This window comes from Pseudomonas sp. KK18, from assembly GCF_037094675.1.
Lineage (GTDB): Bacteria > Pseudomonadota > Gammaproteobacteria > Pseudomonadales > Pseudomonadaceae > Aquipseudomonas.
Map to the genome: position 1 here is coordinate 1,824,494 of NZ_CP146605.1, position 57,671 is coordinate 1,882,164.

General features: G+C 61.2%; 43 protein-coding genes (1 of these 43 cut by a window edge). 20 read left to right on the forward strand and 23 right to left on the reverse strand.

Annotated features, from left to right (window positions below; translation table 11 throughout):
* Positions 1-38: 38 nt before the first annotated feature.
* The 7 genes from V6607_RS08205 to V6607_RS08235 form a co-directional block, all read right to left on the reverse strand.
* A complete protein-coding gene (locus V6607_RS08205; RefSeq protein ID WP_008432668.1) occupies positions 39-1,361 on the reverse strand; it encodes a nitrate/sulfonate/bicarbonate ABC transporter ATP-binding protein in 1,323 nt (440 codons plus the stop codon).
* A 14-nt stretch (positions 1,362-1,375) separates the two neighbouring features.
* On the reverse strand, positions 1,376-3,121 hold the full coding sequence (locus V6607_RS08210) for an ABC transporter permease subunit (protein ID WP_134325938.1): 1,746 nt from the start codon (positions 3,119-3,121) through the stop codon (positions 1,376-1,378).
* A 227-nt stretch (positions 3,122-3,348) separates the two neighbouring features.
* Positions 3,349-4,077, reverse strand: coding sequence for an alanyl-tRNA editing protein (locus V6607_RS08215; protein WP_003214990.1), 729 nt, complete (start codon positions 4,075-4,077; stop codon positions 3,349-3,351).
* A 2-nt stretch (positions 4,078-4,079) separates the two neighbouring features.
* On the reverse strand, positions 4,080-5,072 hold the full coding sequence (locus V6607_RS08220) for a serine O-acetyltransferase (RefSeq protein ID WP_003214992.1): 993 nt from the start codon (positions 5,070-5,072) through the stop codon (positions 4,080-4,082).
* Positions 5,073-5,094: 22 nt separating this feature from the next.
* A complete protein-coding gene (locus tag V6607_RS08225; RefSeq protein WP_134327635.1) occupies positions 5,095-6,009 on the reverse strand; it encodes a PLP-dependent cysteine synthase family protein in 915 nt (304 codons plus the stop codon).
* 24 nt (positions 6,010-6,033) lie between these two features.
* The gene (gene moeB / locus V6607_RS08230; protein ID WP_134325939.1) at positions 6,034-7,893 is read right to left on the reverse strand and encodes a molybdopterin-synthase adenylyltransferase MoeB; all 1,860 of its coding nucleotides are present in this window, start codon (positions 7,891-7,893) and stop codon (positions 6,034-6,036) included.
* A 1-nt stretch (position 7,894) separates the two neighbouring features.
* Entirely contained in the window at positions 7,895-8,788 is an 894-nt protein-coding gene (locus V6607_RS08235; RefSeq protein ID WP_166742189.1) for an EamA family transporter, read from the reverse strand.
* Between the two features lie 186 nt (positions 8,789-8,974).
* On the opposite strand from V6607_RS08235, the gene V6607_RS08240 reads away from it, so the two are divergent.
* On the forward strand, positions 8,975-10,363 hold the full coding sequence (locus V6607_RS08240) for a PLP-dependent aminotransferase family protein (RefSeq protein WP_284731411.1): 1,389 nt from the start codon (positions 8,975-8,977) through the stop codon (positions 10,361-10,363).
* A gap of 172 nt (positions 10,364-10,535) precedes the next feature.
* On the opposite strand, the gene V6607_RS08245 is transcribed toward V6607_RS08240, so the two are convergent.
* Positions 10,536-11,354, reverse strand: coding sequence for a pyruvate, water dikinase regulatory protein (locus V6607_RS08245; RefSeq protein WP_003215001.1), 819 nt, complete (start codon positions 11,352-11,354; stop codon positions 10,536-10,538).
* A 178-nt stretch (positions 11,355-11,532) separates the two neighbouring features.
* On the opposite strand from V6607_RS08245, the gene ppsA reads away from it, so the two are divergent.
* From ppsA to V6607_RS08285, 8 genes are all read left to right on the forward strand, one after another.
* A complete protein-coding gene (gene ppsA / locus V6607_RS08250) occupies positions 11,533-13,908 on the forward strand; it encodes a phosphoenolpyruvate synthase (protein ID WP_003215003.1) in 2,376 nt (791 codons plus the stop codon).
* A 107-nt stretch (positions 13,909-14,015) separates the two neighbouring features.
* Complete coding sequence (locus V6607_RS08255) at positions 14,016-15,005, forward strand: alpha/beta fold hydrolase (RefSeq protein ID WP_003215005.1); 990 nt, start codon at positions 14,016-14,018, stop codon at positions 15,003-15,005.
* 222 nt (positions 15,006-15,227) lie between these two features.
* Positions 15,228-15,719 carry a ribonuclease E activity regulator RraA gene (gene rraA, locus V6607_RS08260; protein ID WP_003215007.1) on the forward strand — a complete coding sequence of 164 codons (492 nt, stop codon included), beginning with the start codon at positions 15,228-15,230 and terminating at the stop codon, positions 15,717-15,719.
* Positions 15,720-15,744: 25 nt separating this feature from the next.
* Positions 15,745-16,740, forward strand: a complete 996-nt coding sequence (locus V6607_RS08265) for a zinc transporter ZntB (protein ID WP_003215009.1) — start codon at positions 15,745-15,747, stop codon at positions 16,738-16,740.
* An 86-nt stretch (positions 16,741-16,826) separates the two neighbouring features.
* Positions 16,827-17,072: a hypothetical protein gene (locus tag V6607_RS08270; protein WP_003215011.1), complete on the forward strand. Its 246-nt coding sequence runs from the start codon at positions 16,827-16,829 to the stop codon at positions 17,070-17,072.
* A 2-nt stretch (positions 17,073-17,074) separates the two neighbouring features.
* Positions 17,075-17,899, forward strand: coding sequence for a mechanosensitive ion channel domain-containing protein (locus V6607_RS08275; protein ID WP_008432650.1), 825 nt, complete (start codon positions 17,075-17,077; stop codon positions 17,897-17,899).
* An 87-nt stretch (positions 17,900-17,986) separates the two neighbouring features.
* Positions 17,987-18,577: an RNA polymerase sigma factor SigX gene (gene sigX, locus V6607_RS08280; RefSeq protein ID WP_003215014.1), complete on the forward strand. Its 591-nt coding sequence runs from the start codon at positions 17,987-17,989 to the stop codon at positions 18,575-18,577.
* Between the two features lie 107 nt (positions 18,578-18,684).
* Positions 18,685-19,668, forward strand: coding sequence for an OmpA family protein (locus V6607_RS08285; protein WP_003215016.1), 984 nt, complete (start codon positions 18,685-18,687; stop codon positions 19,666-19,668).
* Between the two features lie 60 nt (positions 19,669-19,728).
* Here V6607_RS08285 and cobA read toward each other — a convergent pair whose 3' ends face one another.
* From cobA to V6607_RS08325, 8 genes are all read right to left on the reverse strand, one after another.
* Positions 19,729-20,472 (reverse strand): uroporphyrinogen-III C-methyltransferase, encoded by a 744-nt coding sequence (gene cobA, locus V6607_RS08290; RefSeq protein ID WP_003215019.1) that lies wholly within the window; start codon positions 20,470-20,472, stop codon positions 19,729-19,731.
* 9 nt (positions 20,473-20,481) lie between these two features.
* Positions 20,482-23,190, reverse strand: coding sequence for a nitrate reductase (locus V6607_RS08295; protein ID WP_134325940.1), 2,709 nt, complete (start codon positions 23,188-23,190; stop codon positions 20,482-20,484).
* On the reverse strand, positions 23,190-23,507 hold the full coding sequence (nirD, locus tag V6607_RS08300; RefSeq protein ID WP_003215022.1) for a nitrite reductase small subunit NirD: 318 nt from the start codon (positions 23,505-23,507) through the stop codon (positions 23,190-23,192). Before nirD ends, V6607_RS08295 begins: the two co-directional genes overlap by 1 nt.
* Positions 23,504-25,957 (reverse strand): nitrite reductase large subunit NirB, encoded by a 2,454-nt coding sequence (nirB, locus tag V6607_RS08305; RefSeq protein WP_338743645.1) that lies wholly within the window; start codon positions 25,955-25,957, stop codon positions 23,504-23,506. Before nirB ends, nirD begins: the two co-directional genes overlap by 4 nt.
* A gap of 232 nt (positions 25,958-26,189) precedes the next feature.
* On the reverse strand, positions 26,190-27,860 hold the full coding sequence (locus V6607_RS08310) for a bifunctional protein-serine/threonine kinase/phosphatase (protein WP_102605096.1): 1,671 nt from the start codon (positions 27,858-27,860) through the stop codon (positions 26,190-26,192).
* A complete protein-coding gene (locus V6607_RS08315; protein ID WP_003215029.1) occupies positions 27,860-29,071 on the reverse strand; it encodes a nitrate/nitrite transporter in 1,212 nt (403 codons plus the stop codon). The genes V6607_RS08310 and V6607_RS08315 overlap by 1 nt, the downstream gene beginning before the upstream one ends.
* A 1,079-nt stretch (positions 29,072-30,150) precedes the next feature.
* Positions 30,151-30,726 carry an ANTAR domain-containing response regulator gene (locus tag V6607_RS08320; RefSeq protein ID WP_003219125.1) on the reverse strand — a complete coding sequence of 192 codons (576 nt, stop codon included), beginning with the start codon at positions 30,724-30,726 and terminating at the stop codon, positions 30,151-30,153.
* 12 nt (positions 30,727-30,738) lie between these two features.
* Positions 30,739-31,938 (reverse strand): CmpA/NrtA family ABC transporter substrate-binding protein, encoded by a 1,200-nt coding sequence (locus V6607_RS08325; protein ID WP_003219123.1) that lies wholly within the window; start codon positions 31,936-31,938, stop codon positions 30,739-30,741.
* A gap of 236 nt (positions 31,939-32,174) precedes the next feature.
* Here V6607_RS08325 and sctC point away from each other — a divergent pair, with 236 nt between their 5' ends.
* The 4 genes from sctC (at position 32,175) to V6607_RS08345 (ending at position 35,761) form a co-directional block, all read left to right on the forward strand.
* Positions 32,175-33,638 (forward strand): type III secretion system outer membrane ring subunit SctC, encoded by a 1,464-nt coding sequence (sctC, locus tag V6607_RS08330; RefSeq protein ID WP_134325942.1) that lies wholly within the window; start codon positions 32,175-32,177, stop codon positions 33,636-33,638.
* A 169-nt stretch (positions 33,639-33,807) separates the two neighbouring features.
* Positions 33,808-34,185, forward strand: coding sequence for a winged helix-turn-helix domain-containing protein (locus V6607_RS08335; RefSeq protein ID WP_023659087.1), 378 nt, complete (start codon positions 33,808-33,810; stop codon positions 34,183-34,185).
* Positions 34,182-34,649, forward strand: a complete 468-nt coding sequence (locus tag V6607_RS08340; RefSeq protein ID WP_003219119.1) for a transglycosylase SLT domain-containing protein — start codon at positions 34,182-34,184, stop codon at positions 34,647-34,649. The genes V6607_RS08335 and V6607_RS08340 overlap by 4 nt, the downstream gene beginning before the upstream one ends.
* An 86-nt stretch (positions 34,650-34,735) precedes the next feature.
* A complete protein-coding gene (locus tag V6607_RS08345; RefSeq protein WP_003219118.1) occupies positions 34,736-35,761 on the forward strand; it encodes a quinone-dependent dihydroorotate dehydrogenase in 1,026 nt (341 codons plus the stop codon).
* A 120-nt stretch (positions 35,762-35,881) separates the two neighbouring features.
* Here the strand turns inward: V6607_RS08345 and V6607_RS08350 are convergent, their stop codons facing one another.
* Complete coding sequence (locus tag V6607_RS08350; RefSeq protein WP_002553055.1) at positions 35,882-36,097, reverse strand: ribosome modulation factor; 216 nt, start codon at positions 36,095-36,097, stop codon at positions 35,882-35,884.
* A 531-nt stretch (positions 36,098-36,628) separates the two neighbouring features.
* On the opposite strand from V6607_RS08350, the gene rlmKL reads away from it, so the two are divergent.
* Positions 36,629-38,893 (forward strand): bifunctional 23S rRNA (guanine(2069)-N(7))-methyltransferase RlmK/23S rRNA (guanine(2445)-N(2))-methyltransferase RlmL, encoded by a 2,265-nt coding sequence (rlmKL, locus tag V6607_RS08355; RefSeq protein WP_003219107.1) that lies wholly within the window; start codon positions 36,629-36,631, stop codon positions 38,891-38,893.
* Between the two features lie 141 nt (positions 38,894-39,034).
* Positions 39,035-41,434 (forward strand): diguanylate cyclase, encoded by a 2,400-nt coding sequence (locus tag V6607_RS08360; RefSeq protein ID WP_134325943.1) that lies wholly within the window; start codon positions 39,035-39,037, stop codon positions 41,432-41,434.
* 136 nt (positions 41,435-41,570) lie between these two features.
* On the opposite strand, the gene dacB is transcribed toward V6607_RS08360, so the two are convergent.
* On the reverse strand, positions 41,571-43,031 hold the full coding sequence (dacB, locus tag V6607_RS08365; protein WP_134325944.1) for a D-alanyl-D-alanine carboxypeptidase/D-alanyl-D-alanine-endopeptidase: 1,461 nt from the start codon (positions 43,029-43,031) through the stop codon (positions 41,571-41,573).
* Positions 43,032-43,267: 236 nt separating this feature from the next.
* Between dacB and V6607_RS08370 the strand changes: the two genes are divergently transcribed.
* Positions 43,268-43,612, forward strand: a complete 345-nt coding sequence (locus V6607_RS08370; RefSeq protein ID WP_003219101.1) for a YggL family protein — start codon at positions 43,268-43,270, stop codon at positions 43,610-43,612.
* A gap of 54 nt (positions 43,613-43,666) precedes the next feature.
* Here V6607_RS08370 and V6607_RS08375 read toward each other — a convergent pair whose 3' ends face one another.
* Entirely contained in the window at positions 43,667-44,857 is a 1,191-nt protein-coding gene (locus V6607_RS08375; RefSeq protein ID WP_008437554.1) for a benzoate/H(+) symporter BenE family transporter, read from the reverse strand.
* A 329-nt stretch (positions 44,858-45,186) separates the two neighbouring features.
* On the opposite strand from V6607_RS08375, the gene V6607_RS08380 reads away from it, so the two are divergent.
* Positions 45,187-45,951 (forward strand): GntR family transcriptional regulator, encoded by a 765-nt coding sequence (locus V6607_RS08380; RefSeq protein ID WP_003219095.1) that lies wholly within the window; start codon positions 45,187-45,189, stop codon positions 45,949-45,951.
* A 138-nt stretch (positions 45,952-46,089) separates the two neighbouring features.
* Here the strand turns inward: V6607_RS08380 and guaD are convergent, their stop codons facing one another.
* The 4 genes from guaD to xdhA form a co-directional block, all read right to left on the reverse strand.
* Entirely contained in the window at positions 46,090-47,394 is a 1,305-nt protein-coding gene (gene guaD, locus V6607_RS08385) for a guanine deaminase (RefSeq protein ID WP_003219093.1), read from the reverse strand.
* 7 nt (positions 47,395-47,401) lie between these two features.
* Positions 47,402-48,244 (reverse strand): xanthine dehydrogenase accessory protein XdhC, encoded by an 843-nt coding sequence (xdhC, locus tag V6607_RS08390; protein ID WP_134325945.1) that lies wholly within the window; start codon positions 48,242-48,244, stop codon positions 47,402-47,404.
* A 123-nt stretch (positions 48,245-48,367) separates the two neighbouring features.
* Positions 48,368-50,767 carry a xanthine dehydrogenase molybdopterin binding subunit gene (gene xdhB, locus V6607_RS08395; protein ID WP_003219089.1) on the reverse strand — a complete coding sequence of 800 codons (2,400 nt, stop codon included), beginning with the start codon at positions 50,765-50,767 and terminating at the stop codon, positions 48,368-48,370.
* Positions 50,760-52,208 carry a xanthine dehydrogenase small subunit gene (xdhA, locus tag V6607_RS08400; protein WP_134325946.1) on the reverse strand — a complete coding sequence of 483 codons (1,449 nt, stop codon included), beginning with the start codon at positions 52,206-52,208 and terminating at the stop codon, positions 50,760-50,762. Before xdhA ends, xdhB begins: the two co-directional genes overlap by 8 nt.
* A gap of 280 nt (positions 52,209-52,488) precedes the next feature.
* Between xdhA and V6607_RS08405 the strand changes: the two genes are divergently transcribed.
* From V6607_RS08405 to zipA, 3 genes are all read left to right on the forward strand, one after another.
* Positions 52,489-53,148 carry a GntR family transcriptional regulator gene (locus V6607_RS08405; protein WP_003219085.1) on the forward strand — a complete coding sequence of 220 codons (660 nt, stop codon included), beginning with the start codon at positions 52,489-52,491 and terminating at the stop codon, positions 53,146-53,148.
* 2 nt (positions 53,149-53,150) lie between these two features.
* Positions 53,151-56,639, forward strand: coding sequence for a chromosome segregation protein SMC (gene smc, locus V6607_RS08410; RefSeq protein ID WP_134325947.1), 3,489 nt, complete (start codon positions 53,151-53,153; stop codon positions 56,637-56,639).
* Between the two features lie 259 nt (positions 56,640-56,898).
* On the forward strand, positions 56,899-57,671 hold the 5' portion of the coding sequence (gene zipA / locus V6607_RS08415; RefSeq protein WP_003219080.1) for a cell division protein ZipA. It continues 79 nt past the right edge of the window; only the first 773 of its 852 coding nucleotides appear in the window; its start codon is at positions 56,899-56,901; its stop codon lies beyond the right edge, outside the window.

The following is a 57,671-nucleotide window of genomic DNA, read 5'->3' on the forward strand; positions in this document are numbered from 1 at the left end:
ACTCCGCATTCGCGAGCAAGCCCGCTCCCACATTAAACCTACATGCTGCCTTCCACATCATCCAGGCTGAACGTCTCGGTATGGTCGTCATAGGAGAAAATCTCCGCATACCGCCCCCAGGCCACCACGCTTTCCAGGGTTTTCTCCACAAAGGCTTCCGTCATCGAGTCTTCCAGCTCCTGCTCGAAGCGCACCCGTGGCGCCCGGTGGCCGCTGCGCTCAAGCAACACCTGGTGAATGCGCGCGGCCAATGGCACGTGGCGGATCAAGTGTTCGGCGAACAGGGTTTTACGCTCCTGGGTGCCGTAGTCGGCGAACAGTTTGCCGGCATCGGTCAGGGTGATATCGGCACCCTTGAGTTCGGCGAAGCCCAAATGCTCAAGCATCTCCGCCACCGGGAACAGATCGTCGACTTCCAGCAAACGCCGTTCAGCCACGGTCGGCAGGCCGGCGTGGCCATTGTAGGGCTCGGCGGCCAGGGTTTCGATCAGGCCAGCCATCAGGTTGGTGGAGACTTCCGGCAACAGGCTGCCCATTTTCAGCTCAGGCAAACCTCTGCTCGCGTCGGCGCTGCGGCGGTCGGTCATCAGGGCGTAGATGTCGTCGACCATTTGCCGGAAGGTCGGGTCCAGGCGGTTGCGCGGGTGGGCAAACGGCACCTTGATCTCGGCCACCACCCGGCCAGGGTTGGACGACAGCACCAGGATGCGGTCGCACATCAGCACCGCTTCTTCGATGTTGTGGGTCACGATCAGGATCGACTTGATCGGCAGCTGCTTGCCGCTCCACAGATCCAGCAGGTCGGTGCGCAGGGTTTCGGCGGTGAGTACGTCCAGCGCCGAGAACGGTTCGTCCATCAGCAGCAGGGTCGGGTTGACCACCAGCCCGCGGGCGAAACCTACGCGTTGGCGCATGCCGCCGGACAGTTCGCGCGGGTAGGCGTTTTCAAAACCGTCCAGGCCGATCAGGTCGATGGCCGCAAGGGCGCGCCTGCGGGATTCCTTGCGCTCGACCTGCAAGGCTTGCAGGCCGGCCTCGACGTTTTCCAGCACGGTCAGCCACGGGAACAGCGCGAAGGTCTGGAACACCATGGCCACGCCTTCGGCCGGGCCGGTGAGTGGCGCGCCGTTGTAGCGTACTTCGCCCGACGACGGCTGAATCAGCCCGGCGATGATGCGCAGCAAGGTCGACTTGCCCGAGCCGGACCGGCCGAGCATGCCGACAATCTCGCCTTCGTGCAGGCTCAAGTTCACGCCGCTGAGGACTTGCAGCTCGTCTTTACCTTTTCCGAACACCCGGTTCACGTTTTTCAACGAGTAGATTTCCGGAGTGTCGGCGGCATGCTCGGTATAGGTAGTCATCACAGCGAGTCCCATCAATTCAGACGAAGTTTGTTTTCAGCCATGGCGTACATCGGCCGCCACACAGCGCGGTTGAACGCCACCACGAAGATCGACATCACCACCACGCCCAGGGCGATCTTCGGGAAGTCGCCGGCCGCGGTGGTCTGGGCGATGTAGGCGCCCAGCCCGTGGGCGACCACGTTGTCGTGGCCCCAGGACACGTACTCGGACACGATACTGGCGTTCCAGGCACCCCCCGAGGCGGTAATCGCGCCGGTGACGTAGTACGGGAAAATCCCCGGCAGCATCACCTTGCGCCACCACAACCAGCCGCGAATGCGGAAGTTGGCGGCGGCTTCCTTGAAGTCATTCGGGAACGCGCTGGCTCCGGCGATCACGTTGAACAGGATGTACCACTGGGTGCCCAGCACAATCAGCGGGCTCAGCCAGATATCCGGGTTGAGGTTGTAGTGCAGGATCACGATGACGAACACCGGGAACAGCAGGTTCGCCGGGAAGGCCGCAAGGAACTGCGCCAGCGGCTGGATTTTTTCCGCAAGCGCAGGGCGCAAGCCGATCATTACGCCCAGCGGCACCCAGATCAGCGAGGCGATCAGGATCAGGCCAGCCACACGCAGCAGCGTGATGAAGCCCAGCACAAATACGTGGCCGACTTCGGCCAGGGTCACTTCGGTGCCGACGTACTGCACGATGTGGTACAGCGCATAAGCGGCCAGCAGCGCGATGAGTGCGCCCCATACCCAGTCGATCACTTTTGACGCTTTCGGGGTTTCTGCCGGCAGCGCCTTGAGTGCACCGCCCGCCAGGCTGAAGCGCTTGTTGCCAATGCGGCTGATGGCGCGGGTGACAGGCCGCAGGATGCGCTGGACGATGCGCGTGCGCTGGATCAGGTTCAGCAGCCAGGATTGCGGCGCGGCACCCTGGGAGGCGGTGGTTTCCATGCGGAACTTGTCGGCCCAGGCCACCAGTGGGCGGAACAGGAACTGGTCGTACATCAGGATGACCACAATCATCGCCAGGATCACGTAGCCCACGGCGTGCAGGTCTTTCTGGGCAATCGCCAGGGCCAGGTATGAGCCCACGCCCGGCAAGGTGATGGTCTTGTCGCCGACGGTAATGGCCTCGGAGGCGACCACGAAAAACCAGCCGCCGGACATGCTCATCATCATGTTCCACACCAGCCCGGGCATGGCGAAGGGCACGTCGAGCTTCCAGAACCGCTGCCAACCGGAAAGTCGCAGGTTGGTCGACACTTCCACCAGGTCATGGGGCAGCATGCGCAGCGACTGGTAGAAGCTGAACGTCATGTTCCAGGCCTGGCTGGTGAAAATCGCAAAGATGGCCGCGAACTCCGCGCCGAGCACACGCCCGGGGAACAGCAGCAGGAAGAACGTCACTGTGAACGAGATGTAACCCAGCACTGGTACTGATTGCAGGATGTCGAGCACGGGCACCAGCAGTTTCTCGGCGCGCCGGCTTTTGGCGGCCAGGGTGCCGTACAACAGGGTGAACACCAGCGCTGCAACCATCGCCGCCAGCATGCGCATCGTGGTGCGCATCGCGTATTCCGGCAGGTTGGCCGGGTCCAGCGAGATCACTTCACTCTGCAGGGTGGCGATGGGCGCCCAGGTTTCCCGTGCAGTGATGGAGAAAAACAGTAAAAAGCCGATCACCAGGGGCAGGGCGACCAAATCCCAGCGGTTGGGGAGCAAGCGCAATGTGGATGCAGGGATGTAGTGACGGAACACTCTTTTCATAGGCAGTCATTCCTGCAGCGTTCAGGTTCAGGGGCGTGATGGGAGTGAGCTTAGCTGCTGCACGAATGACCCACCGAGAAGGGCGGGCGCTGTTTTCGCGAGTCAGGGGCAACGAGGCGTTGCTGGCGGGATTGTACGTTTCTGAATGTTACAAGCGCATAAATTTGCTGTCAGTTTCCTGTACGAACGGCGACTAGGGCGTCGGCGCCCCGGTCGTCGCTCGGCGGTTATTCAAACCGCAGGATCACCCTGCGATTGTGTTTGCTCTTCTTCTCGATTTTTTCGCAGAACACCCGGCCGATTTCCTCGGTATTGGTCACATGGGTGCCGCCGCAGGGCTGGATATCGATCCCGGCGATTTCAATCACCCGTACTGCCCCCTGGATGACCGGTGGCGCCACCGCCTGGGTGCGAGTGATCTGCAGCAGGGTTGAATACTCCGAGGCGGGCATGGACAGGGTTTTCACCCCATGAGCCTGTTCGATCAAGGCATTGAGGTCACGGGTGATGGTCTCTTTGTCGAGGGTCATTTCCGGCAGGTCGAAATCCAGGCGGCCCTTGTCGGCGCCGATACTGCAACCGGTCACCGGAGCGTCGATGATCGAGCACAGGAGGTGCAGGCAAGTGTGCATTTTCATGTGCTGGTAGCGACGTTCCCAGTCCAGGCTGGCGTCTACCTGCATCCCGGCGGCCAGTTGCTCGGGGCAGTGTTCTACCTGGTGCCAGATGATCGAGCGCAGCACCGGGTCACGCACGGTGCCGGTGATGTCGACGCGGCTGCCGTCGGGCAGGATGAAATGGCCGGTGTCCCCCGGTTGGCCGCCGCCGGTGGGGTAGAACAGCGTGTGCTCCAGGGCGATTCCCTGTTCGCTGACGGCAATCACCCGCGCACTGAAGGCATTCTGGTAAGGCGCGCTGTCGAACAGCGCGAGGGTTTCCATGGTGTGCACGGACATGTTCAACCTCCGACGATCAGTGGGCTGGCTTGCAGCAGGCGACGAACCATCGCGCTCAAGCCAGGAGGAGATAGCAGGGTGATTTCAAATTCGGGCCCGGTCACTTTCAGGTTCAGCGGCAGGCGCGGCGGGTAGGCGTTGGTTTCGATGTGCCGCAGGCGGAATTGCAGGTGATGACGTTCCTTGACTGTCGGCTCCAGCAGCAGGCCGGGCAGGGGATGAAAGTCAGCGTCCAATACCGTCACCTTGTGGCTGGCGTTGACTTCGCCCACCACGTGCAGGCGTTCGTCGAGGGCAAACGCGCCGAGGTAATTGCTGTGGTCCGACTCATCGTTTTTCTGCAACTGGATCTGGTTGACCACCTTGACCTTGGTGCCGGCCGGCACGTCCTGGGTGATCACGCAGGACGGGCTGATGAACACGTTGTCACCGATCAGCACGTAACCGAGCACCCGCGCGCCGGAGCCGACTTCCACGTTGTTGCCCAGCCGCGGGTGGCGCTTGCCGTCCGGGTTGTTGGCGATGCCCCGGGCGCCGAGAGTCACGCCGCAGAGGATGTAGCAGTCGTTGCCGATCTCGCAGGTTTCACCGATGACCGTGCCGTAACCGTGGTCCAGCACAAAGCGCCGGCCGATCCGCGCTGCGGGGTGAATTTCGGCGCCGGACAGGATCTTGCCCTGGTTGCTCAGCTTCAGGGCGATGGCGGAAAACACGCCGTTGTTCTTGTCCGGGAAATTCCACACCAGGTGGGCCAGGCGGTAATACAGCACGGCCTTGAACGAGGCGTAGGACTCCAGGATCAGCTCTCCGCGCCCACGGGACGCCGGGTCGCGCCAGGCATAGGCGATCAGGTCTTCGGCCACCGCCTGGGCCGCCGCCTGGATCAGCGGCGCGAGATGCGCCTCCAGCTGCTTCAACTGCGCAGGCGTAAGCGTGGTGATGAGGTGGGTGAGCAACTCATCGTGCAGTTGTTGCATGTCGATAAAGCCCCCCATGGAGGCACCCCCGCAATAGTTGTTATTCAAAACAGGGCAGATAGCTGTCGGCACTGTCGTAGACCATGGTCAGCACGACAGTGTCGGTGGGCAGCTCCGGCGCCAGCTTGGCGATGGCTACCATGTTGGCGGCCGACGACAGCCCGAGGCTGATGGCGTCGGTGCGCATGATGCGTTTGATCATGTCGAGGCATTCCTGGCGCGACACCTTGAGCATCCCGTCAATGATCGCGACGTTGAGAATGCTCGGGATCAAGCCGATCGACAGGCCCTGGATATGGTGCGGCGCATGGCGGTCGCTGAGCAGGTCGCACTCTTCCGGCTCCACCCCTATCACGCGGATCGCCGGCCAGGTGCTCTTGAGGGTTTCGCCGATGCCGGTGATATGGCCCCCGGTGCCGATGCCGCTGACGAAGTAGTCCACACGCAGCTCGCCGAAGGCGCGGATGATTTCCCGGGCGGTGGTGTCACGGTGGGTCTGCGGGTTGGCGCCGTTGCGCTGCTGGTTGAGCATCACGTAGCTGGGGTTTTCCAGCTGCAGCTCCATGCACTTTTCGCCGTGGGAATTGTTGCCCAGGCGGCTGTCCGACAGCACCACCCTGGCGCCGTACAGGCGCAGCAGTTTCTGCTTCTCGGGGCTGTAGTTGTCGGGGATCACCAGCACCACTTTATAGCCCAGCACGTTACCGGCCATCACCAGGCCGATGCCGGTGTTGCCGCCGCTGGGCTCAATGATGGTTTGCCCTGAGCCACGAATCAGAATGCCCCGGCGCTCGGCGTCGAGGATCATGCCCAGGGCGATGCGTGCCTTGTGGCTTCCGCCGGGGTTGAGGGATTCCAGCTTGGCGTAGACCTCGATGCCGAGGTCTTCGGAAAACTGTTCCAGGCGCACGATGGGCGTTTGGCCAATGGCGTCGAGTATCGAGTTATGCAACATCAAGTAAGAGCCCATGGCCGCTGATCAGTACAAAGGCATGTCGGGTTCGACGTCGCGAACCCAGTGTTTCATGCCACCTTGCAGTACTTTGGTGTTGGCGAATCCGGCGGCCAGCAAGGTGCTGGCGGCTTGCTCCGCGCGGGTCCCGGCGTAGCAGATGAGGTAGTGCGTGTTGTCGCGGCTGAGGTTGGCGAGTTGCCCGTCGAGCTCGGCCAGCGGGATGTGCACCACCCCCGGCAACTTGCACACTTCCAGCTCGCTGGCGTCCCGCACATCCAGCAGTACGTCGGCCTTGCTGTGTTGCTCGAGCAGTTGCTTGAGCACCCGCGGCTTGATGTAGCGTTCTTCGGCCAGGGAAGGTTGGCTTGGCAGGGCGTCGGCGCAGACGGCGGGGGCGATGGTTTGGCTGTGGCGCAGTTCCGAGCAGCAAGGGCAGTCGGCGCGGCGCTTGAAGCGGATCTCGCTGAACTTCATCGCCAGTGCATCAAAGCGCATCAGCCGGCCCGAGAGTGGTTCGCCAATGCCGATCAGCAGCTTGATCGCCTCGGTGGCCTGGATCATCCCGACCACCCCGGGTAATACGCCGATGACCCCGCCGGCGCTGCAGTTGGGCGCCAGTTCCGCCGGTGGTGCCTGGGGAAACAGGCAGCGATAGCACGGCCCGCCTTTATAGTTGAGCACGCTGATCTGCCCGTCGAAGCGGTAGATGGCGCCGTACACCAACGGCTTGCCCAACTGCACGCAAGCGTCGTTGACCAGGTAGCGGGTTTCGAAATTGTCGGTGCCGTCGATCACCAGGTCATAGGCGCCCACCAGTTCCAGGGCGTTGTCGGTGTTGAAGGCGGTGTCGTAGGTGTTGATCTGGATGTGGCTGTTGAGGTCCTGCAAGCGCTGCTTGGCGGACTCGACCTTGGGCAGGCCCAGGGTGCTGTTGCCGTGGACGATCTGGCGTTGCAGGTTGCTGCTTTCCACCACGTCGAAATCCACCAGCCCCAGGGTGCCGATGCCGGCTGCCGCCAGGTACAGGCTGATGGGCGAACCGAGGCCGCCGGTGCCGATGATCAGCACGCGGGCTTTCTTCAGGTTCAACTGGCCTTCGCGGCCGACGCCGGGCAGGGTGATGTGGCGCACGTAGCGCTGCACTTCTTCGTTGCTCAGTTGGTCGACGTCCATGCCGCCGGAAGTGGCCAGCAACACTTCGATTTTGGCTTTTTCGGGCAACCGGTCGTTGGCGTCGATCAGTTCCTCTTCGGCGGTGAACAGGAAGTGTTCCTTGAGCTGGTTGTTCTCGTAGAGCAGGTGCGCCCGCAATTGCGGGTGCTCGATGCAGAGGTTTTCAATGACTTCGCGCAATGTCGATCCGGCACCCTCGAGGGTCGATGCTGGCAGCTTGGCCACGCGGACCAGGATGTCGGGGAAAGAGACAGCGTTCATGCACAACTCCGTTTGCAGGTCGTTGAAGGGTTTTTGGGCGAAGTGTTTGCCATCCCAGGCAAACAGCTTGGAACCTTGGGTCTTGCCCTGGCGAACATCCACCACCAGGTAGCTTACGGGGTAGATCGGCTCGCCCATGAAAAGGGCCTTGTCCTGGTCTTCGTCGCTGAAATACGCGCCGACGTCAGGGTGGGAGTGGTAGATCACCACCACCGGGTTATCACTGCGAAACGCCTTGTTCATCATCAGCGTGTCGGCCACCGAAAAGGTGTAGCCGTTGGCGGCGCTGCGTGAATACATATCCGGGTTCTTGCTGTGCAGCTCGTTCTGGATGTTGCTGCCCAGGTACACGCTGCCATCGGCGAAAACGAAACCGCAGCATTCCTCGGGGTAGCTGCGGTCGGCGTGGGCGTAAATCTGCTCCAGTGCGCTTGGGCTCAGGACCTTCATCTCAGTTTTTCTTCGCCAGGAGCTTTTCGATGGGCAGCTTGGTGATGGCAAAGCCGGCCAGCAGGATCGCCGAATACATCATCAGGTCCCTGGAAATCTGCACGCCCTCGTACCAGGCCCCGATGATCACCGCGAACACCGGGAAGATGATGAACACGAAGGACAAAATGATCGGGCTCAGGCGCTTGAGCAGCATGAAATACACGATAAAGCCGCCCACCGAGGCCACCAGCCCGAGGTAGAACAGCGCACTCCAGGAACGCAGGGTGATGTCTTCAAAGGTCGGGGTTTCAAACCACAGCCCGGCGACAAACAGCATCAACCCGGCGATGCCGATGGGCAGGGTGTTGTAAGTGATCACGCTGATGGCGCTGCCTTGTTTCTTGGTAATCACGTAGCACAAGGCATGCATGATCGCGGCGGCGAGGATCGCCAGCACGCCGAAGAACTCGGCATGGTCCAGGTGCAGGCCCTGGCTCTTGATGATCATGTACAGGCTGCCGAACCCGATGGCGATGCCGATCACCTGGGAAAAGTAGATGCGCTCGCGCAGGAACAGCGCGGAGAAAATCAGGATAAACACCGGCATGCAGCTGAACAGCAGCGCGGTGAGGCCGGACGAGACATGCATCTCGCCGTAGTTGAGCAGGTAATACGGAACGCTGAAGTAGGACAGCGTCACAAACACGAAGAACCAGCGGCTTTCCCGGGGAAACAGGATCGGCTCGCGGCGCACCCAGGCGAAACACAGGAACAGCGGAAACGCGATCAGGAACCGCAGCCCGGCGGAGGTCAGCGGTGGCACGCTTTCCACAGCGATCTTGATGCCCAGCCAGGTAGTGCCCCAGCTGAGACATACGATCAGGAACATCACACTGGTAATCAGCCCGGCCAACCACTGCTTGTGAGTTTTTGTTTTTTCAGCATTTTCGAGAACGGCGGACATTGGCATCGTGACATTGCTTCCATGAGACCGAATTGACCTCTATATTGAGTGCCATGATTCGGTGATTGAACCCGTAAAAGCACACTATTAGGGCGAATGATGGCTGTCAAAACAAATATTGACATGGTGTCAATTATGCGAGAAGGACTCTCCAACGGGCAGGGCGTGAAGTACAAGCGCCTGTCCGATGTCATGGAGCGAGGCATCCTTGAAGGCTTGATTGAACCGGGAAGAAAACTGCCGCCTCATCGGGTGCTTTCCGACAATCTGGGGGTAACCATTGGCACCATCAGCCGCGCCTACGGTGAGCTGGAACGCCTGGGGCTGGTAGTTGCGCGGGTGGGCGACGGCACTTTCGTACGCAAGCGTGGGATGGAGCGCCAGCGGGATGAAGGCTTTCGCAACTTCAGCGACGAGCCGCGACAATACTTTGATATGAGCCGCAACATGCACATCCCCGGGCAGGAGACCACGTTTCTGGCCCAGAGCTTCCAGACGCTGGCGAACAACGCCAAGTTCTTGCAGGACATCAGTGCCTACACCCCGGATGCCGGGCTGCCGCGTTACCGGGCGGCGGGTGCGCAGTGGCTGGTGCAGCGGGATTTCCACCCGATTCCCGAGCAGGTGATTTGCGTGAACGGCGGCCAACATGGGTTGCTCTGCGCAATGATGGCGCTGTTGCGAGCCGGCGATACGGTGGTGACCGAACAGTTGACCTATCCGGGGTTGATCACCGCCGCGCGCATGCTGGGCATCCGCCTGATCGGCCTGGAAATGGATGAAGAAGGGCTGCTGCCGGGGGCGCTGGATGAAGTCTGCCGCAATCACCGGGTGTCGGCGTTGTACTGCACGCCGACCATCCAGAATCCTACGACAGCGGTGCTATCGGTCCCGCGCCGTGAGGCATTGGTGAAGGTCTGTCGGGAACACAACCTGCTGATTCTCGAGGATGAGGCCCACGGTGTGCTGGTGGAAGACCGTCCGCCGCCCCTGAGTCATTTTGCCCCGGAGCGTACGATTCTGATCAGCAGCCTGAGCAAGGCGGTATCGGCAGGCTTGCGAGTTGGGTACGTGCATGCACCGCCGGCGCTGGTCAGCCGGATTTCTGCGGCCCTGCGTTCCACCTGCTGGATGGCCACGCCGGTCACCCTGGAACTGGCGACCCAGTGGATCGAAAACGGCACGGCGGAACACCTGTTGCACCAGCAGATCCAGGAAATCAGCCGCCGCAAGGCACTGGTGGAAGGTTTGTTGATTGGGCTGGAGTACCGCACTCACCTGAACAGCCCGCACTTCTGGATCGAAGTCCCGGAGCCATGGCGCGCGTCGGAAATCGAGGCGGAGTTAAAGCAGAACAATTACCTGATCGCGACAGCCGAAGCGTTTGCCGTGGGGCAGACGGCGGTGCCGCAATTCATTCGGGCGAGCATCTGCAATACGTCGGGGGATGATCAGTTGCTGCTGGATGGGTTCGATGCGCTGGCGACGGCGCTGGGGCAGGGTGGGGGGCGGTTTCATCTGTGAACCAACAGCTTGTTGTGAACATGGCCCCTGTGGCGAGGGAGCTTGCTCCCGCTGGGCTGCGAAGCAGCCCCAAAGCCATTCACTAAATACCAGTCGTCTGGTTTGCGACTGCTGCGCAGTCGAGCGGGAGCAAGCTCCCTCGCCACACAAGCACCTTGGCCAGAGCGCGGAGTTACTTGAACCGCCGCTCCACCCCTTTCTCCACCAGAATCTTCGCCGAAATCTCTTCCACCGAAAAATGCGTGGAATTGATGTGCGCAATATTTTCCCGGCGGAACAGATTTTCCACCTCCCGCACTTCAAATTCGCACTGCGCATAGCTGGAGTAACGGCTATTGGGCTTGCGCTCGTTGCGAATCGCCGTCAGGCGGTCCGGGTCGATGGTCAGCCCGAACAGCTTGTGCTGGTGCGCGCGCAGGGCGCTCGGCAGCGTCAGGTGCTCCATGTCGTCTTCGGTCAGCGGGTAGTTGGCCGCGCGAATCCCGAACTGCATGGCCATATAAAGGCAGGTCGGCGTCTTGCCGCAGCGGGACACGCCCACCAGGATCAAATCAGCCTTGTCGTAGTAGTGGGTGCGGGCGCCGTCGTCGTTGTCGAGGGCGAAGTTCACCGCCTCGATCCGCTCCATATAGTTGGAGTTATGGCCAATGGAGTGAGATTTTCCGACAGAGTATGACGAATGTTCACTTAACTCTTGTTCCAGCGGCGCCAGGAAGGTAGAGAAGATGTCGATCATGAAACCATTGGAGGTGGCGAGGATCTCACGAATGTCCTGATTGACGATGGTGTCGAAAATGATCGGACGAAATCCGTCTTTTTCGGCCGCCAGATTGATTTGTTGTACCATGGCTCGCGCTTTATCCACGCTATCGATATAGGGTCGCGTGAATTTGCTGAAGGTAATGTTTTCGAACTGCGCCAGCAGGCTTTGACCCAGGGTTTCGGCTGTAATGCCGGTGCCGTCGGAGATAAAGAAAGCAGATCGTTTCATTTGAGCCTTGGGCCTTAAGCTGATGACGAATCTTGGATATGATAGGCGCGATTTTGCCGTCCCGCAGTGGGCCGCATTCTCACTTATTTTCCAGGTCCAGGCCACAAACGCCGGTAACCGCTCCTACTGAGCCGCCGGCGTCCTGAGCTTTTCCAACACAGAAAGTGGAGAGATCACCTTGGTAGAGTACGTAGTTTCCCTCGATAAGCTCGGCGTCCATGATGTAGAGCACGTAGGGGGCAAGAACGCATCCCTGGGCGAGATGATCAGTAATCTTGCGGGTGCCGGTGTATCGGTGCCAGGTGGTTTTGCCACCACTGCCCAGGCTTACCGTGATTTCCTCGAGTTGAGCGGCCTCAACGATCAGATCCATGCCGCCCTCGATGCGCTGGACGTCGATGACGTCAACGCCCTGGCCAAGACTGGCGCCCAGATCCGTCAATGGATCATGGAAGCCGAGTTCCCCGAGAAGCTCAACGCCGAGATCCGCACCGCGTTTGCCACGCTGTCGGCCGGTAACCCCGACATGGCTGTCGCCGTGCGCTCCTCGGCCACCGCCGAAGACCTGCCTGACGCCTCCTTTGCCGGCCAGCAGGAAACCTTCCTGAACATCCGCGGCGTGGAAAACGTGATCCGCGCAGCCAAGGAAGTGTTTGCCTCCCTCTTTAACGACCGTGCTATTTCCTACCGCGTGCACCAGGGTTTCGACCACAAGCTGGTGGCCCTCTCTGCCGGTGTGCAGCGCATGGTGCGTTCGGAAACCGGCACCGCCGGCGTGATGTTCACCCTGGACACCGAATCGGGCTTCCGCGACGTGGTGTTCATCACCGGCGCCTACGGCCTCGGCGAAACCGTCGTACAAGGCGCGGTGAACCCGGACGAATTCTACGTCCACAAACACACCCTTGAAGCCGGCCGCCCGGCCATCCTGCGCCGCAACCTGGGCAGCAAGGCGATCAAGATGATCTACGGCGACGAGGCCAAGGCCGGTCGCTCGGTGAAAACCGTTGATGTCGACAAGGCCGAACGCGCGCGTTTCTGCCTGACCGACGCCGAAGTCAGCGAACTGGCCAAACAAGCGATGATCATCGAGAAGCACTACAAGTGCCCGATGGACATCGAATGGGCCAAGGACGGCGACGACGGCAAGCTATACATCGTCCAGGCCCGCCCTGAGACCGTGAAGAGCCGCACCTCGGCCAACGTCATGGAACGCTACCTGTTGAAAGAAACCGGCACCGTGCTGGTGGAAGGCCGTGCCATCGGCCAGCGCATCGGCGCCGGCAAGGTGCGGATCATCAAGGACGTGTCCGAGATGGACAAGGTCCAGCCAGGCGACGTGCTGGTCTCCGACATGACCGACCCGGACTGGGAACCGGTGATGAAGCGCGCCAGCGCCATCGTCACCAACCGTGGCGGGCGTACCTGCCACGCGGCGATCATCGCCCGCGAGCTGGGGATTCCGGCAGTGGTCGGTTGCGGTAACGCCACCCAACTGTTGAAAGACGGCCAGGGCGTAACCGTGTCCTGCGCTGAAGGCGACACCGGCTTCATCTTCGAAGGTGAGCTGGGCTTCGATATCAAGCAAAACTCCATCGACGCCATGCCCGACCTGCCGTTCAAGATCATGATGAACGTCGGCAACCCGGACCGCGCCTTCGATTTCGCGCAATTGCCGAACGCCGGTGTGGGCCTGGCCCGCCTGGAGTTCATCATCAACCGCATGATCGGTGTGCACCCCAAGGCCCTGCTGAACTACGACGGCCTGCCGCCGGACATCAAGGAAAGCGTCGACAAGCGCATCGCCGGCTACAACGACCCGGTGGGCTTCTACGTCGAGAAGCTGGTGGAAGGCATCAGCACCCTGGCAGCGGCGTTCTACCCGAAAAAGGTCATCGTGCGCCTGTCGGACTTCAAGTCCAACGAGTACGCCAACCTGATCGGCGGCAAGCTTTACGAGCCGGAAGAAGAAAACCCGATGCTGGGCTTCCGTGGCGCCTCGCGCTACATCAGCGAAGCCTTCCGTGACTGCTTCGAGCTGGAATGCCGCGCCCTCAAGCGCGTGCGCAACGAGATGGGCCTGACCAACGTCGAAATCATGGTGCCGTTCGTGCGCACCCTGGGTGAAGCGAGCCAGGTGGTGGACCTGCTGGCTGAAAACGGCCTGTCCCGTGGCGAGAACGGCCTGCGCGTCATCATGATGTGCGAGCTGCCATCCAATGCCATCCTGGCTGAAGAGTTCCTGGAGTTCTTCGACGGCTTCTCCATCGGTTCCAACGACCTGACTCAGCTGACCCTGGGCCTGGACCGCGACTCCGGGATCATCGCCCACCTGTTCGACGAGCGTAACCCTGCGGTCAAGAAGCTGCTGGCCAACGCCATCCAGGCGTGCAACAAGGCCGGCAAGTACATCGGGATCTGCGGCCAAGGCCCTTCCGATCACCCGGACCTGGCCAAGTGGCTGATGGAGCAGGGCATCGAAAGCGTCTCGCTGAACCCCGATTCCGTACTGGAAACCTGGTTCTTCCTGGCTGAAGGTCAAGCCCAGGCGTAATACGCAACACCCAAAAGTGCCGGTCAACCTTGCGGTTGGCCGGCATTTCTCATTCTGTACAGGGCGGAACTCCTTCCGGACGCCGCCCTTTTTTGTGCAAGAGCATTATGCAAAGCAGCAGCAACCTGTTTCCCGTCGCCTTGATCAGCGCTGAGCGTCGTGGCGACCTGAGTGAAGATGTGTATCGGCTGAAACCCGGCAACAGCCCTGACGGTACCGTCGAGCTGGCCGTGACCCGCCTGGGCCTGGCTGACGTCCCGGAAAACCGGGGCGTGCCGGTGGTTTTGTTGCATGGCAGTTTTTCCAACCGTCGCTTCTGGTACTCGCCCAAGGGGATCGGCCTGGGCGCCTACCTGGCGCGCGAAGGGTTTGACGTCTGGATCCCGGAAATGCGCGGTCACGGGCTGTCCCGGCGCAACCAGGACTACGCCAGGAATCGTGTCGCCGACTATGCTCGCTACGACTTGCCGGCCATTGCCGCCTTCGTGCGTGAGCAAAGCGGGCAGATTCCCCACTGGATCGGGCATTCCCTGGGTGGCACAACCCTGGCTGCGGCCCTGGGTGGGCAGCACCTTGGCGCGCCGGCAGTGGCCTCGGTGGCGCTGTTTGGCTGCCAGGTCAGTCGCACGCATTGGCCGTTGAAGTTGCCACCGGTGGAGTGGACCGGTCGCCTGCTCTTGAAACGTTTCGGCCAATTGTCCGGCGCTCGGTGGAAACGCGGCCCGGAGGACGAGCCGGCGGGCGTATTGATTGAAGCCATGCGCTGGAATGGGCTGTTCGGCCGCTTTGGCGAAGGTAAGCAGGATTGGTGGAAAGGCTTGGCCGAGGTTGACGTGCCGCTGTTGGCGGTGAGCGCCGCCGGCGATCACCAGGACCCGGACTGGGCCTGTCGCAAGCTCTTTGAGCAGGTCGGCTCCGAGCATCGCCAATACCTGTGCCTGGGGCGCCAGCAAGGGTTCAGCGGGGATTTCGGGCATGTCGAGATGCTCGTCAGCAAGGCCGCCCAGGCTGAAGTGTGGCCGCTGGTGACGCGCTGGTTGAAAAATCCGCTTACACCTTTGCTGGGGGCGCAGGCGCAGGAACTGGCAGCGGTTTGAGCGCAAGGCTCTATCAGGGGCGTTTCGCTTGTTTGCCGTAGAGGCTAAGATATGACGCGTTGGGTGGTTCTGGTCATATTCAGTCGCGCAGTGGGTCTTGCGTTGCTATCCGATGGGCCTGACTATTCGGCCCGGATTAAAGAACCTTCACGGCAAAGCGTTTCCAGATGTAAGTAAACAGTGGGATGTTTGACACCTTCTTTCACCTACAGGAGTTTCTCGATGAACCATTACCTTACCCCCGACCTGTGTGACGCCTATCCGGAGCTGGTGCAGGTGGTTGAGCCGATGTTCAGCAATTTCGGCGGCCGGGACTCCTTTGGTGGCGAGATCGTGACCATTAAGTGCTTTGAAGACAATTCCCTGGTCAAGGAACAAGCCGAACTCAATGGGGCCGGCAAGGTGCTGGTGGTCGATGGTGGGGGTTCCCTGCGCCGCGCGTTGCTGGGCGACATGATCGCCGAGAAAGCCGCGAAAAACGGCTGGGAAGGGCTGGTGATCTACGGCTGCATCCGCGATGTCGACGTAATCGCCCAGACCGATCTGGGCGTGCAGGCCCTGGCCAGCCACCCGATGAAGACTGATAAGCGCGGTATTGGCGATTTGAACGTGGCGGTGACATTCGCCGGCGTGACCTTCCGCCCGGGCGAGTACGTGTACGCCGACAATAACGGTGTGATCGTCTCCCCTAGCCCGCTGAAGATGCCTGAATAAACAGCAGTAGCCGACAGGGGTGAGGATGTTCGAGGAAGAAAACGCGCAGTGGGGGCTGGTGCATGCCCTGGTGCTGGACGGTAAAGGTGGTGCGCGTTCGATTGCCCGGACAGAGCTTGATGAGCTGCAACTGCAGCCTCAGGAAAGCCTGTGGCTGCATTGGGACCGTAGCCATCCCCAGACCCAGACCTGGTTGCGCAAATCCAGCGGCCTCAGCGAATTCGCCTGTGACCTGCTGCTGGAGGAGAACACTCGCCCACGCCTGTTGCCGCTGCCGGATGCCGAACTGCTGCTGTTTTTGCGCGGGGTCAACCTCAATCCCGGCGCCGAACCGGAAGACATGGTCTCGGTGCGGATCTTTGCCTCGGCAGCGCGGGTGATTTCCCTGCGTTTGCGCCCATTGCGCGCCACCGACGAGTTGCTGGTGCAACTGGCAGACGGCAAGGGGCCGAAGACTTCCTCGGAACTGGTCCTGTATATGGCGCAGTACCTGACCAACAAGGTTCAGGATCTGGTCAGCGACTTGTCCGAAATCGTCGATATCGAAGAAGAAAAACTGGATGCCGACGAACGGTATACTCCGGAGCATGGCAGCGTTTTGCAGATCCGTCGGCGCGCCGCCGGGCTTAAACGTTTCCTGTCGCCGCAGCGGGATATTTTCGCGCAGTTGACCCGGATCAAATTGCCCTGGTTCTGTGACGACGATGCTGACTACTGGAACGAATTGAACAACAGCCTGACCCGCTACCTGGAAGAGCTTGAGCTGGCCCGGGAGCGCGTGGGGCTTGTGCTGGAGACCGAAGACCGGCGTTTGAGCCTGCGCATGAACCGCACCATGTACCGCTTCGGGATCATCACCGGGATCTTCCTGCCGATGAGTTTCCTGACCGGTTTGCTGGGCATCAATGTAGGCGGAATTCCGTTCTCTTCCAGCCCTTACGGGTTCCTGATTGCCTGCCTGATGATGGTCACGGTGGCGGTCGGGCAATGGTGGTTGTTTCGACGGTTACGTTGGGTTTGAGCTGAATGTGACCTGAACGTGGAAAGAGGTCATGTGACCCGAAGAATTTTACCCTCGTCTTTTAAATCACTTGCGAGAGGTTTTTTATGCACGATCCGTTCGAACAGTCTTTGCGTGACATGCTCAATGCCTCGCCGTCCAACCGGGACGACGATGCTTGCCTGGGTCGCGTCTTGAAAACCGCCAACCGCCAGGTCGGGGCGGGGGATCTGTTCGGTCTGCTTGGCCGCTGGTTGCCGGCGTTGATGATGGCCTTGAACAATGGTTCGGCCCATGTCTCACCGGTTTCCCGTCGTAAACCTCTTGCACGCACTGCTGATAAGGCTGAATGAATATGGAACTCGATCTCTGGACCCAGAGTCTGGTAACTGCAATGACTGCGTTGTGGACCAAGGTGGCGAATTTCATTCCCAACCTGTTTGGTGCACTGGTGGTGGTACTGCTGGGTTTTGTCGTGGCCAAGCTGCTTGACACCCTGCTTTCCAAATTGCTGGCTAAGCTGGGTCTTGATCGATTGATGGGTGGCACCGGCCTGACCAAGATTTTGGGGCGTGCCGGGTTGCAAGTGCCGATCTCGACACTGATCGGCAAGATCGTTTATTGGTTTGTTTTGCTGATTTTTCTGGTTTCTGCGGCTGAATCCCTTGGACTTGAGCGAGTTTCAGCTACGCTCGACATGCTGGCGCTGTATTTGCCGAAAGTATTCGGTGGCGCGCTGGTGTTGCTGGTAGGGGTTTTGCTGGCGCAACTGGCCAATGGCCTGGTGCGTGGGGCGGCTGAAGGCGTGGGTCTGGATTATGCCAGCGGCCTGGGGCGAATTGCCCAGGGTCTGGTGATTATCATCAGTATTTCGGTCGCGATCAGCCAGCTGGAGGTCAAGACCGACCTGCTGAACCATGTGATTGTGATTGTTTTGATTACCGTTGGTCTGGCCGTTGCGCTGGCCATGGGACTGGGAAGCCGGGAAATTGCCGGGCAGATTCTTGCGGGAATCTATGTGCGTGAGCTATATCAGGTTGGGCAACAAGTGCGTGTGGGCGAGGTCGAAGGGCAGATCGAGGAGATCGGCACGGTCAAGACGACAGTGCTGACGGACGATGGCGAACTGGTGTCGCTTTCGAACCGGATCCTGCTGGAACAGCATGTGACTAGCCGCTAACCCGGCGAATCCTGCTAATGTACGCCGCCGCAAACCTGGGTATCCAGGCCATGGCGGACATTGACCTGACTGTCGGCACGACTTGTTTTGAATAAAGCCCAAACGCTGTCCACGCGCTATGACCCCCGTGAGCTCTCTGATGAGGAGTTGGTCGCGCGCTCGCACACGGAGCTGTTTCACGTAACACGCGCGTACGAAGAATTGATGCGCAGGTATCAACGCACTCTGTTCAACGTTTGTTCAAGGTATTTAGGGAACGATAGAGATGCGGATGATGTCTGTCAGGAAGTGATGCTCAAGGTGCTATACGGCCTGAAGAACTTCGAGGGAAAATCGAAGTTCAAGACATGGCTCTATAGCATCACGTACAACGAGTGCATCACGCAGTATCGGAAGGAACGGCGAAAGCGTCGCTTGATGGATGCTTTGAGTCTGGACCCCCTTGAGGAAGCGTCTGAGGAAAAGGCGCCTACCCCGGAAGAAAAGGGCGGACTCGATCGCTGGTTGGTGCATGTGAATCCGATTGACCGGGAAATTCTGGTGCTACGATTTGTCGCAGAGCTGGAGTTTCAGGAGATCGCTGACATCATGCATATGGGTTTGAGTGCTACAAAAATGCGTTACAAACGCGCTCTTGATAAATTACGTGAGAAATTTGCGGGCAGCACTGAAACTTAGTGCGTGGCAAATATCTCTTACGTGTAGGCAAGTTCTGTTAGACTTGTCGCCGAGTTGTCCCCCGGTATGTGGGACTGCTTTACAATCACCAGATGGGGATTTAACGGATGAAACTGAAAAACACCTTGGGCTTGGCCATTGGTACTCTTATTGCTGCCACTTCTGTCGGCGCTCTGGCACAAGGCCAAGGCGCAGTTGAAGGCCAGCTGTTTTACAAAAAGCAGTTCAACGATAGCGTCAAACATATCGAAGACGGCTTCAATCCTGGCGCCAGCATCGGTTACTTCCTGACCGACGACGTGTCGATCAACCTGAACTACGACACTACCAACCACACCCGTTCGAACGACGGTACTGGCAACCAGAAGATCAAAGGTGATACCGGCAGCGTTACTGCCCAGTACCACTTCGGTCAAGCTGGCGTCGACTCCCTGCGTCCATACGTAGAGGGCGGTTTCGGCCACCAGAGCCGTACCAACGTTGAAGCTGATGGTCACAAAGGTCGCGATCAATCGACCCTGGCTATCGCTGGCGCTGGTGTGAAGTACTACTTCACCGACAACCTGTTCGCACGTGCTGGTGTTGAAGCTGACTACGCTATCGACAACGGCAAGTGGGACTACTCCGCACTGGTTGGCCTGGGCGTAAACTTCGGCGGCAACGCTGGCAAAACTGCTCCAGCTCCTACCCCAGCACCAGCTCCAGAGCCAACCCCAGAGCCAGAAGCTCCGGTTGCTCAGGTTGTTCGTGTTGAGCTGGACGTGAAGTTCGACTTCGACAAGTCGGTTGTTAAGCCTAACAGCTACGGCGACGTGAAAAACCTCGCTGACTTCATGAAACAGTACCCACAAACCACCACCGTTGTTGAAGGTCACACTGACTCCGTCGGTCCTGACGCTTACAACCAGAAGCTGTCCCAGCGTCGTGCTGACGCTGTTAAGCAAGTCCTGGTCAAAGACGGTATCGCTCCTAACCGTGTAAGCTCGGTTGGTTATGGCAAATCCCGCCCAGTTGCTGACAACGCAACTGAAGCTGGCCGTGCTATCAACCGTCGCGTAGAAGCCTCGGTAGAAGCACAAGCAGCTCAGTAATTACTGAGTTGTAGAAAAAAGCCCGGCTTAGGCCGGGCTTTTTTTCGCCTGCAATTTGCCTCAGGCCGTGGCGCTGGCCAGGGCCGCAAGCGCCTGCGTCGCTTGAGCAACCCGGCCAATCACCAGGATAGCCGGGCTCTTGAGCGCGAATTCGTGCGCATCATCCTGCATCCGGGCGAGGCTGCTGCGGCATTCGCGCTGTTGTGGCAGTGAAGCGTTTTCAATCATCGCCACCGGCATGTCATCGCTCATGCCACCTTCCAGCAATTGCCGGCGGATTTCCCCCAGTTTCGCCACCCCCATATAGATCACCAGCGTCGTGCCGCCCTCTGCCAGGGCCCGCCAATTGAGGCTGCTGTCGTCCTGGGTATGGGCCGTGACCAACGTGACGCCACGGCTGACACCGCGCAACGTCAGCGAAATATCGCAGTTCGTTGCCCCGGCCAGCCCTGCCGTAATGCCGTTGACCAACTCCACTTCCACCCCTTGCTGCCTGAGCCACGCCGCCTCTTCGCCGCCGCGACCAAAAATGCACGGGTCGCCGCCCTTGAGCCGCACCACGCACTTACCCTGCCGGGCATAACGCAACATCAGGCGATGGATAAACGCCTGTGGGGTGGAACGGCAGCCACCGCGTTTGCCCACGGTGATCAGCCGTGCAGCGGGGCAATGCTCCAGCAGCGCCGGGTTGACCAGATCATCGATCAGCACCACATCGGCTTCCCGCAGGGCTCTCACCGCCTTGAGTGTCAGCAGTTCCGGATCGCCGGGGCCTGCGCCCACCAGCCAGACTTTTGCGCTCATATGCTTGCCTCACACTCTGATCGCGATTGGCTGCTTGCCACTCGCCAATAACCGTTTGATTTCCGGCACACAGGAGCCGCATTGCGTGCCGCAACCCAGTTCCTGCTTCAGCCCGTTCAGGTCCAGGCCCCGGGCAATGCCGGCGCAGACCGCGCTTTCGCTGACGTTCTTGCAGTTGCACAGCGTCTTGTTGCTGCTCGAACCGCCCCCCGGTGGCGCACTCAATGGCGCCAACAACCAGCGGCGTAACTGCTCATCGGTGCGACCTTCCAGCCACAGGCTTTGCAGCCAGTGGCGAGCCAGGGTTTCGCCAGCCAGGCGGATCGCGGTGATACGGCCTTTTTCAATCTTTACCCGCTTGCCAATGGAGCGCCGCGGGTCGTCGTACGCCATCACGGGGCCGTCGTTGAGGCCCAGCAGTTGGTCGATCTGCTTGAGCAGGTCAAGGGCGGGCGCCTCGTGATGCGCCGCACGAATCAGCAGGGCAGGCCGCTCGCGTCCGGTCAGGCTCAGGCTGACGTAGGCAAAGCCGTCACACAGCGGTCGCAACGCTTCGAAGTGTTGCTGCACATCGCCTTCAATCAGCGCAAACAAGTGCCAGGGCAGCCGCACCGCCTCCAGGCGCACGCCGCTGTGCTTGAGTTCCGGCTGTTTGGACAGCGGGTCGAATGCCGGCTGGGTCAGCGCATTTACGCCGCCTTTAAGAAAACGGTCGCCCCAGTGCATCGGCAGGAAAGCCTGGCCGGGACGCACGCTGTCATCGCTGCCGACGGCCACAATCACGCTGCCGCGCCGGCTTTTCAGGCTGACCAGATCCCCTTCCTTCAAGCGATGGCGACGCAGTTCGTCCGGGTGCAGGCTGAGCACTGCTTCACTGACATGGCCGAACAGCTGCGCAGCGGTGCCGGTGCGGCTCATGCCATGCCATTGGTCCCGCAGGCGGCCGGTGATCAGGGTGAGTGGGAAACGCGCGTCACGCTGCTCCTTGGCGGCGCGATAAGGGTCGGCGACAAAGTGCGCGCGGCCAGTCTCCGTAGGGAAAAATCCGTCGGTGTACAGCCTTGGTGTTCCGCCCACCGCATCGGCCGGGAATGGCCATTGCTGCGGGCCTATCCGGTCCAGCAGCGCGTGGCTGATACCCGACAGGTCCAGGTCACGCCCACGGGTCAGCAGCTTGTATTCATCAAAGATCTGTGCCGGTTGCTCAAAGGCAAAAAGCCCCGGTTTTCCGGGACAAAGACGCTGCTCCAGGCGTTGGGCAAAATCCACGGTGATTGCCCAGTCCGGCCGCGCTTCCCCGGGTGGGGGGATGGCTCGGCGAACGTGGGAAATGCGCCGCTCAGAGTTGGTCACTGTGCCTTCCTTCTCGCCCCAGCTCGCGGCTGGCAGCAACAGGTCGGCGTAACGCGCCGTTTCGGTTGTACGAAAGGCTTCCTGTAGCACCACGAACGGACACGCTTCCAGGGCCTGGCGCACGGTGTTCTGATCGGGCAGGGATTGGGCGGGGTTGGTGCACGCGATCCACAAGGCCTTGATCTTGCCGGCCTGCATCTGTTCAAACAATTCGATGGCGGTCAGTCCGGTGCTGGCCGGCAGTTGGTCGACCCCCCAATACGCGGCTACTTCTGCCCGATGTTCGGGGTTGGCAGCCTCACGATGGCCAGGCAGTAAATTCGACAAACTGCCGGTTTCCCGCCCACCCATGGCATTCGGCTGACCCGTGAGGGAGAAAGGTCCGCAGCCAGGGCGGCCGATGGTGCCGGTCGCCAAATGCAGGTTAATCAAGGCGCTGTTCTTCGCGCTGCCGGCGGTGGACTGATTGAGCCCCATGCACCACAACGACAGAAAACTCGCCGAGGTGCCGACCCATTCCGCACACAGGTGCAGTTGCTCGATACTGATCCCGCACAACTGCGTGACCATTTGCGGTGTGTAGTCGTGAACCAGGCGTTTGAGTTCGACCAGGCCGTCGGTATGGGCCTGGATAAAGTCGCGGTCGATCCAGTCTTCCCACAACAACAAGTGCAGGATCCCATGGAACAATGCGACATCCGTACCCGGCAAAATCGCCAGATGCAGGTCCGCCAAGTCGCAGGTGTCGGTGCGCCGGGGATCAATTACCAGCACTTTCATCTGTGGCCGGCGGGCCTTGGCTTCCTCCAGGCGTCGGAACAACACCGGATGCGCGTAGGCCATATTGCTGCCGACGATCATCACGCAGTCGCTCGACTCCAGGTCCTCGTAGCTGCACGGTGGCGCGTCGGCCCCCAGGCTGCGCTTGTAGCCGACCACCGCCGAAGACATGCACAGCCGCGAGTTGCTGTCGATATTGTTGGTGCCCACCAGCGCTCGCGCGAGTTTGTTGAAGCTGTAGTAATCCTCGGTCAGCAACTGCCCGGATATATAGAACGCCACGCTGTCCGGCCCGTGTTCAGCGATGGTTTCGGCAAACACGTTCGCCGCGTGCTCCAGGGCGGTATCCCAGTCGGTGCGGCTGCGGGCCAGGCCTTTGCCCAGCCGCAGTTCCGGGTACAACGCGCGGGCCGCGAGGTCTCCGGTGAGGTGCAGGCTGGAGCCCTTGCTGCACAATTTTCCGAAGTTGGCCGGATGACTCGGATCGCCACTGACGCCGAGGATCTGCGAGCCATCATGCTCGATCAGTACGCCGCAACCGACCCCGCAGTAGCAGCAGGTGGACGCGGTGGTCTGGCGGTTCATCAACCGGCGTCCCGCAGCGCCAACATCACCCGGCCGTTTTCCACACGGGCCGGGTGGTGATGGGCGCAGCCGACGTCCGGTGCCTGGGCCTCCCCGGACTCCAGGTCGATCTGCCAGTTGTGCAGCGGGCAGGCCACGCGCTTGCCGTAGATCAAGCCTTGGGACAGCGGGCCACCCTTGTGCGGGCAGCGGTCGTCGAGGGCGAAAACCTCGTCGTCACTGGTACGAAAAATCGCGATGTCGCCTTTTGGCCCGCTGATGATGCGCGAGCCCAGGGCGTTGATTTCTTCGAGGGCGCATATATCCAGCCAGTTCATGCCGGCACCTCCAGCAGTTTGACGGGGATGGTGTCGAATTCCTTTTTCAGCAGCGGCTGTTCCAGGCGTTCTTTCCACGGGTCCTGCTCGACCGACAGGGAGAATTGCAGGCGTTCATTCAACGCCTGGCGCCGCGCCGGGTCTTCCAGTACAGCCTTCTTGATGTGCTCCATGCCGACCCGTTGCAGGTAGTGCACGGTGCGCTCCAGGTAGAAGGCTTCTTCCCGGTAGAGCTGTAGGAAAGCGCCGTTGTATTCGCGCACTTCTTCGGCGGTTTTCAGCTTGACGAAGAACTCGGCGACCTCGGTCTTGATCCCGCCGTTACCGCCGATGTACATCTCCCAGCCGGAATCGACGCCGATGATTCCCACGTCCTTGATCCCCGCTTCCGAGCAGTTGCGCGGGCAGCCGGACACTGCCAGCTTGACCTTGTGGGGCGACCACATATTGAACAGGTCATGTTCCAGCTCAATCCCCAGCTGTGTGGAATTCTGCGTACCAAAGCGGCAGAACTCGCTGCCGACGCAGGTCTTCACGGTGCGGATGGATTTGCCGTAGGCATGGCCGGATGGCATATCGAGGTCTTTCCACACGCCGGGCAAGTCCTGCTTCTTGATGCCCAGCAAATCGATGCGCTGCCCGCCGGTAACCTTGACCATCGGCACGTTGTACTTGTCGGCCACATCAGCGATGCGCCGCAGTTCCGACGGATTGGTCACACCACCCCACATCCTTGGGACTACCGAGTAGGTGCCGTCTTTCTGAATATTGGCGTGGGCGCGTTCGTTGATCAGGCGCGATTGCGGATCGTCTTTTGCCTCGCCGGGCCAAGTGGAGATCAGGTAGTAGTTGAGTGCCGGGCGGCAGGTGGCACAGCCGTTCGGGGTGCGCCAGTTCAGGTAGCTCATGGTGCCGGCGATGGTCAGCAGGTGCTGGTCGCGGATGGCCTGGCGGATTTGCCCGTGGTTGAGGTCGCTGCAGCCGCAGATGGCTTTTTCGCTTTTCGGTTTGACGTCCGCCGCGCCGCCCACGGTGTTGATCAGGATCTGTTCCACCAGCCCGGCGCAGGAACCGCAGGAACTGGCAGCCTTGGTGTGCTTCTTCACGTCGTCGACGCTGAACAGCCCGTGTTCCTGAATCGCCTTGACGATGGTGCCCTTGCACACGCCGTTGCAGCCGCAGACTTCGGCGGTGTCGGCCATGCTCATGGCTTTGTCCTGGCCTTGGTGGCCTACATCGCCCAAAGCATTTTCACCGAACATCAGGTGATCGCGGATCTCGCCAATGGCATGGTTCTCACGGATCTGCCGGAAATACCAGCCGCCGTCAGCCGTATCGCCGTACAGGCAGGCGCCGACGAGGATGTCGTCCTTGATCACCAGCTTCTTGTACACACCGCCAATCGGGTCGGAAAGCGTGATGGTCTCCGTGCCTTCGCCGCCCATGAAGTCCCCGGCGGAGAACAGGTCGATGCCGGTGACTTTCAATTTGGTCGAAGTCACCGAGCCTTGATAGCGCGCGAAACCCAGTTGGGCGAGGTGGTTGGCGCAGACCTTGGCCTGCTCGAACAGCGGTGCCACCAGGCCGTAGGCAATCCCGCGATGGCTGGCGCATTCGCCGATGGCATAGATGCGCGGGTCGTAGGTTTGCAGGGTGTCGTTGACCAGAATCCCACGGTTGCACGGGATGCCGGATTTTTCCGCGAGTTCGGTGTTGGGGCGGATGCCCGCAGCCATCACCACCAGGTCGGCGGGGATCACATCGCCATTCTTGAATTGCACCGAGCCGACGCGGCCGTTGCCAGCGTCATGCAGCGCCTCGGTCTGCTCCTTCAAGCGAAACACCAGGCCACGGCTTTCCAGTTCGGTTTGCAGCAACTGGCCGCTGGTCTTGTCCAATTGCCGTTCCAGCAGCCACTCGCCGATATGCACCACGGTCACGTGCATGCCACGCAGCATCAGGCCGTTGGCGGCCTCCAGGCCCAGCAGGCCGCCGCCGATGACGACCGCGTGCTTGTGGGTCTTGGCGGTGTCGATCATGGCCTGGGTGTCGGCGATGTCGCGGTAGCCGATCACACCCTGCAACGTATTGCCCGGGATCGGCAGGATAAACGGCGTGGAGCCGGTGGCGATCAGCAGGCGATCGTACTCGGCCTCGCTGCCGTCTTCGGCGATGACTTTGCGTTTGACCCGGTCGATCTGCACCACTTTGCGGTTAAGCAACAGCTTGATGTTGTTATCGAGGTACCAGCTCAAGTCATTGAGCACGATCTCTTCGAAGGTCTGCTCACCGGCCAGCACCGGCGACAGCAAAATGCGGTTGTAATTGGTGTGGGGCTCGGCGCCGAAAACGGTGATGTCGTACAGGTCGCTGCTCAGCTTGAGCAATTCTTCAAGGGTGCGAACCCCGGCCATGCCGTTGCCGATCATCACCAGTTTGAGTTTCTTCATGTCGTTCTCCGCAGTGGCTCGACAAATCGTGCGCAACAAAAAAAGGCGTCCCCGCTACGTAAGTAGCGAGGACGCCTTTGTCCTGGTCCCGTTCTCTCGGGAAGCCCGACCTTCGACGTTGAAGGTGCGGCTATATGTGTGTTGATGGGAAAGCTAATGCAGCGGTTGTGCCAAGTAGGATTTTGGCCGGTTTTGCTAAGTGAGGCGGTGATGTATCAAGAAATTTCGCCTCTTAGTGGTGCAACAGCCAGTACAACAGCACCAGATTGATCAGCAACGACAGCACGGCCAACGTTTGCCAGACCTTCAGCGGTTCGCGCTCCAGCAGCGGTTTTGGTCGCGTGCTCAACTCGCGGCGATCCGCCTGCTCCAGTACCAGCAACCATTCCTCGGCAGTTTCATAACGTTGCTCGGGTTGCGCGGCGACTGCGCGCTCCAGGCTCTGTTGCAGCCAGTCGGGCAGGTCGGGGCGGTAACGGCTGGCGCCGACAAGCGTAGTGAACCTGGGACGCTGGAAAGCTTCGATTTCGCCATAGGGGTAATGCCCGGTGAGCAGGTAATACAAGGTCACACCGACGCTATACAAGTCCTGTTGCGGGGTAGGGCGTTCGCCGTTGAAGGCTTCCGGGGCGATAAAGCTTGGCGTGCCAGGCAACAGGTGCGCGCGATCCTCCGAGAGCCCGGGGCAGTAGGCCAGGCCGAAGTCCAGCACACGCAATTCGCCATCCTCGGCCAGCAGCAGGTTTTCCGGCTTGATGTCGCGGTGCAGGATCTGCCGGCGGTGCAGCAGCCCGACGGCACGCAACAGGCGCTCGGCCAGGGTTTGCCACTGCGCCAGGGGCAATGGGCCCTGGTGCTTGAACAGTTCGGCCAGGGTTTGGCCGGAGTATTCACGCATCACGTAGTACAAATGCTGACGGCCACTGGCTGGATGGACTTCAGGGAACGCGCGGCCGGCGACCCGGCGCAGGAACCATTCCTCTGACAGCAATGCCTGGGCGGCGAACACGTCATCGTCGTGGCTGAGCGGCAAGGTCTTCAGCAGCCACGCCTGTTGATGGGCATCGCGCACCCGATAGAGCAAGGATTGGCGGCTTTGCCCCAACAGCGACTCTACGTGCCAGCCTTCGAAGCGCTGGCCGGGTTTCAGGGGGGGCGGCAGGGGCCATTGCTGCAACTGCACCAGCGCATCGCCGAGGGTGGCGGCGCCAAGCTGGTCGACGCGGACCAGCAGGGCGCTGGCGTTGTCCTGGCTACCGGCCAGGTGCGCGGCGCTGACCAGGGTGTTTACCGCGAGGTCCAGGTCCGACTGTTCCCGCAGGATTGCGCTGATGTTGTTGTCATCCAGGGTCGCCCACACGCCGTCGCTGAGCAGCAGGAAACACTCGCCTGCCCGCAACTCGCCGTCGAGGAAATCCAGCACCAGATGCTGATCCAGGCCCATGGCGCGCTTGAGCACATGCTGCATGCCCGGTTGCTCCCACACATGCTCCTGGCTCAGGCGCTGCAACTGGCCATCGAGCCAGCGGTACACCCGGCAATCACCCACATGGGCCAGGGTGAAACGCTGGCCGCGAAACACCAGGGCGCTGAGGGTGGTCAGCAACGGCTGGCCGCCGCCATTGGCTTGCAGCCAGCGATTCTGGGCCACCAGCAAGCGTTCCAGGGCCTGGGCCACGCCCCAGGTTTGCGGCGTGGCGTAATAGTCCAGGGCCAGGGCTTGCAAGGTCGAGCGTGCAGCCAGTCCGCCATCGGCGCATTGGCTGACGCCATCGGCGATGGCACACAAGTAGCCTTTGCTGGCGGCCAGCTCCGGGGCGGGAGTGACCAGGCGCAAGGCGTCCTGGTTTTCCTGCCGTGGGCCGGTGGCGCTGGCTTGGGCGAAGCTCAGTTGCAGGCTCATCAGACCCGTGCAGCCGTCACCGCAGCCGAGCCCCAAGTGGTTCTCCAGCGACGCTTGACGCCGTACAGGCCGAACCAGGCCAGCACGCCCAGGCTGGCGAACAACCACAGCGCCAACTGATAGCTGCCGGTGCTTTGCTTGATCGCGCCCATGCCCGCCGCCAGGGCGAAACCGCCGATGCCGCCGGCCATGCCGATCAGGCCGGTCATCACACCAATCTCGCGGTGAAAGCGTTGGGGCACCAGTTGGAAGACTGCACCGTTACCGGCACCCAAACCGAGCATGGTGCACACAAAAAGCGCCAGTGCTGCGTAGGAGCTTGGCAGGTTGAACCCCACCGCCGCGATGCAGATCGCTGCCACGCCGTACATGCCGAGCAGGGTGCGAATCCCGCCGAAACGGTCGGCCAGGGCGCCGCCCAAAGGCCGCATCAGGCTGCCGCCGAATACGCAGGCGGCGGTGTAGTAGCCGGCAGTGACGGGGCTCAGGCCGTATTGGTCGTTGAAATAGCCGGGCAGGGCGCTGGCCAGGCCGATGAAACCACCGAAGGTCACACTGTAGAAGAACATGAACCACCAACTGTCGCGGTCGCCCAGGGCTTTGAAGTAGTCGGCCATGGACTTGGCCTTGGGTCGTTGCGGGGCGTTGCGGGCGAGCCAGGCGAAGACGATCAGCGTCAGGATCAGCGGGATCAGTGCGAAGCCGAACACATTGCTCCAGCCAAACGCGGCGGCGAGCACCGGTGCCAGCAGGGCAGCAAACACCGTCCCGGAGTTGCCGGCGCCGGCGATGCCCATGGCCTTGCCCTGGTGCTCGGCGGGGTACCACTGGGACGCCAGGGGCAGGGCGACGGCGAACGAGGCTCCCGCCATGCCGAGGAACATGCCCAGCAGCAGGGCTTGCTCGTAGCTGTGGATTCCGAGTTTCCAGGCGACGAACAAGGCGCCGATGACAATCACCTGGCCGATCAGGCCGGCGGTCTTGGGGGAGAGTTTGTCGGCGAGCATGCCCATCAGGAACCGCAGCACTGCGCCGGCCAGGATGGGGGTGGCGACCACTAGGCCGCGTTGTTGGGTGGTGAGGTGCAGGTCGGCGGCGATTTGTACCGCCAATGGGCCCAACAGGTACCAGACCATGAAGCTCAGGTCGAAATACAGGAACGCGGCGAACAGGGTCGGGGTGTGACCGGATTTCCAGAAGCTTGATTTCATCACGCACCTCAGCGGTAAGGGGTCTTATGAGAAGGCCTGGTGATGGAACGGCTGGGGCCGCCCCATCGGCCCCGGGCTATGGGGCCAAAACGAAAAAACGCCGCCACCGGGTTCGCTGGGGCAAACCGGGTGTGCGACGTCTTTGTCGTGGAGGGGGCAACCGCCGTTGGCTACCTGTGGGGATTCTTTAGCAAGAGGTGGGCCAACAGGGGGTGGGGGCGTTGTGGTGTGGTGTGGTGTGGTGTGGTGTACATATCCGTTGCTGCGGTAACGGCGGCTTAGGGTTCCGCTCTTACAGCGGGTCACTTTTGGCAAACGCCCCAAAAGTAACCAAAAGGTCTTTGCCCCACCACTCGGTGCCTCGCTTAGGCTCGGCATGCCCGCACTCCGGCACGGCTCCGCGGGCCGCCGCGACGGGCCATCCATGGCCCGGCGCGGCTAAATCGGCATCCCTGCCGATTTACCCGCTCCACCGTGCCTACTTGCGGCCATCGTGGTTAACGGGGCCCGCAGATCAAAATCAAAAGCAAGAGCACAGCGGCCTACCGGCCGGCTTGAGTGTTAAAAGCAAAGACCAGAGCGAAAACAGATCTGCTTTTCTGTGGGAGCGGGCTTGCTCGCGAAAAACCTGAGAGCGCCGCGTTCATCCAGAATGCCCGCGTCATCGTTAACGACCTTCGCGAGCAAGCCCGCTCCCACATTTTTGACCGTGCCCGCTATAGATTTTGATTTGGCTTTTGCTCTTCAACACTCAAGCCGGCCGGGAGGCCGCTGTGCTCTTGCTTTTGATCTTGATCTTGATCTCAGGCGCCCCGTTAAACCACGCTGGCCGAACGCAGGCTTTGGAGCGTGGGTAACCTGGCAGGACGCCAGGTTAGCCGTCCTGGGCCAGGGATGGCCCATGACGGCGGCCCACGGTCCAAAGCCGGAGTGAGGGCACACCGAGCCTAGGCGAGGTGCCGAGTGGTGGGGCAAGAGCGTTTTGCTTACTTTTGCGCTGTTCAAAAGTGAGCCGCCGTAAGGGCGGAACCAATAGCGGCCGTTACCTAAATAACGGATATACACCCCGCCCCCCCCTCTCACCCCAACAACTCACTCATCGCAATAATCTGCTCCGCCACCTGAATCAGCTTCTGCTGCCGACTCATCGCCTGACGCCGCATCAGCGTGTAGGCCTCTTCCTCATTACACCCCTTCATTTTCATCAACAACCCCTTGGCCGTTTCGATCCGCTTGCGTTCGGCCAACTGCTGATCCCGCGCCTGCAACTGCGCGCGTAGCGCCTGGTCACTCTCGAACCGCGCCATCGCCACATCCAGAATCGGCTGCAACCGCTGCGCCTGAATCCCCTCGACAATGTAGGCACTCACCCCGGACTTGATCGCCTGACGCATCACCCCCGGATCATGCTCATCGGTAAACATCACAATCGGCCGTGGCTGGTCGCGACTCACCAGCACCACCTGCTCCATCACATCGCGTCCCGGCGACTCGGTATCGATCAAAATCACGTCCGGGCGCACCGCTTCGACCCGCGCCGGCAAGTCGATCGTCAACCCCGATTCATCGATCACCTCAAACCCGGCCTCGGTCAACGCAGCCTTGAGCCGACCGACCTTGCGCGGTGTGTCATTGATCAACAGGATTCGTAGCATGGGTTCCTCCTGTCAGCGCAAGGCCTGGCGGCTGGCAACATCTGCCATGGCATGCAGGCGAAAGCTGCGGGCATACCCGGCCGGGTCCGAACCGTCCCAGATTTTTCCGTCGATCAACTGGCTGCTGCGCATGGCCTCGCCACCGGCAGGCACGCCCACGGCGCTGGCCGCCTGGCGATAGATGTCCAGTTGTTGCACACGCCGGGCAACGCCGAGGTAGTCCGGGTCCTCCCGCAGCAGGCCCCAGCGGCGGAACTGGGTCATGAACCACATGCCATCAGACAGGTAGGGCAGGTTCACCTCGCCGTCGCCATAAAAACGCAGCGCGTGGGGATCCTGCCAGTGGTTGCCGAGGCCGTCATCGTAGTCGCCGAGCAGGCGCGGTTCGATGCAATCGAGCGGGGCGTCGAGGTACTGCGGGGCGCTCAGCAACTGTGCAGTGGAGCGGCGGTTTTCCGTGCTCTGTTCGATAAAACGGCTGGCCTGCAGGATCGCCATCACCAGTACCCGGGCGGTATTGGGGTATTGCTCGACAAATGCCTGGGTGCAGCCGAGGACTTTTTCCGGATGGTCCGGCCACAGTGCCTGGGTGGTGGCCAGGGTAAAACCCTGGTTCTGCTTCACCGCACTGGCGCACCAGGGCTCGCCCACACAAAAGCCGTCGATGCGCCCGGCTTGCAGGTGCGCAACCATCTGCGGCGGCGGCACCACCACACTGTCCACATCCTGCAGGGGATGGATGCCCTGGCTGGCCAGCCAGTAATACAACCACATGGCGTGGGTACCTGTGGGAAAGGTCTGGGCGAAGGTGAGTTTTGTTCGGCTTTGGTGCACGTGGCGGTCCAGTGCCTCAGGACTGGTCACCCCCAGCTGTTGCAAGCCACGGGACAGGTTGATGCTCTGGCCGTTCTGGTTCAGGCCCATCAGCACCGCCATATCGGTGGGTGCCACGCCGCCGATGCCCAGGTGTACGGCGTAGATCAGGCCGTACAGGCTGTGGGCGGCGTCCAGTTCGCCGCTGACCAGGTTGTCCCGCAGGCTGGCCCATGATGACTGGCGCCTGAGATTCAAGGTCAGGCCATAGGGCTGGGCGAAGCCCTGGGTGGCGGCGACCACCACCGAGGCGCAATCGCTCAGGGCCATGAAACCCAGGTTGAGGCTGCTCTTTTCCGGGGCATCGCTGCCGTTGACCCAAGCCAGGGGATCACTCATCAATACGTACCTTTCATAAAAAAACGCCGTTCCGTCGGGTACTCAGAAGAAGAGCCCGGGGTAACGACGTCTGTGTCCTTGAGCCCGTTCCGCCGTTGGCGCGAGCTGCGATAGACAAGGCAAAGCAAGGCACATGCCACGATGCGCACAGGATGGGCTGGGCGTCAGCTTTCCATCAGGATTGAAATTGGCCTGCCTCGCAGTATGGCCGCTCTTTCAGCCCGGGCCATGCAGGCATGTTCAGCCACCTTCACCGTTTCTCGACGCTGCTTTTCGGCCTGGTGCTGCTGGGCAGCCCCGGCGCGTTCGGGGGCTCCTACCAGGCCCGTGATGAAAGCCTGCACACTTTTTTTACCGCGTTGTCCCTGCCGCTGGGGCAGCCGATCGTTGTCAGTCAGGCGGCAGCTCGCAAGCGCATCAGCGGGGCGTTCGATTTCGACTCGCCCCAACCGCTGTTGGAGTCGGTCGCCCAGCAGCAAGGCCTGATCTGGTACACCGATGGCCAGGTGCTTTACCTCTATGACGCCGACGAGGCGAAAAGCTCGGTAGTGACCCTGCGGCATATCTCGGTCGACCTCCTGCGCGGGTTCATGCGCCGTTCGGGGCTCGAAGAGGCGCGCTACCCGCTGCGTGCGAGTGGGGCGCGGGTGTTCTACGTGTCCGGGCCGCCGAACTATGTCGACCATGTGCTGCGCCTGGCCCAACTGATGGACCGCCAGCGTGCGGAACTGCGCCTGGGGCCGCAGCGGATCGGGGTGGTGCAGGTGCTCAACACCCACGTTGCAGACCGCGAGTACAACATGGGCGACAGAACCGTCACGGTGCCGGGCATGGCATCCATGATCGAAAAACTGCTGGCCGTCGAGCAGGAGAGTGCGTCCCCGCGGCAACCCGGATTACTGGCCGACAAGAATATCTCGGTGCTGGCGTACCCGGACACCAACAGCCTGCTGATCAAGGGCAAGCCCGCGCAGGTGAGCTTTATCGAAGGTCTGGTGGCAGAACTGGACGTACCGAAGCGCGCGGTGGAGGTTTCGATGTGGCTGGTGGATGTGGACCGCGATGAGCTCAAGAAGATCGGCGCGACCATGCACAAGGGGGCGGACAAGCCTTCAGCGACCCGGGTCATGGCACCCATCGAGGACGAAGCATTCATGCAGCGGATCACCGCCTTGGAGTTGCGCAGGCGAGCGAGGGTCACGACGTTGCCGGTGATTCTCACCCAGGAGAATGTGCCCGCGGTTTTCAACGACAACCAGACGTTCTATCTGCCCCGGCCGGGTGAAGACCACGACGAATGGCAACCGGTGGTCTTTGGTACGCAGGTCAGTGTTCTGCCGCGCTTTGCCGAGGCGAATGAAATCGAGATGCTGCTCACCGTCGAGGATGGCCGCCAGATGGGCAAGGCTGCCAGTCGCGACAAACCCTCGGCGGGGGTGGAGCGGATGGGGATCAACACGGTGGTGCGTGTGGCTCCGGGCAGGCGATTGCTGGTGGGGAATTTTCAGCGCGATACCGGCACAGCCTTGCTCGGACGCTACAACGGGCCCATGGCCAACAGTGTGCGATTGTTTGTGATTCAGGCGACGGCGGTCGCAAATGTGCTGCATACCGCTGCCGAGCCGGGGCAGGCGCCGCCGTTGACGCGCTCCCAGCATGAGCAGGTGAAGCGGGCATTTAACCGGGTGACCGAAGGATAAGAACGTTGGTGGCGCCCCTGGGCGGGCATCGCCGAAAGGTCCTACGTGCCCAGTCTGAAAAAATCAGTGCCTATGGGGTTTTTTCCTCTCCTATACAGCGAGTGGGCTTTTTATAGTCGCGACCTTCAGGAAACCAGTGTTGGAAGGTGAGTTGGGTGCGGAGGTACGAATGGCCGTGGTGAACGATGGGGTACTGGCTACCCCCATGGTCTTTGAGCGCTGGACGTTGCACGGTGACGGTAGATTGACCAGTGAAGACTCGGATATTCAACTCCCGCCCAAGGAGTGGCAGGTGTTGCGCCTGTTGCTGTCCTCGGCCGGAGTGCTGGTGACCAAGGACCACTTGCTGGAACAGGCATGGCCCCATAACGAGGCCACGGAAGAGTCCCTGACCCGTTGCATCTGTTCGCTGCGCAAATATTTGAAGGGCGGCAAGGGTCTGATCAAGACGGTATACGGCAAAGGGTACCGGGTGACCTGTGCGGTCAGGATGACCAGCCTGACGGTGGGCGCTGTCTGTTCCACCTGCGGTCGGGGGCAGGCATGAGCAGCGCCCGGTGCAAGGGGGCGCTGCTGCTGATGCTCACGCTCGGCTTCGGCAATGAAGCCCGGGCGTATTGCTGGGCCGAGGCTGCCAGCCGATACGGCATGGAGCCGGAATTGTTGCAGGCCATCGCCGCAGTGGAGTCGGGCTACCGCGCCAAGGCCATGAATTACGCCAACAACAACGGCACCCGTGATATCGGGCTGATGCAGATCAACAGCATTCACCTGCCGCGCCTGCTCAAGGAGGGCATTACCGAGCAGCGCTTGCTGGATGAGCCTTGCCTGTCGGTGGAGGTGGGGGCGTCGATCCTTGCCGACTTCGTCAAACAGTTCGGCTACAACTGGACAGCGATCGGTTCCTACAATGTGGGCGGCGGGCCCGGGCCTCAGCGTGAGGCCCTGCGTCTTCGCTATGCGCAAAAAATCTGGGCCCGCTATGAGGAACTGATGACGCACCGTAACTGACGATTGGACGGCACGCCTCGCATGCAGCCCGTCACCCCGGCTATAATCGCCGCCACCTTTCGCCGCCATCCGAGTCAAGCCCGCCCATGTATACCCTGGCCCGCCAGCTGTTGTTCAAACTCTCTCCGGAAACTTCCCACGATCTGTCCCTGGACTTGATCGGTGCCGGTGGCCGCCTGGGGCTCAATGGCCTGGTGTGCAAGGCCCCGGCGAAAATGCCGGTGTCGGTGATGGGGCTCGATTTCCCCAACCCGGTAGGCCTGGCTGCGGGTTTGGACAAAAACGGTGCAGCCATCGACGGTTTTGCGCAGCTGGGTTTTGGCTTTGTCGAAATCGGCACCGTGACCCCACGGCCGCAGCCGGGCAACCCGAAGCCGCGGATCTTCCGCCTGCCGGAAGCCGAGGCGATCATCAATCGCATGGGCTTCAACAACCTGGGTGTGGATAACCTGCTGTCACGGGTTCAGGCGGCGAAGTACACCGGTATCCTCGGGATCAATATCGGCAAAAACTTCGACACGCCGGTGGAGCGTGCGGTGGATGACTATCTGATTTGCCTGGACAAGGTCTACGCCCACGCCAGCTACGTCACGGTCAACGTCAGCTCGCCTAACACCCCGGGCCTGCGCAGCCTGCAGTTTGGCGACTCCCTCAAGCAACTGCTCGAAGCCTTGCGTCAGCGCCAGGAAGATTTGGCTGTGCGCCACGGCAAGCGTGTGCCCCTGGCAATCAAGATTGCCCCGGACATGAACGACGAAGAGACCGTACTGGTGGCCCAGGCCCTGGTGGATTCGGGCATGGATGCGGTGATCGCCACCAACACCACCCTGAGCCGCGTCGGTGTCGAAGGCCTGGCGTATGGTGACGAAGCGGGCGGCCTGTCCGGTGCGCCGGTACGCGACCAGAGTACCCACATCGTCAAGGTGCTGGCGGCCGAGTTGGCAGGGCGCTTGCCGATCATTGCCGTGGGCGGCATCACCGAGGGCAAGCACGCGGCCGAAAAAATCGCCGCCGGCGCGAGCCTGGTGCAGTTGTACTCCGGCTTTATCTACAAGGGCCCGGCGTTGATTCGCCAGGCGGTGGATGCGATTGCGGCATTGCCGCGCGGCTGACAACAGGCAATAAAAAGGGCTCCTTGAAGGAGCCCCTGGGCCGAAGCCCGCCGCCCGGATGGGGCGTGCGTGGTTAAGTGGTTGCGTATTCGTGCTGGTGTCGGAATTAAATGCCCTTGATTAGCCGACGGCGTGAAGTTCGTTGAGTCTGTGGATTCCCGCAGTGCCAGTCATACCGTCCCAGTTGTCGCCGCGTCCTTCTCGCCAGCCGTTGATCCAGGCTTGGCGTACCGACGGTAGAGTAAATGGGCAAAGCTCACGGGATTTGCCATGAACGCCATATTGATATCCGCGTAAAAATGCTCTTTCCAACGGATCACGCTTAAGTCTTCTCATAGGGTGTTTCCCTCACTTGTTGACTGTCTTGATATCCTTCGGCCTCGTCCGAGGCCGGGCAGAGTTTTTCTGCCGTTGGTGCGCTCGCTGCCGGCGTGGCGAGCTATGTGTCGGCGTCGTTACGGCGCCAACCTGTGTTGAGTTCTAACCAATAGGTCACATGGATTCAATGATCGTTTTGTCATAAGCACGTAACGATAACGATGCTATAGCCATAAGCTGGGATGGCTTTTCGCCCCTTTTATTGGGCAAACCCAGCTATGATGTGCCCTTCAAAGAGGATGGGTTTAATCCTTTAGTGAGAATGTCCGCCTGTTGCAGTCGGTTATTATTCGACGAAGGGTCGGAATGTTTCTTCTTGTTGCTCCAAATACTTGAACTGCCCCGTCGATAAAGGCCCGAAAGGCCGGTAGCCGGGGTGGAACGGCACATTCGTGCCACACGAGCGCTCTTCAAGAAAAGCGCTTGATTGAAAACCGAACGCGCGATGCGTCGCCCGTTCACTTATTGCTGAAAAGCCTGGAATGCCCCATGTCGGACCGTTTTGAACTCTTCCTCACCTGCCCCAAGGGCCTCGAAGGCCTGCTGATCGAGGAAGCCGTCGGGCTTGGCCTTGAGGAAGCCCGCGAGCACACCTCGGCCGTGCGCGGCATGGCCGACATGGAGACCGCCTACCGCCTGTGCCTCTGGTCGCGCCTGGCCAACCGCGTGTTGCTGGTGCTCAAGCGCTTCCCGATGAAGGACGCCGAAGACCTGTACCACGGGGTGCTGGACATCGAGTGGGAAGACCACATGCTCGCCGACGGCACCCTGGCCGTTGAATTCAGCGGCCATGGCTCTGGCATCGACAACACCCACTTCGGCGCGCTGAAGGTCAAGGATGCGATTGTCGACAAGCTGCGCACCCCGACCGGCGAACGTCCATCCATCGACAAGATCAACCCGGACCTGCGCATCCACCTGCGCCTGGACCGTGGCGAAGCGATCCTTTCCCTTGATTTGTCCGGCCACAGCCTGCACCAGCGCGGCTACCGCCTGCAGCAGGGCGCGGCACCGTTGAAAGAGAACCTGGCGGCGGCGATCCTGATTCGCTCCGGCTGGCCGCGCATCGCTGCCGAAGGCGGCGCGCTGACGGACCCGATGTGCGGCGTCGGTACCTTCCTGGTGGAAGGCGCGATGATCGCCGCCGACATGGCGCCCAACCTGAACCGTGAGCTGTGGGGGTTCACCGCCTGGCTTGGCCACGTTCCGGCGCTGTGGAAAAAACTTCACACAGAGGCCAGCGAACGTGCCGCCATCGGCATGGCCAAGCCACCGCTGTGGATTCGTGGCTACGAGGCAGATCCTCGCCTGATCCAGCCCGCCCGTAACAACATCGAACGCGCAGGCCTCAGCCACTGGATCAAGATCTACCAGGGCGAAGTCGGTACTTTCGAGCCGCGCCCGGACCAGAACCAGAAAGGCCTGGTGATCTGCAACCCGCCGTATGGCGAGCGTCTGGGTGATGAAGCCAGCCTGTTGTACCTCTATCAGAACCTCGGCGAGCGTCTGCGCCAGGCGTGCCTGGGCTGGGAAGCGGCGGTGTTCACCGGTGCTCCGGACCTGGGCAAGCGCATGGGCATCCGCAGCCACAAACAGTATTCGTTCTGGAACGGCGCCTTGCCGTGCAAATTGCTGCTGATCAAGGTCACCCCGGACCAGTTCGTCACCGGCGAGCGTCGCACCCCGGAACAACGCCAGGCCGAGCGCGAGCAAGCGGCCTACGACCAGGCGCCGACCGAGCCGCAAGAGCGCCAGTACAACAAGAACGGGAACCCGATCAAACCCGCCCCGGCCCCAGTGGTCGAGCAGGCGCGCTTGAGCGAAGGCGGGCAGATGTTTGCCAACCGCCTGCAAAAGAACCTGAAACTGCTGGGCAAGTGGGCCAAGCGCGAAGGCGTCGATTGCTACCGTGTGTACGATGCCGACATGCCGGAATACTCCATGGCCATCGACCTGTACCACGACTGGGTCCACGTCCAGGAATACGTGGCGCCGAAGTCGATTGACCCGGAAAAAGCTTCGGCACGCATGTTCGATGCCCTGGCGGCCATTCCCCAGGCGCTGGGCATCGACAAGAACCGTGTGGTGGTCAAGCGTCGCGAACGCCAGAGCGGCACCAAGCAGTACGAGCGCCAGAGCGCCCAGGGCAAGTTCACCGAGGTCAGCGAAGGCGGCGTCAAGTTGCTGGTCAACCTGACCGATTACCTGGACACCGGCCTGTTCCTCGACCACCGTCCAATGCGCATGCGCATCCAGAAAGAGGCGGCCGGCAAACGCTTCCTCAACCTGTATTGCTACACCGCCACCGCCAGTGTGCACGCCGCCAAGGGTGGCGCGCGCAGCACCACCAGCGTCGACCTGTCGAAGACCTACCTGGACTGGGCGCGCCGCAACTTCTCCCTCAACGGTTTCTCCGACAAGAACCGCCTGGAGCAGGGCGACGTGATGGCCTGGCTGGAAGCCAGCCGCGATGAGTTCGACATGATCTTCATCGACCCGCCGACCTTCTCCAACTCCAAGCGCATGGAAGGCATCTTCGACGTGCAACGCGACCACGTGCAGTTGCTGGACCTGGCCATGGCGCGCCTGGCACCGGGCGGCGTGTTGTACTTCTCGAACAACTTCCGCAAGTTCCAGCTGGAAGACAACCTCGTCGAGCGGTATGCCGTCGAAGAGATCAGCGACAAGACCATCGACCCGGATTTTGCGCGTAACGCCAAGATCCATCGGGCGTGGAAAATCACCGCGCGCTGATCACTGCGTTCTGAAGCCGCAGGCCCGGATCATTCCGGCCTTGCGGCTTTTTTTTGCGCTGGTCAAACGCAAGTCCTGTGGCTATAACTTAGGGCCTGGCCAAAGTGACGCACCCGCACGTTGGCGTTCCGAGTCTTGTCTATGCCGCTGCATGCCGTCCGCCCGAAAATCCTAGGCTTTATCAGTGAGCAGGTGTCGGCGTGGCTGGTGGCGGTGGTGGTGTTGCTGGGCGGTATCGCGCTGACGATTGTCGTCGCCTGGGCCGCGTCCGAGCTTTACCAGCAGCAGATGCGCCAGCGCTTTCAGCTGCTGGTCAACGAGCGTTACAGCCGCCTCCAGGAGCGTTTCGAGGACCAGGAACAACGCCTGGGCAGCCTGCGGCGGTTCTTCGTCAATTCAAATACAGTCTCGCGCAAAGAGTTCGAAGGGTTCGCGCAGCCCTTGCTGTTGCGTACCCGCGCCTATGCCTGGGCACCCCGGGTTTTGCGTGACCAGCGCGGTGCGTTCGAGCAGGCAATCACGGCGGAGCGCGGTGCGAATTTCTCCATTCGTGAATTGAATGCGGCGGGCGAACTGACCCCGGCGACTGATCGCGATGAGTATGTGCCGGTGCTGTACAGCCAGACCCAGAGCATTCTCGGCTCGCCGCTGGGTTTTGACCTGTTGGCCCAGCCACTGCGGCGCTCGACGGTGGAGCGTGCGCAACAGTCAGGGAAGATGGCGGTGTCCCAGCCCATGCAACTGGTGGGTGTGGAGCCGGCCTATGCCATGGGTGTATTGCTGGTGGCACCGGTCAGCCGGGCACCGACGACACAAGTGCCCAACAGTGAACCTTACGGCTACGTCATGGCGGTGATCAGCATGCGCCAGCTGGTGGCCGATGGCTTGCCCAAGGCCGCACGGGACAACCTGGTGATGCAGATTGTCGACACCTCCGATGCAGAGCAACGGGTGTTGTACGAATCCAGCAACCCCGTGGCAGACAGTGACCTGGTGGCAGCACGCCGGCTGACGCTCGGCGACCACGTCTACGCCTTGAGCCTGCGCCCCAGCCAGGTGTTCCAGCAGGGCAATCACTCGTCGCTGGTCAGTATCCTGGTCATGGGCAGCCTGCTGAGTGTGCTGCTCAGTGCGTTGCTCTACGTGGTGGTCAGCCAGCGCCAGCGCGCATTGAAGCTGGTGGAGCAGCGCACCGCCCAATTGCGTCAGCGGGAACAGGAACTGAGAGGCACCCACGGCCAACTGCGCAGCGTGCTCAATGCGGCCACCCAGGTGGCGATCATCGCGACGGACTTGCGCGGTGTGATCACCACCTTCAACGCCGGCGCCGAGCAGATGCTGGGCTTTGAAGCACAAGAGGTACTGGGCCACCTGACCCTCGAAAGCCTGCACCTGGCCCCCGAGCTGGAAGCCCGTGCCGCGCAATTGAGCGCAATCCTCGGCAAGCGCATCGCGCCAGCCCAGGCGATGCTGGTGGACAGCGCCGATGCAGTGCATGAGGCCCGCGAGTGGACGCTGGTACGCAAGGACGGCAGCCAACTGACGGTGAACATGCTCGCCACTGTTCTGCTGGACGAGCATGGCCTGTGGGTCGGGCACCTGGCGATCTGCCTGGATGTCACCGAGCAGAAGCGCGCCTATGAGGCACTGGCCGCGCGGGACCGCCTGCTGAAGAAACTCAGCGCCCATGTGCCCGGCGGTATTTTCCAGTTCATCCTGGAACCGAACAATGTCTCGCGTTTCATTTATGCCAGCGATGGCATCCGCGACATCTACGAAATCGAGCCTGGGGTGTTGCAGCAGGATGCGCGAAAGGTCTTCGAGCGGATTCATCCGCTGGATGTCGAGCGGGTACGGGAGTCCATTCGCCTGTCCACCCTGCAACTGAGCCATTGGCGTGAAGAATACCGGGTGCAGTTGCCCCATCGGGGGCTGCGCTGGGTTCGCGGTGAGGCGACGCCGGAAGAGCTGGCCGGTGGCGGTACGTTATGGCATGGCTATGTGTCGGATATTTCCGATCTCAAGCGGGTCGAGGAAGAGCTGCGGGCGCTGTCGATTACCGATTCCCTGACCGGCATTCATAACCGACGCTACTTCCAGGACCGGCTGAAGGCCGAGATGATCCGGGTCAAGCGTGCCTCGGGGGCGTTGTCGGTGATCATGTTCGACATCGATCACTTCAAGCGCATCAACGACCAGCATGGTCACGCGGTGGGTGATGAAGTGCTCAAGGAGTTATGCCGGCGCATCAGCCAGCGGTTACGACGCACGGATGTGTTTTGCCGGCTGGGGGGCGAGGAGTTTGTGGTGCTGTGCGCCAATACCGACGGCAGCCAGGCGTTCAGTGTTGCCCTGGAGTTGTGGCAGGCGTTGCGCGGTGAGCCGATGGAAGGTGTCGGCACGGTGACGGCGAGCTTCGGGGTCGCCAGTTGGCGGGTCGAGGAGGGCGTCGACAGCTTGTTGCTGCGGGCGGATTCGGGTGTCTATGCCGCCAAGCAGGCGGGCAGGGACAGAGTTGAGGCAGAGCGGGTGCTTGCCTGAAGTGCACGGCCATTCAAGCTATTAGAGATCAATGTGGGAGCTGGCTTGCCTGCGATAGCATCACCTCGGTATTCCTGATAGACCGAGGCGTCTGCATCGCAGGCAAGCCAGCTCCCACATTTGATATTTGCTGCTGTTAGAGGACCGGGGCCGCCGCCGCCAGTTTCGGCTGGCGATACAGGTCCAGCAGCACCTGGTCCAGTACCGAGGACGCGCCCCACGGTTTCGGATCGTTGAGAATCGCCACCACAGCCCAGGTATTGCCATTGTTGTCGCGGCTGAACCCGGCAATCGCGCGCACGGTGTTCAGGGTGCCGGTCTTGACGTGGGCTTCGCCGCGCATGGCCGTGGTCTTCAGGCGTTTACGCATGGTGCCGTCGGTGCCGGCAATCGGCAGCGAACTGATGTACTCCGCCGCGTACGGGCTTCTCCACGCCGCTTGCAGCATGCTCGCCATTTCGCGGGCGCTGACCCGTTCAGCACGGGACAGGCCGGAGCCGTTCTCCATCACCAGGTGCGGCGCGGTGATGCCTTTTTTCGCCAGCCACTGGCGCACCACGCGCTGGGCGGCCTTGGCGTCGTCGCCGTCGGCATCGGTGCGGTACTGCGCACCCAGGCTCAGGAACAACTGCTGGGCCATGGTGTTGTTACTGTATTTGTTGATGTCGCGGATGATCTCCGCCAGGTCCGGCGAGAACGCACGAGCCAGCACTTTGGCGTTCTTCGGTACCGGCGCCTGGATGTCGCGGCCCTGGATGCTGCCGCCCAGTTCCTTCCAGATCGCCCGAACGGCGCCGGCGGTGTAGGTGGCGTGGTCCAGCAACGACAGATACGTCTGCGAACTGCAGCCGTCCGCCAACTGGCCGCTGACGGTCACGGTGACGCTGCCGTCGGCGGCGGTCATCGGGCTGTAGCGCACATCGCCGGTGCATTGCTTGGCGTTGGAGACCTTGACCTGGTTGTCGATGCGGATGCTCGCAATCGGCGGCTCGACCGACACCAGCACCTTGCCCGAATCATTGCGGGTGACGAAGCGCAGCGCCTTGAGGTTGACCATCAAGGCATCGGGCTTGACCAGGAACGGCTTGTTCTCGTCGTTGCCGTCGTCATTGAACTCCGGCAGTTGCGGCGGGATGAAGAAGCCACGGTCCAGCACCAGGTCGCCGGTCACTTGCTGCACGCCATTGGCCCGCAGGTCGCGCATCAGCAGCCAGAGTTTTTCCATGTTCAGCTTGGGGTCGCCGCCGCCCTTGAGGTACAGGTTGCCGTTCAGGATCCCGCCGCTCAGGGTGCCGTCGGTGTAGAACTCGGTTTTCCACTGATGGTTGGGACCGAGCATTTCCAGGGCCGCGTAGGTGGTGACCAGCTTCATGGTCGAGGCCGGGTTGACCGACACGTCGGCGTTGAACACGGTAGGTGTGCCCGGGCCATTGAGGGGAATCATCACCAGGGACAGGGCATTGTTTTGCAGCTTGGCTTTCTGAAGGGCTTCCTGGACCTTGGGCGGCAGGGAAGTGTTGATCGGGGCGGCGGTAACGGAAAAGGCCAGGGGCAGAAGAAAACTGGCGAGTAACAGTGGACGCAAAGATTTGATCATAAGAATTAAAACCCTACTGCTGAGGGGGTAAAAAGGTGAGGGGTATGTACGAAAAATCCCTCAATGGTCATGAAAGTGTCGGCATTATGCCCCAAGGCTGTCGCACTTGTGGCTGAACGATAGCTGCAATTGGCGGTTTTTTTTACTGGCACTCTGCCGCCTGTCCCAGAGAATCGGGCAAAGGCCTGCTTAAACTGCTAAAGTGCCGCCCGTTATTACTTAAGAGGATTGTTCCAATGGCGACTAACCGTTCCCGGCGTCTGCGCAAAAAACTGTGCGTTGATGAATTTCAAGAGCTGGGTTTCGAACTGAACCTGGACTTCAAAGAAGGTTTGGACGATGAAGCGGTTGACGCTTTCCTCGAAGCATTCCTGACTGAAGCGATGGACGGCAACGGCCTGGACTACGTCGGCGGTGATGACTTCGGTCTGGTTTGCAAAGCCACCCGTGGTTCGGTCAACGAAGAACAGCGTGCCGCTGTTGAAGCGTGGCTGAAGGCTCGTCCAGAGCTGACCCGCGTTGAAGTCAGCGCCCTGCTGGACGCTTGGCACCCAGAAAAGCCGATTAACCCGGCAGTCTGATGTCATGAAAAAGCGACCCGCCCGGGTCGCTTTTTCGTTACTGGGTCTAAAGAATCAGGCCTTGCGCCAGTTCAGAATCACCAGCGTCAACACCCCCGCGACAATCCCCCAGAACGCCGAACCGATGGAAAACAACGTCAACCCCGACGCTGTGACCATGAAGGTGATCAACGCAGCTTCCCGTTCCCTGGGTTCATTCATGGCGATGCTCAGGCCATTGATGATCGAGCCAAACAACGCCAGTGCCGCAATCGACAGCACCAGTTCCTTGGGCAGGGCGGCGAACAACGCGGCCAATGTCGCGCCAAACACCCCGGCGATCCCGTAGAAAATCCCGCACCAGACCGCGGCGGTGTAGCGCTTGTTGCGATCCTCATGGGCATGAGGGCCGGTGCAGATCGCCGCGCTGATGGCTGCCAGGTTGATGCCATGGGAGCCAAACGGCGCCAGCACCAGCGAGGCCAGGCCGGTGGTAGTAATCAATGGCGACGCCGGTACGTTATAGCCGTCGGCCCGCAGCACCGCCACACCCGGCATGTTCTGCGAGGTCATGGCCACCACGAACAGCGGGATGCCGATGCTGATGGTCGCGGCCAGGGAGAAGTGCGGCGTGGTCCACACCGGCGTTGCCACTTCCAGGTGAAAGCCACTGAAATCCAGCAGCCCCATCAGCCCGGACAGCGCCGTGCCGATCAGCAGTGCCGCGAGCACGGCATAACGCGGCGACAGGCGCTTGATGACCAGGTAAGTGAAGAACATCCCCAGCACCAGACCGGTACGGTGCTGCGCGGCGACGAAAATCTCGCTGCCGATCTTGAACAGAATCCCCGCCAGCAAGGCGGCCGCCAGGGACGCGGGGATGCGCTTGACGAGTTTTTCGAAGCTGCCGGTCAGCCCACAGATGGTCACCAGCACCGCGCAGGTGATGTAGGCGCCGATGGCCTCGCCGTAGCTGACGCCGCCCAGGCTGGTGATCAACAGCGCCGCGCCCGGTGTGGACCAGGCAATGGTGATCGGCGTGCGGTAGCGCAAGGACAGGCCAATGCTGCACACCGCCATGCCGATGGAGATCGCCCAGATCCACGAGGAAATCTGCGCGGTGGTCAGGCCGGCGGCCTGGCCAGCTTGAAACATGAGCACCAGGGAGCTGGTGTAGCCGGTCATCATGGCGATGAAACCGGCGACGATGGCCGAAGGCGAAGTGTCGGCCAGTGGGCGTAATCGCGCTTGGGGGACGTCGGACATGGGGCGGTGTTCCTTTTACCGGGCTGTCTGTAGGAGCGAGCTTGCTCGCGAAGGTCGTTAACGATGACGCTGGCATCCTGACTGAATGCGGTGCTTATACGTTTTTCGCGAGCAAGCTCGCTCCTACAAAGGAGAAAGTGCGGAATCAAGCCTAAACTCAAACGTAACGATTCATTGCAATACAGCCGGCGCCCCAAACAGCCGTACAGTGTGTTGGCGCACTGGGTTGTGTACAATGTGCGCTGATTTTACGCGATACTTGCCAGCGACCCTCTGTGCCGTATTACAGTCAACGTCAATTCGCCGCCGTTCTCCCGACCCGAGTGCCCATGAACGAACAGTTGCAGCCCCTCAAGAAACAGCCGCGAGCCGGTAAGGCCGGTCGCAGTGGAACCCAGGACGATATCGTCTACGCGCATATCTTCGAGGCGATCCTCGAACAACGCCTGGCGCCCGGTACCAAATTGAGTGAAGAAGCGCTGGGCGAAATCTTCGGCGTCAGCCGCACCATCATTCGCCGCGCGCTGTCGCGCCTGGCCCATGAAGGCGTGGTACTGCTGCGGCCCAATCGTGGTGCGGTAGTGGCCAGCCCGAGCGTCGAGGAAGCCCGCCAGGTATTCCTCGCCCGGCGCCTGGTGGAGCGTGCGATCACTGAATTGGCGGTGCAGCATGCCACGGCCGAGCAACTGGCCGAGCTGCGGCAGATGGTCAACGACGAGCGCGACAGCTTCTCCCGGGGCGATCGCGGCGCGGGCATCCGGCTTTCCGGCGAGTTCCACCTGAAGCTGGCCGAGGCGGCGAAGAATGCGCCGCTGATCAGTTTCCAGCGCAGTCTGGTGTCCCAGACCTCGTTGATCATCGCCCAGTACGAAAGCGGCAACCGCTCGCACTGTTCCTACGATGAGCACACGCAGTTGATCGACGCGATCGAAGCGCGGGATGCGGATTTGGCGGTGAACCTGATGATGCATCACATGGATCACATCGACAGCAAGCTCAACCTCGATGAGGAAAGCGCGTCGGATGACCTGCATGCGGTGTTCTCGCATCTGTTGCAGACCAAGAAGCCGGGGCGCTCGTCTGTAAAACTGTAATTTTCCAGGCTCGCCACTAACCAAATGTGGGAGCGGGCTTGCTCGCGAAGGCGGTGGATCAGTCAGCACATCCAGTGACTGACACACCGCCTTCGCGAGCAAGCCCGCTCCCACATTTGTTTTGTTGTACCTGTTAAATCAGCGTTGATGCACCAATTGCCCCGCCGCATACGTCTGCAACACCGCCCGGTCATCCCCCAGTGTCATCAACACAAACAACGTCTCGGCGATGTTATTGGCCTGCTTCAGGCGATAGCTGAGCAGCGGGGTGGCGTTGTAATCCAGTACCAGGAAGTCCGCGTCAGTGCCGGGTTGCAGCGTGCCAATCTTGTCTTCCAGACGCAGCGCCCGCGCACCACCCAGGGTCGCCAGGTACAACGACTTGAACGGACTCAAGCGCGCCCCTTGCAGTTGCATCACCTTGTACGCTTCGTTCAGGGTTTGCAGCAGCGAGAAGCTGGTGCCACCGCCGACGTCCGTACCCAGGCCGACATTCAGCTTGTGCTTCTCGGCCATCGGCAGGTTGAACAAACCGCTGCCCAGGAAGAAGTTCGACGTCGGGCAGAACGCGACTGCCGAACCGGCTTCTGCCAACCGCGCGCATTCGTCGTCGCACAGGTGCACACCGTGGGCGAACACCGAGCGTTCACCCAGCAGTTTGTAATGGTCGTACACGTCCAGGTAACCCTTGCGTTCCGGGAACAGTTCTTTCACCCATTCCACTTCCTGCAGGTTTTCACTGATGTGAGTCTGCATGTAGAGGTCCGGGTATTCCCCCAGCAGCTGCCCGGCGAGGGTCAGTTGTTCAGGTGTACTGGTCGGTGCGAAACGTGGCGTCACCGCGTAGTGCAAACGGCCCTTGCCGTGCCAGCGCTCGATCAGCGCCTTGCTCTCCGCGTAGCCGGATTCGGCGGTGTCGGTCAAATAGTCCGGCGCGTTGCGGTCCATCATTACCTTGCCGGCGATCATCCGCAGGTCGAGCTTCTCGGCCGCTTCAAAAAACGAGTTCACTGACTGCGGGTGCACGCTGCCAAATACCAGCGCGGTGGTGGTGCCGTTGCGCAGCAGTTCCTTGATGAAAATATCCGCGACTTCTTCGGCGTGGGCCTTGTCGGCGAACTGGCTTTCACACGGGAAGGTGTAGGTGTTGAGCCAGTCCAGCAACTGCTCGCCATAGGCACCGACCATGCCGGTCTGCGGCAGGTGGATGTGGGTGTCGATCAGGCCGGGGGTGATCAGCGCGTCCTGGTAATGGGTGACTTCGATGTCGGCGGGCAGGCTGGCGAGCAAGTCGCTGGCATGGCCCAGGGCGCTGATCTGGCCGTTGTCGATCACCAGCAGGCCGTCCTCGAAATATTCGTAGGAGGCTTCGATCCCCACTTCGGCAGGGTCGGCGATGCTGTGCAAAATGGCGGCACGGTAGGCTTTGCGTGTCAAAGGCATGGTCGTCTCAGTTAGTCGCTTGGCTGCGGCGGGATACCGGCAGCAGTTTGGCAATGGGTTCGGCGCTCGCAGTGTGCTGGCCGAAGTTGGCGTTATAGGTGGCGATGATTTCGCCGGCGATGGAGATGGCGATTTCCACAGGCAGTTTGCCTTTGACCTCGGTCAGCCCCATCGGGCAATGCATGCGTTGCAGTTGCGCGGTGTCGAAACCGCGATCCCGCAGGCGGTGTTCAAACTTGACGCGTTTGGTCTTCGAGCCGATCAGGCCGAAGTAGGTGAAGTCATTGCGCTTGAGCAGGGCGGCGGTCAGCTCCAGGTCCAGCGCGTGGTTGTGGGTCATGACGATGCAGTAACTGCCCACAGGCAAGTGGTCGATTTCATCCACCGGCTCTTCGCTGACGATTTTACGCACGCCTTGGGGGATGTGTTCCGGGAATTCCTGTTCCCGGGAATCGATCCAGCGCACCCGGCACGGCAGGCTGGCCAGCAACGGCACCAGCGCGCGGCCCACGTGGCCGGCGCCGAACACCGCGATCTGCGCCTGCACCTTGCCCATGGGTTCGAACAACAGCACCGTCACGCCGCCGCAGCACTGGCCCAGGCTGGCGCCGAGGCTGAAGCGCTCCAGGTGGGTGTTTTGCTGGCCGCGCACAAGCATGTCCCGGGCGATCTGCATCGCCTTGTATTCCAGGTGCCCGCCACCGATGGTGTCGAAGGTGTGGGCGGCGCTGATCACCATCTTCGAACCGGCGTTGCGCGGCGTGGAGCCGAGCTCTTCGATGATGGTCACCAGCACGCAGGGCTCGCCCTGGTTCTGCAGGTCGGCGAGGGCGCTGATCCAGTTGTTCATGTTTACCTCAACATCTCTGTTGTCAGTTCGACCGCCTTCGCGAGCAAGCCCGCTCCCACATTTGATTGGGTTCACACATCAAAATGTGGGAGCCGGGCTTGCCCGCGATGGCAGCGCCTCGGTCTAAAGCGAAGCCAGCTCGGTTTCCGTTTCCACAGCTTTTGCAGCGGTCAGTTGGCGCATCTGCTCACAGCCCCACAACACCCGCTCCGGCGTCGCCGGTGCATCGATCTTCGGCTGATGGCGATAGTCACCCAGGCTCGCCACGGCGTCCTTGATCGCACACCACGAGGCAATACCGAGCATGAACGGCGGCTCACCCACGGCCTTGGAATGGAACACCGTGTCTTCCGGGTTCTTGCGGTTTTCCACCAGCTTCACCCGCAGGTCCAGCGGCATGTCGGCCACCGCCGGGATCTTGTAGCTGGCCGGGCCGTTGGTCATCAGCTTGCCCTTGTTATTCCACACCAGCTCTTCCATGGTCAGCCAACCCATGCCCTGGATGAAGCCGCCTTCGACCTGGCCGATGTCGATGGCCGGGTTCAGCGAGGCGCCCACGTCATGCAGGATGTCGGTGCGCAGCATCTTGTACTCGCCGGTCAGCGTGTCGACGATCACCTCGCAACAGGCCGCGCCGAACGCGAAGTAGTAGAACGGCCGCCCACGTGCCTGGCTGCGGTCGTAGAAGATTTTCGGGGTCTTGTAGAAGCCCGTGCTGGAGAGCGACACCTGGGCGAAATACGCCTGCTGGATCAGCGCTTCAAAGGTCAGGATGTGATCGCGGACCCGCACATGCCCGTTGTGGAATTCAACGTCGGCCTCGCTGACTTCATATTTGCGCGCGGCAAACTCCACCAGGCGCTGCTTGATGGTTTCGGCGGCATTCTGTGCGGCCTTGCCGTTCAGGTCGGCGCCGCTGGAAGCCGCCGTCGGCGAGGTGTTGGGCACCTTGTCGGTGTTGGTGGCGGTGATCTGCACGCGGTCGATTTCCACCTGGAAAATCTCGGCCACTACCTGCGCGACCTTGATGTTCAACCCCTGGCCCATCTCGGTGCCGCCGTGGTTCAGGTGGATGCTGCCGTCGGTGTAGATGTGGATCAGCGCACCGGCCTGGTTGAGGAAACTGGCGGTGAAGGAAATGCCGAATTTTACCGGCGTCAGGGCCAGGCCTTTTTTCAGGATCGGGCTGTTGGCGTTGTAGCGACGGATCGCTTCGCGGCGCTCGAAATACTGGCTGCTTTGTTCGAGTTCGGCGGTCATCTCTTCGAGCATGTTGTGCTCGACGGTCTGGTAGTAGTGGGTGACGTTGCGCTCGGTCTTGCCGTAGTAGTTGGCCTTGCGCACGGCCAGCGGGTCGAGGGCCAGGTGTCGGGCAATCGCGTCCATCACTTCTTCGATGGCGACCATGCCTTGGGGGCCGCCGAAGCCACGGTAAGCGGTGTTGGAGGCGGTGTTGGTCTTGCAGCGGTGGCCGTTGACAGTGGCGTCGCCCAGGTAATACGAGTTGTCGGAGTGGAACATTGCGCGATCGACAATCGAGTTCGACAGGTCCGGTGAGCAACCGCAGTTGCCCGCCAGGTCCAGGTTGATGCCGTGCAGCCGGCCACTGTCGTCGAAGCCTACGTCGTACTCGATATAGAACGGGTGGCGCTTGCCGGTCATCAGCATGTCTTCGACACGCGGCAGGCGCATTTTGGTCGGCTGGCCGGTGAGGCGTGCGACCACCGCACACAGGCATGCCGGGCTGGCGGCCTGGGTTTCCTTGCCGCCAAAACCACCGCCCATGCGGCGCATGTCGACCACGATTTTGTTCATCGATACGTCGAGTACTTCGGCCACCAGCTTCTGTACTTCGGTGGGGTTTTGCGTGGAGCAGTAGACGATCATGCCGCCGTCTTCGGTGGGCATCACCGAGGAGATCTGGGTTTCCAGGTAGAAGTGTTCCTGACCGCCGATGTGCAGGGTGCCCTGGATACGGTTCTTCGCGGTCGCCAGTGCGCCCGCCGAATCACCGCGCTGGTGGGTGTGGCTGTCGAGCACGAAATGTTTTTTGCGAAACGCCTCGACCACGTCCAGCACCGGCTCCAGGTCTTCGTATTCGATCACAGCGGCCATCGCCGCCTTGCGTGCGGTTTCCAGGTCGCGGGCGGCGACGGCCAGCACCACCTGGCCGACGAACTGCACGGTGTCGATGGCCAGCAACGGGTCGCCGGGCATCAACGGGCCGATGTCTTTCAGACCCGGCACGTCTTCGTGGGTGATGACGATGCGCACGCCTTCAAAGGCGTAGCAGGGCGCGGTGTCGATGCTAAGGATCTTCGCGTGGGCGCGGTCCGACATGCGTGCGTAGAGGTGCAACTGGTTGGGAAATTCCAGGCGGTCATCGATGTACTGCGCTTCGCCCGAGACATGCTTGGCGGCGCTGTCGTGCTTGACGCTGCGACCGACGCCGCTGGTCAGGTCCTTGGCAAACAGTTCGGCGAGTTCGGCCTGGGATTTTTCCACGGCGTGATGGTTAGACATAAGCGGTCACCCGAGTCTCGATGTGCGGCGTTTGCAGTTCGATGAAGTATTTGCGCAGCAGGTTCTGTGCGCTGAGCAGGCGGTATTCCTTGCTGGCGCGGAAGTCCGACAGCGGGGTGAAATCCTCGGCCAGGGCCGCGCAGGCTTTTTCCACGGTGGCGGAATTCCAGGTGGCGCCGTTCAGTACGGCTTCGCAGTTCTTCGCGCGTTTCGGGGTGGCGGCCATGCCGCCGAACGCCACGCGGGCATCGTCGATCACACCGTTAGTGATCTTCAGGTTGAAGGCCGCGCAGACGGCAGAGATGTCATCGTCCAGGCGCTTGGAAACCTTGTAGGCACGGAACAGCGGCACGCCTTTGGGCACGATGATTTTCTCGATGAATTCGCTGTCCTGGCGGGCAGTGACGCGGTAGTCGATGAAATAGTCTTCCAGCGCCAGGGTACGGCGGGTGTTGCCCTTGCACAGCACGATCTGCGCGCCGAGGGCGATCAGCAGTGGCGGCGAGTCACCGATGGGCGAGGCATTGCCGATATTGCCGCCCAGGGTGCCCTGGTTGCGGATCTGCAACGAGGCGAAACGGTGGAGCAATTCGCCGAAATCCGGGTATTCGTTGTTGAGTGCGCTGTAGCAGTCGGAGAGTGAGGCGGCGGCGCCGATTTCCAGGCGGTCGTCGAAGCTTTCGATGCGCTTCATTTCTTCGATATTGCCGACGTAGATCATCACCGGCAGCGTGCGGTGGAACTGGGTAACTTCCAGCGCCAGGTCGGTGCCACCGGCCAACAGCCGGGCTTGTGGATAAGCGTCGTAAAGGTCCGCCAGGTCGGCGACGGTCAGCGGCACCAGGCAGCGTTTGTCGCCGCTGTTCAACTCGCCGGTTTGCGTCGGGGCGATGGCTTTCAGGCGGGCGATGGTGTCGGCCTGGCGACTGTCGAACTGGTCCTGGGGCTTGTTGCAGCAGGCCTGTTCGGCGGCGGCAAGAATCGGGCGATAGCCGGTGCAGCGGCAGAGGTTGCCAGCCAGGGCTTCGTGGGCCTTTTGGCTGTCGGGTGCATCACTGTTCTTTTGCAGGGCGAACAGCGACATCACAAAGCCCGGGGTGCAGAAGCCGCATTGCGAGCCGTGGCACTCCACCATGGCCTGTTGCACGCTGTGGAGTTGGCCCTGGTGCTTGAGGTCTTCGACGCTGATCAGTTGTTTACCGTGCAGGGACGAGACAAACGTCAGGCACGAATTGAGGCTGCGATAGCGAATCTGCTCGGCGCCCTGATCGTCGGTGTGCAACTCGCCGACTACCACGGTGCAGGCGCCACAGTCGCCGCTGGCGCAGCCTTCCTTGGTGCCGGATTTGCCCAGGTGCTCACGCAAATAGTTGAGCACGGTCAGGTTCGGGTCCAGGGCGTGTTCGCTACGGAGCTCCTGGTTTAGTAAAAACTGGATCACGGAAGGCCTCGCAGACTCATTATTGTTGTTAACCGCTTTGCGCCGAATCTAGTCATGTCTGACTTTTCGGTCAACGATTTTCTGACCGAAAGGTCAAGAAAATGCGATATCAACATCCTTAATTATGGTCCAGTTCTCTGGAACCGCCGTTTTTGGGGGCTTCTGGACTTTAATGGCTGCTTATTTCATGCCAAATTCCGCTCTGTGGGCCGTACGCCATCAACCGGCAAGTGCGCTACACTGCCGCGCTTGTACCGATAGAAGATTTTGAAGGGAAAACATGACGTTCAAGGCGCCGGATAGTCTTGCCGAGCAAATCGCTCACCACCTCGCCGAACGTATCATTCGCGGCGATCTCAAGCCTGGGGAGCGGATCCAGGAGCAGAAGGTCACACTGGCGCTGAATGTCAGTCGTGGTTCCGTGCGCGAAGCCTTGCTGATCCTCGAGCGCCGGCACCTGATTGCGATCCTGCCGCGCCGTGGCGCCCACGTCACCGAGCTGACTGCCCACAAGGTGCAAAGCCTGTGCACGCTGATGGGCGAGCTGTACATCCTGCTGGGCAATGCGGTCGCCGCCGGCTGGCAGACCCAGGCCGACATGGCGCCGTTCGTGCAAATCCAGCAGCGCCTGATCGCCAGCTTCGAACGCCAGGACATCCGCGCCTTCGTCGAAGAGAGCTTCAACGTGATGCGTGCCGCCTATCCGTTCGCCAACAACCCGTACCTGCAGGAAACCGTCGAGAACCTGCAGCCGGCGATGAACCGCGCCTATTACCTGGCGCTGGATCAGCGCAAGGCGTCCATGAGCGAGTACCTGGTGCTGTTCGAGCAATTGCTCGCCGCCGTGCTGGCCCGTGACCTGCCGCAGATTCGCCTGGTGCTCTCGGCCTACGGCGAGCGCAGTTGCTCGCTGGTCATTGCTGCGTTGGCGGAAGCCTAAGCGTGCGGCTCAAGTGCATCAAACTGGCGGGGTTCAAATCCTTCGTCGACCCGACCACGGTGAACTTCCCCAGTAACATGGCGGCAGTGGTCGGGCCCAATGGCTGCGGCAAGTCGAACATCATCGACGCCGTACGCTGGGTGATGGGCGAGAGCTCCGCAAAAAACCTGCGTGGCGAGTCGATGACCGACGTCATCTTCAACGGCTCCACCAGCCGCAAGCCGGTGAGCCAGGCCAGCATCGAACTGGTGTTCGACAATTCCGACGGCACCCTGGTGGGCGAGTACGCGGCCTATGCGGAAATCTCCATTCGCCGCAAAGTGACCCGCGACAGCCAGAACAGCTACTTCCTCAACGGCACCAAGTGTCGCCGCCGGGACATCACCGACATCTTCCTCGGTACCGGCCTGGGCCCGCGCAGCTATTCGATCATCGAACAGGGGATGATCTCCAAGCTGATCGAAGCCAAGCCCGAAGACCTGCGTAACTTTATCGAGGAAGCGGCCGGCATCTCCAAGTACAAGGAGCGCCGCCGCGAGACCGAAAACCGTATCCGCCGTACCCATGAAAACCTTGCCCGCCTGACTGACCTGCGTGAAGAGCTGGAGCGCCAGCTGGAGCGCCTGCACCGCCAGGCCCAGGCCGCCGAGAAGTATCAGGAATACAAGGGCGAGGAGCGTCAGCTCAAGGCGCAACTGTCGGCCCTGCGCTGGCAGGCGTTGAATGACCAGGTGGGCCAGCGCGAAGCAATCATCGGCACCCAGGAAATCAGCTTCGAAGCCCTGGTGGCCGAGCAGCGCAATGCCGACGCCAGCATCGAACGCCTGCGGGACGGTCACCATGACCTGTCCGAGCGCTTCAATCTGGTGCAGGGGCGCTTCTATTCGGTGGGCGGCGATATCGCCCGGGTCGAGCAGAGCATCCAGCACGGCCAGCAGCGTTTGCGCCAGTTGCAGGACGACTTGAAAGAAGCCGAGCGTGCGCGCCTGGAAACCGAATCGCACCTGGGCCACGACCGCACCTTGCTGCTGACCCTTGGGGAGGAGCTGGACATGCTCACTCCCGAGCAGGAAGTCACCAGCGCCGCTGCCGAGGAAGCCGCTGCGGCCCTGGAAGAATCCGAAACCACCATGCACGCCTGGCAGGAGCAGTGGGACACGTTCAACCTGCAATCTGCCGAGCCGCGCCGCCAGGCTGAGGTGCAGCAGTCACGCATCCAGCAACTGGAAACCAGCATGGAGCGCCTGGCCGAGCGTCAGCGGCGCCTGGTGGAAGAGCGCGTGCTGCTCGCTGCCGACCCGGAAGATGCAGCGATCCTCGAACTGAGCGAGAAACTCGCCGAAAGCGAAATGACGCTGGAAGAGCTGGAAGCCAGCGAAGAACAACAAGTGGAGCGCCTCGAGCAATTGCGTCAGCAACTGCAGCAGGCGACCCAGGCACAGCAGCAGGCCCAGGGCGATTTGCAGCGGCTCAACGGCCGGTTGGCTTCCCTGGAAGCCTTGCAGCAAGCGGCGCTTGACCCGGGCACCGGCACGGCTGAATGGCTGCGTGACCAACACCTGGCCGAGCGTCCGCGCCTGGCCGAAGGCCTGAAGGTTGAAGCCGGTTGGGAGCTGGCGGTGGAAACCGTGCTCGGCGCCGACCTGCAAGCGGTGCTGGTGGATGATTTTGGCGGGTTTGACCTGGCGGGTTTTGCCCAGGGCGATCTGCGTTTGCTCAGCCCGGCGTCGGACGGCACTCGCGTGCCGGGCAGCCTGCTGGATAAAGTGGAGGCGGCGATTGACCTGTCGCCCTGGCTCGGCCAGGTCAAACCGGTCGACAGCCTTGAGCAGGCCCTGGCCCTGCGCGGGCAACTGGCCGCCGGGCAAAGCCTGATCAGCCGTGATGGCTTCTGGGTCGGCCGGCACTTTTTGCGGGTACGGCGCGCCAGCGAAGCGGAAAGCGGCGTATTGGCCCGTGGCCAGGAAATCGTCAACCTGACCGCCGAGCGCGAAGAGCGCGAAGCCACACTTGAGTCCCTGGAAAACCAGCTGCAAACCCTGCGCGCCACCCAGCGCCAGCAAGAGACCGGCCGCGAACACCTGCGCCGGCTATTGCAGGACGAAGCGCGCCAGCAGGGCGAATTGAAAGCCCAGCTCTCGGCGAGCAAGGCCAAGGTCGAGCAACTGACCCTGCGCCGCACCCGGCTCGACGAAGAAGTGGCCGAGATGGGCGAGCAACGCGCCCTCGAACACGAACAAGTCGGCGAAGCACGCCTGCAATTGCAGGAAGCCCTCGACAGCATGGCCCTGGACACCGAGCAGCGCGAGTTGCTGCTGGCCCAGCGCGACAGCTTGCGCGAGCGCCTCGACCGGGTGCGCCAGGAAGCTCGCCAGCACAAGGATCACGCCCATCAATTGGCCGTGCGCCTCGGCTCCCTGCGGGCGCAGCACGACTCCACGCGCCAGGCCCTTGAGCGCCTGGAAATGCAGTCCGAACGCCTGACCGAAAAACGCGAGCAACTGAGCCTCAACCTGGAGGAGGGCGAGGCCCCGCTGGAAGAGCTGCGCCTGAAGCTTGAAGAGTTGCTCGACAAGCGCATGACCGTCGACGAAGAGCTCAAGACCGCCCAGATCGCCCTGGAAGACGCCGACCGCGAACTGCGCGACGCAGAAAAACGCCGGACCCAGGCCGAGCAACAGTCGCAACTGATCCGGGGCCAGCTCGAACAGCAGCGCATGGAATGGCAGGCCCTGACGGTGCGCCGCAAAACCCTGCAAGACCAGTTGCTGGAAGACGGCTACGACCTGCACGGCGTGCTCAATACCCTGACCGCCCAGGCCAACGAGAAAGAAGCCGAAGAAGAACTTGAGCGGATTGCCGCGCGCATTCAACGACTCGGCGCGATCAACCTCGCGGCCATCGACGAGTACCAGCAGCAGTCCGAGCGCAAACGTTATCTGGATGCGCAGAACGCCGATCTTGTCGAAGCGCTGGACACCCTGGAGAACGTGATCCGCAAGATCGACAAGGAAACCCGTAATCGCTTCAAAGATACCTTTGATCAGATTAATGGCGGTTTACAGGCGTTATTCCCGAAAGTTTTCGGTGGTGGCAGCGCTTACTTGGAACTGACGGGCGAAGATCTACTCGATACAGGGGTAACGATCATGGCGCGGCCTCCGGGCAAGAAGAACAGCACCATCCATTTGTTGTCTGGTGGCGAGAAGGCACTGACCGCATTGGCCCTGGTATTTGCGATCTTCAAGTTGAACCCGGCGCCGTTTTGCATGCTCGACGAAGTTGACGCCCCGCTGGATGACGCTAACGTTGGACGGTACGCCCGACTGGTTAAAGAGATGTCCCAGACGGTGCAGTTCATCTATATCACCCACAACAAGATCGCCATGGAAATGGCCGATCAATTGATGGGCGTGACGATGCACGAGCCGGGCTGTTCGCGATTGGTGGCGGTGGATGTCGAAGAGGCGATGGCGCTGGTGGAATCCTGAGCCGCAGGTCGAAGGAGGATTTTCAGCAGGACGTAAGGTGATTTACCGGTCTGGGAAAAGTGGCAAATGGACATATTTGTTCAAGGCATTTTGACAGACGGTGTAAAGTTATCTTTGGTCGTGCTAGTTTAATGTCAAATTTTCGTATGCGTGGGCAAAACGTCATTCAGAACATAGAGTTGGCGCCACGTTTTAAAGCGGTTTGCACGGTGCTAAACCCCTTATTTTTCAGCATTTTTTATTAGAGGCACGGGATTACATGGAAATCGGTCTGCGCGAGTGGCTGATCGTCATCGGCATTATTGTCATTGCCGGTATTCTTTTTGATGGCTGGCGCCGGATGCGTGGCGGCAAGGGCAAGTTGAAATTTCGCCTGGACCGCAACCTGTCCAATTTGCCGGACGACGACGGCAGCGCCGAGCTGCTGGGGCCTCCACGTGTCCTGGATAACCATAAAGAGCCGCACCTGGACGAACACGACCTGCCGTCGATGAGCGCACCGGTGCGTGAAGCCCGTGAACCCAAGCGCGGCAAGCGCAGCGCGGCCAGCGAGCCATCCCAGGGCGACCTGAACCTGGACCTGGAAGAAGGCCCGAGCTTCAGCAGCCGTGATGACGACTTCCCGGATGAGTCCCCGGCCAAGAGCGCCCATAAAGAATCCGTCAAGGACCAGCCGGCTGCCGAAGAGGTGCTGGTGATCAGCGTGATCTGCCGTGACGCCGCCGGCTTCAAGGGCCCGGCCCTGCTGCAGAATATTCTGGAAAGCGGTCTGCGCTTTGGCGAGATGGATATTTTCCATCGCCACGAAAGCATGGCCGGCAACGGCGAAGTCCTGTTCTCCATGGCCAATGCGGTCAAGCCGGGCATCTTCGATCTGGACGACATCGACCATTTCAGCACTCCGGCGGTGAGCTTCTTCCTCGGCTTGCCAGGCCCGCGTCACCCGAAACAAGCGTTCGACGTGATGGTGGCGGCAGCTCGCAAGCTGTCCCAGGAACTCAACGGCGAACTCAAGGACGATCAACGCAGTGT

Coding starts and splice junctions, on each gene's coding strand:
- V6607_RS08205 (WP_008432668.1), bottom strand. CDS start 1,361: ATGACTACCTATACCGAGCATGCCGCCGACACTCCGGAAATCTACTCG.
- V6607_RS08210 (WP_134325938.1), bottom strand. CDS start 3,121: ATGAAAAGAGTGTTCCGTCACTACATCCCTGCATCCACATTGCGCTTG.
- V6607_RS08215 (WP_003214990.1), bottom strand. CDS start 4,077: ATGTCCGTGCACACCATGGAAACCCTCGCGCTGTTCGACAGCGCGCCT.
- V6607_RS08220 (WP_003214992.1), bottom strand. CDS start 5,072: ATGGGGGGCTTTATCGACATGCAACAACTGCACGATGAGTTGCTCACC.
- V6607_RS08225 (WP_134327635.1), bottom strand. CDS start 6,009: ATGTTGCATAACTCGATACTCGACGCCATTGGCCAAACGCCCATCGTG.
- moeB (WP_134325939.1), bottom strand. CDS start 7,893: ATGAAGGTCCTGAGCCCAAGCGCACTGGAGCAGATTTACGCCCACGCC.
- V6607_RS08240 (WP_284731411.1), top strand. CDS start 8,975: ATGCGAGAAGGACTCTCCAACGGGCAGGGCGTGAAGTACAAGCGCCTG.
- V6607_RS08245 (WP_003215001.1), bottom strand. CDS start 11,354: ATGAAACGATCTGCTTTCTTTATCTCCGACGGCACCGGCATTACAGCC.
- V6607_RS08255 (WP_003215005.1), top strand. CDS start 14,016: ATGCAAAGCAGCAGCAACCTGTTTCCCGTCGCCTTGATCAGCGCTGAG.
- rraA (WP_003215007.1), top strand. CDS start 15,228: ATGAACCATTACCTTACCCCCGACCTGTGTGACGCCTATCCGGAGCTG.
- V6607_RS08265 (WP_003215009.1), top strand. CDS start 15,745: ATGTTCGAGGAAGAAAACGCGCAGTGGGGGCTGGTGCATGCCCTGGTG.
- V6607_RS08270 (WP_003215011.1), top strand. CDS start 16,827: ATGCACGATCCGTTCGAACAGTCTTTGCGTGACATGCTCAATGCCTCG.
- V6607_RS08275 (WP_008432650.1), top strand. CDS start 17,075: ATGGAACTCGATCTCTGGACCCAGAGTCTGGTAACTGCAATGACTGCG.
- V6607_RS08285 (WP_003215016.1), top strand. CDS start 18,685: ATGAAACTGAAAAACACCTTGGGCTTGGCCATTGGTACTCTTATTGCT.
- cobA (WP_003215019.1), bottom strand. CDS start 20,472: ATGAGCGCAAAAGTCTGGCTGGTGGGCGCAGGCCCCGGCGATCCGGAA.
- V6607_RS08295 (WP_134325940.1), bottom strand. CDS start 23,190: ATGAACCGCCAGACCACCGCGTCCACCTGCTGCTACTGCGGGGTCGGT.
- nirD (WP_003215022.1), bottom strand. CDS start 23,507: ATGAACTGGCTGGATATATGCGCCCTCGAAGAAATCAACGCCCTGGGC.
- nirB (WP_338743645.1), bottom strand. CDS start 25,957: ATGAAGAAACTCAAACTGGTGATGATCGGCAACGGCATGGCCGGGGTT.
- V6607_RS08310 (WP_102605096.1), bottom strand. CDS start 27,860: ATGAGCCTGCAACTGAGCTTCGCCCAAGCCAGCGCCACCGGCCCACGG.
- V6607_RS08315 (WP_003215029.1), bottom strand. CDS start 29,071: ATGAAATCAAGCTTCTGGAAATCCGGTCACACCCCGACCCTGTTCGCC.
- V6607_RS08320 (WP_003219125.1), bottom strand. CDS start 30,726: ATGCTACGAATCCTGTTGATCAATGACACACCGCGCAAGGTCGGTCGG.
- V6607_RS08325 (WP_003219123.1), bottom strand. CDS start 31,938: ATGAGTGATCCCCTGGCTTGGGTCAACGGCAGCGATGCCCCGGAAAAG.
- sctC (WP_134325942.1), top strand. CDS start 32,175: ATGTTCAGCCACCTTCACCGTTTCTCGACGCTGCTTTTCGGCCTGGTG.
- V6607_RS08335 (WP_023659087.1), top strand. CDS start 33,808: ATGGCCGTGGTGAACGATGGGGTACTGGCTACCCCCATGGTCTTTGAG.
- V6607_RS08340 (WP_003219119.1), top strand. CDS start 34,182: ATGAGCAGCGCCCGGTGCAAGGGGGCGCTGCTGCTGATGCTCACGCTC.
- V6607_RS08345 (WP_003219118.1), top strand. CDS start 34,736: ATGTATACCCTGGCCCGCCAGCTGTTGTTCAAACTCTCTCCGGAAACT.
- V6607_RS08350 (WP_002553055.1), bottom strand. CDS start 36,097: ATGAGAAGACTTAAGCGTGATCCGTTGGAAAGAGCATTTTTACGCGGA.
- rlmKL (WP_003219107.1), top strand. CDS start 36,629: ATGTCGGACCGTTTTGAACTCTTCCTCACCTGCCCCAAGGGCCTCGAA.
- V6607_RS08360 (WP_134325943.1), top strand. CDS start 39,035: ATGCCGCTGCATGCCGTCCGCCCGAAAATCCTAGGCTTTATCAGTGAG.
- dacB (WP_134325944.1), bottom strand. CDS start 43,031: ATGATCAAATCTTTGCGTCCACTGTTACTCGCCAGTTTTCTTCTGCCC.
- V6607_RS08370 (WP_003219101.1), top strand. CDS start 43,268: ATGGCGACTAACCGTTCCCGGCGTCTGCGCAAAAAACTGTGCGTTGAT.
- V6607_RS08375 (WP_008437554.1), bottom strand. CDS start 44,857: ATGTCCGACGTCCCCCAAGCGCGATTACGCCCACTGGCCGACACTTCG.
- V6607_RS08380 (WP_003219095.1), top strand. CDS start 45,187: ATGAACGAACAGTTGCAGCCCCTCAAGAAACAGCCGCGAGCCGGTAAG.
- guaD (WP_003219093.1), bottom strand. CDS start 47,394: ATGCCTTTGACACGCAAAGCCTACCGTGCCGCCATTTTGCACAGCATC.
- xdhC (WP_134325945.1), bottom strand. CDS start 48,244: ATGAACAACTGGATCAGCGCCCTCGCCGACCTGCAGAACCAGGGCGAG.
- xdhB (WP_003219089.1), bottom strand. CDS start 50,767: ATGTCTAACCATCACGCCGTGGAAAAATCCCAGGCCGAACTCGCCGAA.
- V6607_RS08405 (WP_003219085.1), top strand. CDS start 52,489: ATGACGTTCAAGGCGCCGGATAGTCTTGCCGAGCAAATCGCTCACCAC.